Consider the following 57,671-nt stretch of genomic DNA (forward strand, 5'->3'; position numbering starts at 1 on the left):
ACGGTAGTTGCGGGACGCTATGCCAAAGCGCTGTATAGCGCTGCGGTAGAGAAAGGAATTACGCTTCAGGTTGAAGAGGAGCTCAAGACGGTAGTCGAAGTTCTTCATAACGATCATGAAGTGAAACGCTTCATCCTGGCTCCGCGCATCTCGCAATCCGACAAACTGAAAGTGCTGCGTTCTGTGCTTGAAGACAAGCTTTCCCCGACTGTGTTGAACACGGTAGAACTGCTTGTATCCCGGGGCAGAACCGACATTTTTGCCGATCTGCTGGAAACATATATCAAAATCGAAGGAGACGCTCTCGGAATCGGAGATGCCACTGTATACTCGGCTTATTCGCTTAGCGAAGATGAGAAGACAGCGGTAGCAGCCGAATTCGGTCAACTGGTGAACCGCACGATCCGTGTGAAGAACGTGGTTGATGAGAGTGTGCTCGGCGGACTGAAGGTTGTTATCGGCGACACGCTGTATGATGGCAGCTTGTCCGGCAAGCTGGAACGTCTCGAGAAATCTTTTAACGATAAGCATAGAAGATAGGGGTGAGGATATTGGGCATCAGACCTGAAGAGATCAGCACTTTGATCAAAAGTCAAATTGAGCAATATAAAACCGATATCGAAGTTGCCGAAATTGGCACCGTCATTCAAGTCGGCGACGGTATCGCCCGTGTCTACGGTCTGGAAAACGCGATGGCAGGCGAATTGCTGGAGTTCTCCAACGGTGTAGTAGGCATGGCACTCAACCTGGAAGAAAGCAACGTCGGTGTTGTTATCCTGGGTGAGTATACGGAAATTCGTGAAGGCGATCAAGTGAAGCGTACGGGCCGCATTATGCAGGTTCCTGTTGGCGAAGCCCTGCTGGGCCGTGTCGTGAACGCGCTTGGACAGCCGCTGGATGGCAAAGGACCAATTGCAACCACTGAATTCCGTCCTGTAGAAAACAATGCACCAGGCGTTATCGACCGTAAATCGGTTCATGAGCCGATGCAAACAGGTCTGAAGGCGATTGATGCGATGGTGCCGATCGGCCGCGGACAACGTGAGCTCATCATCGGTGACCGTCAAACCGGTAAAACCGCAATCGCAATCGATGCTATCATCAACCAAAAAGGCAATGGTATGAAATGTATCTATGTTGCCATTGGACAAAAGCAATCCACAGTAGCACAGGTAGTGGAAACTCTCCGCCGCCATGGTGCGCTCGAATATACCATCGTTGTAACTGCATCGGCATCTGAGCCGTCTCCATTGCTCTTTATCGCTCCGTACGCAGGCTGCGCAATGGGTGAGTACTTCATGTACAAAGGCGAGCACGTACTGGTTATCTACGATGACCTTTCCAAGCAAGCTTCCGCATACCGCGAGTTGTCCTTGCTGCTCCGTCGTCCACCGGGCCGTGAAGCTTTCCCTGGTGACGTATTCTACTTGCACTCCCGTCTTCTGGAACGTGCAGCGAAGCTTAGCGATGAGCTTGGTGGTGGTTCATTAACCGCTTTGCCGTTTATCGAAACACAGGCTTCTGACGTATCGGCTTACATTCCTACGAACGTAATCTCGATCACTGACGGCCAAATCTTCCTGGAATCCGACCTGTTCAACGCCGGCCAACGTCCTGCGATCAACGTCGGTATCTCCGTATCCCGTGTAGGGGGATCCGCACAGATTAAGGCTATGAAGAAGGTTGCGGGCTCGCTCCGTCTGGACTTGGCTCAATACCGTGAGCTTCAAGCATTCTCCCAGTTCGGCTCCGACCTCGATAAATCTACACAAGCCCGTCTGAACCGCGGTGCCCGTATGATGGAAATTCTGAAACAGGGTGTTAACCAACCGCTGTCCGTTGAGTATCAAGTAGTTAGCTTGTACACGGCTGTTAAAGGTCATTTGGATGATATTCCTGTCAAAGACGTTAGACGTTTCGAGAAAGAATTCTTGGCATTCGTAGATAGCAGCGCTCCTGAGATCTTCAAGTCTATCACCGATACGAAGGATCTGACTGCGGATAACGAGACTGCATTGAAAGAAGCCATTGAGAAATTCAAGAAAGGTTTCGCGACCAGCTAAACCTTGATTATAAGGCTCTTCCGCTTGCTTGGGCAACGCTGGCAGAGCTCTTGTTAATAGAATGATTTCAGTGATATTGAGCTTTGACGACGTCAAAGCTCAAAGTTGATGCATACGAAGATAGCTTTGACTTCGTCAAAGCTTTAAGGTGGTGAAATCATGGCAAGAAGCATGCTTGATATTAAACGTCAAATCAAAAGCGTTAAGAACACCAGACAGATTACCAAAGCGATGGAGATGGTAGCTGCCTCCAAGCTCAGAAAAGCGCAGGAGAAAGCCGAGGCTGCTCGTCCTTATTCAGAGAAGCTGAAAGAGGTCGTTACGAGTATCGCTTCCGGTTCGGATGGTATTCAGCATCCCATGCTGATCTCCCGTCCTGTTAAGAAGACAGGATACCTAATCGTTACTTCGGACAGAGGTCTGGCTGGTGGATACAACGCCAATATTTTGCGTAAGGTGACTATGCTCATCGCAGAACGCCACAAGTCGAAAGACGAGTATGTGTTGTTTGTTATTGGCCGCAAAGGCCGTGACTTCCTGCGCCGCCGTGAGTACCCGATTATCGAGACGGTGACCGAGCTTTCTGATACACCGAAGTTTGCGGACATCAAGTCCATTGCCAACTCGTCTGTTCAGAAGTTCGTAGATGGTGACTTTGACGAGCTGTATGTATGCTACAACCGTTTCGTTAATGCCATCACTCAGGTTCCGACCGTTGATCGGTTGCTGCCGATGGAAACAGTGAGCGAGAAAAAGAGTCATGAAGCCAGTGCGAACTATGAATACGAGCCTTCTCCTATGGGCGTTTTGGAAGTGCTGCTTCCGAAGTATGCCGAGACTCTGATTTATAGCGCAATACTGGATGGCAAAGCCAGTGAGCTGGGTGCGAAGATGACAGCGATGGGCAATGCAACGAAGAATGCGTCGAAGATGATCGGGGATCTTACCCTTACGTACAACCGTGCTCGTCAAGCGGCAATTACACAGGAAATTACCGAGATCGTAGCCGGGGCAAACGCGCAGTCTTAAAATATATAGAGTGTTAAGTAGTACTTAACATTAGCTTATATTTTACGAGAATCGGGTGCCGTATAAGCGATACGCGGTATCGCTGCCTTTTAGAGCGTAAGTTCTGTAAGGACGGCACTGTCGTTTCTCCTTAATGTAATAGCTTTCGAGGAGGGAAACTAAGATGAACAAAGGACGCGTTGTAAGCATTATGGGTCCGGTTGTGGATATTGAATTTGAACGCGGCCAATTGCCCGAGATATTCAACGCCATTAAAATTGTGACCAGCTTGGAGAATGACCGCAAGATCGATTTGACGCTTGAGGTTTCCAACCATCTGGGTGACAATCTGGTGCGTTGTATCGCCATGTCTACTACAGACGGGTTGGTACGCGGGCTGGAAGCTATCGACCAAGGAGGACCAATCTCGGTTCCTGTTGGCGAAGTGACACTGGGCCGTGTATTTAACGTACTCGGAAATCCGATTGATAACGGCGCAGAGATCGTAGCTGAGCAAAAGAACCCGATTCACCGTTTGGCTCCGACATTCGATGAATTGTCCACGCAAGCGGAAATTCTGGAAACTGGAATCAAGGTTATCGACTTGCTTGCTCCTTATGCTAAGGGCGGTAAGATCGGTCTGTTCGGTGGTGCCGGTGTAGGTAAGACCGTAACAATCCAGGAATTGATCAATAACATTGCTCAAGAACACGGTGGTATCTCCGTATTTGCGGGCGTGGGCGAGCGTACTCGTGAAGGGAACGACTTGTACCATGAAATGACGGACTCCGGCGTTATCAAGAAAACAGCGATGGTGTTCGGACAGATGAACGAGCCTCCGGGTGCGCGTCTGCGCGTAGCACTGACTGGTCTGACCATGGCGGAATACTTCCGTGATGTGGAAGGCCGCGACACGCTGCTCTTTATCGACAACATCTTCCGCTTTACTCAAGCGGGTTCCGAAGTATCCGCCTTGCTCGGACGCATGCCGTCTGCCGTTGGTTACCAGCCTACGCTGGCAACCGAAATGGGTCAATTGCAAGAGCGTATTACCTCGACGAAAAAAGGTTCCGTTACTTCCATTCAGGCTATCTACGTGCCTGCGGATGACTATACTGACCCGGCTCCAGCTACGGCGTTTGCCCACTTGGATGCTACAACCAACTTGGAGCGTAAAATCTCCGAGAAAGGGATTTTCCCAGCGGTTGATCCTTTGGCTTCCAGCTCCCGGATTCTTGCACCTGAAGTTGTTGGCGATGAGCACTACAACGTGGCTCAAGGCGTGAAGCAGTTGCTTCAACGTTACAACGAGCTTCAAGACATCATTGCGATCCTCGGTATGGATGAGCTTAGCGAGGAAGACAAGGTGATTGTAGGCCGTGCTCGTAGAGTGGAACGCTTCTTGTCTCAGCCTTTCCACGTGGCCGAGCAGTTCACCGGCTTCAAAGGCAAATACGTGCCGATTAAAGAAACGGTTCGCAGCTTCAAAGAGATTCTGGACGGCAAGCATGACGATCTTCCGGAAGCCGCTTTCCTCTTTGTAGGTACGATTGAAGAAGCAGTCGAAAAAGCGAAATCATTGTAACCCTGAGCTGAGTTAAGGCTCTCGATGCAAGCTTTACTATGGTAAAGCTTTTAGGAGGAATGGAAGTGAACACTTTTCTATTGGAAATTGTCACGCCGGATCGTCTAGTCTACTCAAAACAGGTAAACAGCCTGACAGTACGTGGGGTAGAAGGCGAATTGGGTATTTTGCCCGGACACATTCCGCTTGTAACTCCACTCCAGGTTGCTCCGCTGTCTATTAAAGCGGACGGTGTGACGATCTCAATCGCCGTACACGGCGGTTTCGTTGAGGTGCACAAAGACAAGGTAACCGTGCTGGCTGAAAGTGCCGAGCTGCCTAAGGATATCGATGTTGAGCGCGCCGAGGCGGCTAGAGAACGGGCTCAGCGCCGTTTGCAGTCGCTTAGCAAGCAGGACGATATTGATCATCGCCGTGCGGAGTTGGCGCTGCAACGCGCCGTTACACGGATCAAAGTGTCCACTGGAAAAGGACAACAGTAGCAGTATGGCGGTCAAGCTTATGGGCTTGGCCGCCTTTTTGTATCTATCAGCTGGACAGCGAGTAAATTACTGGATTCTACTTAAAAAGTATGATTTAAGGTCTTATGGAGGTTGTTAAAGTGAACATCTGGTGATATTCTAGGATATTGGAGCTATATTGTTTAAAAATTTGTAAAAGTACTGGATTCTTTTCACCTACGCAAGTATGATATAAGAGTCGATTTCCGAGTAAGGTTACACGGGGGGTAAACATGAACGAAATGTTGACCGCGGAGTTGTCTAGCGCAATCGGCCGCAGCGGTTTGGTTTCAATGGTTGTATCTTTGCTCTGCGTTGTATTATCTTGGTGGGCTTTGCAGAACCTTAAGCTCGATCTCATCATAAGATATCCCAAGAGCCCGCAAAGCAGGCTGCTGCATTTGTTACTGGCGATTGTTCTGGGTCACTTCGTGGCTGGGTTCCTGCTGGATTATCTGGGCTGGAGCTCGCAGATCCGCCACATGTTTTAAGATGTAAGGGTTTGGTTATAAGTTCGTAGGCCATAAGTTGCAGTAAGATATCGAATAATAACTTTTTATTATGTCAACACTGAATTTTAAGGGATGTACTCGAAAAACAGGATGAAATGACGGAATATGCGATAATATGACAGTGGCACTTAAATTTAAGATGAAAACATTTATTTCGAGAAATAATGGACGCGGAGGGAAACCGAAATGAGCAAATTTATCGTCCGCGGTGGCAACAGATTGACCGGGAGCGTGAAAGTTAGCGGCGCAAAAAATTCCGTACTACCGATCATAGCCGCCTCTTTATTGGCAGAAGAAGGAGTTAGCGTCATTGTGGACGCACCTCCGCTTGACGATGTAATGACGATTAGCAAAGTGCTGGAATCTCTGGGTGCAGGGGTTACATACCAGAACGATATTATTGAGGTCGATGCCAGAAGTATCTCCTCATGTGAAGCACCTTATGAATGGGTGCGCAAAATGCGTGCTTCTTTCCTAGTAATGGGGCCACTGTTGTCCCGATTGGGACGTACAAGGATCTCTTTGCCAGGCGGGTGCGCAATCGGTACTCGTCCCATTGATCAGCATTTAAAAGGATTTGAGGCGCTTGGTGCAGAGATCAGTCTCGGCCAAGGCTACATTGAAGCGAAAAGTAACGGAAGGCTGCGCGGAGCCAAGATTTATTTGGATGTAGCCAGCGTAGGCGCGACCGAAAACATAATGATGGCGGCAGCTCTTGCCGAAGGCGTGACCGTAATTGAGAATGCGGCCAAGGAACCTGAGATTGTTGACCTGGCCAACTATTTGAACGGAATGGGCGCTATCGTTCGCGGCGCGGGCACAGGCGTGATTCGCATTGAAGGTGTTGAGTCTCTGCATGGCGTGAAGCATCATGTTATTCCTGACCGTATCGAGGCAGGTACCTACATGGCTGCTGCAGCGATCACAGGCGGCGATGTTTATGTAGAAGGTGCCATTGCCGATCACCTGGGACCCGTGATTGCTAAGATGGAAGAAATGGGTGTAACCATTATTCCGGATGAGAACGGTGTGCGTGTCATCAGCGACAAGCCGCTGAAGGCTGTTGATCTGAAGACTCTGCCGTATCCTGGTTTCCCAACAGATATGCAGTCACAAATGATGGCGTTGCTGCTTCGCTCTGAGGGCACTAGCGTGGTTACCGAAACTGTATTTGAGAACCGCTTCATGCACGTGGATGAATTCCACAACATGAATGCAGAGATCAAGATTGAAGGCCGCTCCGCAATCGTTACGGGCAATGCTCGCCTCGTAGGCGCCAAAGTCTGCGCTACCGATTTGCGTGCAGGAGCCGCGTTGATTCTGGCAGGTCTTGTGGCTGAAGGAACTACAGAGGTATCCGGAACGCATCATATCGACCGTGGGTATGTTCATTTAGCGGAGAAGCTGTCGGGACTTGGTGCGGATATCTGGCGTATTTCCATGGAAGACGCTGCTGCTGAGAAAGAAGAAGTCGCTAAGACGGAGGCTTCCAAAAGCGAGACTTTCAAGAACGAAGAAGTGAAACCCCGTTTTCAAGTTCAACCGACCTGGGTATAATTCGAACTAATTTGCAAAGATAAGCCAAGTGGCGTTCCTGCCGCTTGGCTTTTTTGTCCGACTCTCTTTCTCTCATTTCCTGTTCTAGCAGTTGGCCGAAACTCATATCTATAAGAATCAGCCAGTGAAGCACAGGAAGGAGCCATAGAGATGAAAGATTCCCGTTACACCCGGCGCTGGAAGAATCCGCGCCTCATTTTGCGGCGCGCGGCGCCGTATGCGAAGCGCCTAGCGCCAGTCGCTTGGCTGGCAGCGCCTCTCCTGGCGGCGCTGCTGCTGCCTCTGGCCGTGGTTACACCGCGGCACGGCCAAACCCCGCCGCCTGCACCGCCGCAGCACACAGCGGCTCCGGCGGCGCAGGCCCCGGCTGCGGAGAACGTCCCGCAGCCGCAAGTCTCTGTCTATTTGTCGCGCAGCGGACAAATAGAGACACTGCCGCTGGAAGACTACGTCAGCGGCGTGGTAGCCGCCGAGATGCCGGCGGACTTTGAGCTGGAGGCGCTCAAAGCGCAGGCCGTGGCGGCCCGCACCTTCATTGCCCGTCGCCTCGTAGCCGGCGACGTCAGCGGCGTGCCCGTGCCGGGCGCGAATGTTACCGACACAGTGAGCCATCAGGCTTACGTGTCGTCCAAGAAGCTGAAGCAGGACTTTACGCCAGTTCAGCAGGAGAAAATCCACCGCGCGGTTCTGGAGACCCGTGGCGTGATTATGACGTATAACGGACAGCCGATCACAGCCTCTTTTTTTGCTTCCAGTGGAGGATATACCGAGAATTCAGAAGAGTATTGGAAGGGAACGGTGCCCTATTTGCGCAGCGTAGCCAGTCCATGGGATAAAGAGATTACCCCCAATTATGCAGTAACATCAACGTTCACGGTTCAGGAGCTGATATCCAAGCTGGGAGCGGGTAAGGGAGCTGTCCCGGCAATCAAAGATCTATCGGCGTCTGTCAAGGATGGAACCACTTCCCCGTCATCGTTGCCAATGGAAGTGTTGTCTCTTACAACAGGGCACCGGATCAAGGAGATTTCGATCGGCGGGCAGGTGTTCACTGGCCGGGAAGTACGAGAAAAGCTGGGACTAAGGTCCAGCCAGTTCACTTGGAAGCGCAAGGGAGACCAGATTCTGATCACAACCTATGGCAATGGACATGGCGTGGGTATGAGTCAGTGGGGGGCGAACGGGATGGCTAAAGAGGGTGGAACGGCGACCCGAATTCTCAAACACTACTATACGGGGATCAACTTTGCACAAGTCTCAACTCTTTTGAAAAAATAACTTGAAAGATACGTATAAAAGCAGATTGCCCGGTAACACTGGTTACTGAGGTGATAAACTATGAATGAACAAGACAAAAACAAAACAAACCATGATGAATCTCTCAAAAATAAGCAGGGAGATTCAGGTGCGAAACCTTCTTCATGGAACAGACTGTTATCCAAGCGGTGGGTATTCCCGGCAGTCTACACGGCGGCAGCGGCAATCATACTAACCTTGGTGTGGGTCTATCAGGACGCGGGTACTAAACCGCTGACTCAGGACACCGCCGCGGTTGTCAACAAGGAAGCCGGAGCGGACGAAGCGATTGCAGCAAACGGAAATCCCGATGCCATGGAAGTTGTGGCTTCAGCTGAAGACATTGCCTGGCCGGTGAGCAATCCCGGCGAGATCGAAGTGGTCAAGCCGTATTATGACGAGAACGGGACTGAAGAGAATCACGTAGAGGCAATGGTGCAATATAACGACACCTTTACGCCTAATACGGGAATTGATATTGCCCGTGAAGACAACAAGCCGTTTGATGTCAAGGCTGCACTGAGCGGTAAAGTCACTCGGGTAGAGAATCATCCGGTGAACGGTACAGTAGTGGAAATTACTTCTGCTGGCAACTTGAAGACAGTATATCAAAGCCTGGGCGAAGCCAAGGTGAAGCAAGGCGATGAGGTCAAGCAAGGAGATACTCTTGCACCTGCCGGACGCAATGAAGTCGAGAAAACGCTCGGCAATCATGTTCACTTTGAAGTGTACGAAGACGGCAAGCTTGTGAATCCTTCCGATTTGCTGCCAGAGCGCAAATAATTATTTTTTCGAAAGGCAGGGGGCCAGGTGCCCTCTGCTTTTTTGCGTACAGGACTTTACAAGTCCTACAGTGGCCCGGTAATCATTGCCCGCTGACACGGACAATCAGGAGCGATTGTGCACTGTTTTACGGTTGTCCACCAAATAAAATGAGCCTCTCAAGGCTTGTCATGTCCTGAAAGCGCGAATATATAGGCCCGCCACTCATATAATGTACCAAACTATCCACAGTTGGGAGGCGGGAGCGTGCACGACTACATCAAGGAACGTACGATCAAAATTGGACGCTGCATCGTGGAAACTAGGCACACGGTCCGAACCATAGCCAAAGAATTTGGCGTTTCCAAAAGCACGGTGCATAAAGACTTAACGGAGCGTCTGCCAGAGATCAACCCTGATCTGGCCGATCAGGTGAAGCACATTCTCGAATATCACAAATCCATCCGACATCTTCGGGGAGGAGAAGCCACAAAGATTAAATATAAAAAGACCACTGGAAAAAAGCGTGAGGTTGCTGTAGCGTCAAAGCCATAACATTTTCGGAATTTTAAGGAATATTTAAGTTTTAACGCATTGTATACATCCCCTAAAGTATGGTATTTTTAAATTTGGTACTATATATGTTGAACTAAGGAAATAAGTCCAATTGCCTACTTTTTTCGTAGGACCGAAAATGGACGTATCATTCTTTGGTTTGGTCTATATAATTTCTAATTTATTCTAAAATAACACTTTGGGGGCTCTTTCATTATGCTTAGCAAGGATATCGGAATCGATCTCGGCACGGCCAATGTGCTCATTCATGTTAAAGGAAGGGGAGTCGTTCTGGATGAACCTTCTGTGGTCACGCTTGAAAGTGATACGAAGAAAGTCCTTGCGGTGGGAGAGCAAGCCCGGCGGATGGTTGGCCGCACTCCCGGGAATATCATGACGATCCGTCCACTTAGGGACGGGGTTATCGCCGATTTTGAAATTACGGAAATGATGCTCAAGTATTTCATCGACCGTGTGGGCGGTCGCAGTTGGTACGCACGGCCCCGCATTCTGATTTGCGCGCCTACGAACATTACCTCTGTTGAGCAGAAGTCTATTCGGGAAGCGGCAGAACGCAGTGGGGCCAAGGAAGTATTCATGGAAGAAGAGCCAAAGGCCGCAGCGATCGGTGCGGGAATGGATATTTATCAACCAAGTGGAAACATGGTCGTCGATATTGGCGGCGGAACGACGGATGTAGCCGTATTGTCCATGGGCGACGTCGTTACCGCCTCTTCGATTAAAGTTGCAGGGGACAAGTTCGACGATGCCATTTTAAAATATATTAAGCAAAAGTATAAACTGTTGATCGGGGAGCGCACCGCGGAGGACATCAAGGTCTCCATTGGTACAGTACGACCAAGCGGCATGCAGGCGGAACTTGATATCCGCGGACGTGACATGGTTAGTGGACTGCCCCAAACCTTAACCATATCCTCCAGCGAGGTGCAGGAAGCCCTGTGGGACCCGGTTTCTTCTATAGTTGCTGCTGCCAAATCGGTGCTTGAACGTACACCTCCTGAGCTGTCAGCAGATATTATCGATCGTGGCGTTGTTCTGACCGGAGGCGGTGCGATGCTGAATGGATTGGACGAGCTGCTGTCAGAGCAATTGCACGTACCTGTCTGGATTGCCGAAGATCCTATGCATTGTGTTGTTAAAGGGACGGGAATCATGCTGGATCATTTGGACAAGGTCGTTAAGAAAAAGTTCTAGGCAGCCGATAATAAAGGATAGAAGAAGACCTAGGAAGGGGACATCCTTTAATGCTAAGAGGACTGTACACGGCTGCTGCCGGCATGGTTACACAACAACGTCGGCATGATACGGCAACGCAGAATATCGCAAACTTGAATACAACGGGGTACAAGCAGGTTGACAGTGTCAGCCATGCGTTTCCTGATGTGCTGATTTCCGCCATGAGTAATGGCGTGACAAAGCCGATCGGACGGGTCAACACAGGTGTATTTGCAGAACAATCGATTTCCCAATATTTGCAGGGTGATTTGATTGAAAGCGGCAAACCGGTTGATTTTGCACTGGACACGAATTTACAAGTTGCGGACCCCGTTACAGGCGAGAACATTACGTTTGACGGATCAGGCAAGTATACCAGTCCCCAAGGAGAGGTAATCTACCGTCCCCAAGCCTTTTTTACTGTACAGGATAATGACGGCAACAATCTCTATACACGCAACGGCAGCTTCACGGTTACTCCGACGGGCAATGTGCTTAGTGCAGGCGGGTTCAAGGTGCTGGACGATCAAGGCAACCCGCTGGTCTTGACAGAACCGCAGGACAACCTTAAAGTGGACGGGCAGGGCAATTTGCTGGACCCTAGAACAGGACAGCCTTCGGGGACGAAGATTGGCGTCAGTGTCATCACCAGACCCCAGGAGCTGGTGCGTGATGGTAATGGTGTATTTCATGCGGAGGATGTCAACACTGCCGGTATCCGGTTTGCGAACAATGGAGATAACCTGAAGGTTCGTCAGGGCTTTTTGGAGAACTCCAATGTGGATGCAACTCAGGTGACTGTAGATCTGAACGCTGCTTACCGGGCATATGAAGCGAATCAGAAGGTTATCCAGTTCTACGACAGCAGCCTGCAGAAGGCCGTTAATGAAGTTGGCAGGGTATAGGAGGATTGATTCATGAATAACTCAACAATCAGTGCAGCGGTCTCCATGTCCAGTCTTCAGAAACGTCTGGATGTTATTGCCGATAACGTCGCGAATGTAGATACAGTTGGTTACAAGGGCAGACAGGGCTCCTTTGAGGATGTATTGACCCGTGTACAACAGCAATCGCCCGATTATAACCAGCCGGGACGAAATACACCGCTTGGCTTCAATATTGGGTTTGGGGTGCGTATGTCTCAGGTTGCAAACAATTGGGAAGAAGGCCCCTTGAAAGAGACGGGGAATCCGACAGATTTGGCTCTTCAAGGGAACGGAGTATTCGGTATTCAGGTGAACGGAGATACTGTATATACACGCCAGGGTGATTTTCACTTTACCCCGGATATCAATAATGCGGCGAATATGCTGCTAGTGGACAATCAGGGTCATTCTGTATTAGACACACAGGGGAACCCGCTTACGGTGCCCGCTGGCGTTATTGCAGCGATTGACGAGACCGGACAGGTGCTTACTAAGCAGCGGGAAGATGGTCCTGTGACGGAGGGTCCGCGAATCATGATTGCAGAGCCATTCAGCAAGGATGCACTGCAAGCCATCGACGGCAGCTATTATAAATTAGCGGATGGCATCACAGCACAGCAGGCTTTTGTGCAGAGGGCTGCGAATGAGGCAGCGACAGTTGGGGTGCGCTCTGGCTGGCTGGAGCAATCCAACGTGGATCTCAGCAAGGAAATGACTGAGCTGATGAAGATTCAGCGCACGTACCAGCTGGCCGCCCGGGCCTTGTCCTCCAGTGACCAGATGCTTGGCCTGGCCAATAACATGCGTGGGTAGGTGAAGTAATGAGTCGTCAGAATCACGATAAGCAGGAAGAAGAACGTACACCGGTGAAGAAGCGGGGCGTGCGGAAGTGGACCATTATCCAGTGGTTTCTGATTCCATTGCTGCTGGTGGCTGCCCTTGCAGGAGGGCTGGTAGCCGGGTATGTTGTATTAGGCAAAAAAGAATTCAGTGATGTGCTGCAGTGGAGCACATGGAAGCATGTCTATGATCTGGTTTTTGCTCCGTGACCGGAGTAATGTGGGAACTCCCTTGTTGACAAGGGAGTTTTCTTTTTTATACTGGAAAATGTATAATGATGGGGGACTAAGTGAACAAAAAGGACCCTCTCCACCAGGCTGCCGCGTACGGTGGAGAAAGCCCCTTATCTGAACCTCCACTTCTGCAGGTGGTGAAGGATAATATAGTTTTTGCCGAAGCAGACTGAGTTTATGCAGTCCGGCCTAAGAAAGTATGATTTATGTACGAGGCTGCAGCTGCAAGCTAGTGTAAACACGCGGTACATCCGAAAGGAGTTTTGTCATAATGTTGAATGTTAATGAAATTCAGGAAATTATCCCCCACCGGCCTCCATTTCTGCTGGTGGACAGAATTACTGAGATAGAAATGGGCAAACGTGCAGTAGGCATCAAAAATGTAACGGTGAATGAACCTTTCTTTGCAGGGCATTTTCCCGGATATCCTGTTATGCCAGGTGTGCTGATCACCGAGGCGCTGGCTCAAGTGGGCGCAGTGGCAATTTTGGGTGTTGAAGCTAACCGTGGCAAAATCGGCTTCTTGGCCGGGCTCGACGGCTTCCGCTTCCGCGGTCAGGTAGTTCCAGGTGATACCCTGGTGCTTGAAGTGGAGATTACCCGCCTGAAGGGAAGCATCGGAAAGGGACAGGCCACGGCAAAAGTGGATGGCAAGGTTGTTGCATCCGGAGAAATTATGTTTGCATTGAATTGATACCCTATAAATGATATATGGAGAAGGAGAGATTCATATGACCCAATTAAGCCCGAAAGCTGCAGAAACGCTAGAAAACTGGTTGCAAGATCCATCTGTGGATGAATCTACAAAGGCGGAGCTGCGTGCGCTGGAGAACGACCCACAGGAGCTTGAGGAACGTTTTTACAGAGATCTGGAATTTGGTACTGGCGGTCTGCGCGGCGTTATTGGTGCGGGTAGCAACCGGATTAACCGTTACACGGTAGGCAGAGCAACTCAAGGCTTCGCTCAGTATATCCTGGAGCAGCACACTGGAGAAGGCCGTCCTTCTGTCGTCATCGCCCATGATTCCCGTCGTTTCTCTCCGGAGTTTTCTTTAGAGACAGCACTGGTGCTGGCAGGCAACGGGATTGAAGCTTACTTGTACCCTTCCCTGCGTTCTACTCCGCAGCTGTCTTTCAGTGTTCGCCACTTACAGGCAACCGGCGGTGTAGTAATTACGGCTAGTCATAACCCTCCCGAATACAATGGTTATAAGGTATATAATTCTGAAGGCGGACAGCTTGTCCCGCATGAAGCGGAGAAGGTCATTTCCTACATAATGGAGGTAGACTCCTTCGATACTGTGAAACGTATTTCTCAAGAAGAGGCTGAGAGCCAAGGATTACTGCATTGGCTGGGTGAGAAGGAGGATGAAGCCTTCACCGATACCGTTGCTGCGGTCAGTGTAGCGCGTGAGGAGATTGCAGCCAAGCTTGGCCGTGATTTCAAAATCGTATACACACCTCTACATGGTACAGGCAATCATCCTGTTCGCCGTGTACTGGAGAAAATCGGATTTACCCAAGTGCATGTAGTGCCGGAGCAAGAGCAGCCGGACTCCGAGTTCACCACGGTGAAATCACCGAATCCGGAGGAGCGTGAAGCCTTTACACTGGCGATCAAGCTGGGTGAAGAACTGAACGCTGATCTGCTGATCGGAACAGACCCTGATGCGGACCGTATGGGTGCTGTAGTGCGTGACAACGAAGGCAAGTTCGTCGTGTTGTCCGGTAACCAATCCGGCGCGCTCATGATTCATTATTATCTGAGCCGTCTGCAGGAGCAAGGCAAGCTTCCGAAGAACGGTGCAGTGGTCAAAACCGTTGTAACAAGTGAAATGGGTGCTGCTGTCGCTGAGCACTATGGTGCAACCATTTTCAATACATTAACAGGCTTCAAATATATTGGGGAAAAAATGACCCAGTTCGAAGCATCCGGCGAGTACACGTATCTGTTCGGCTATGAAGAAAGCTATGGATACTTGGCCGGCAACTATGCGCGCGACAAAGATGCGGTTCTGGCGGCTATGCTAATCGCTGAAGCTGGAGCTTACTATAAAGCACAAGGCAAAACATTGTACGATGTTCTTCAAGAGCTGTACGAGCAGTTTGGTTACTTCCTGGAAAGCCTGGAATCACGCACTTTGAAAGGGAAAGATGGTGTAGCACAAATCCAGGGCATTATGAGTGACTGGCGCAGCAATCCGCCACAAGAAATTGCTGGCTCAGCTGTCAGTGAAATTCTCGATTTCTCTCTCGGTCTGAACGGACTGCCGAAGGAAAACGTTCTTAAATATATGCTGGCTGATGGTTCCTGGTTCTGTCTGCGTCCTTCCGGCACAGAACCGAAAATCAAGGTTTATTTTGCAGTGCGGGGCGAATCGCTACAGAATGCTAAGGATAAGATAGCAGCTCTGTCCGAACAGGTTATGGCTCGTGTCGATGGGAAATAGGAAATAAAACAAGAAATTGGATTTCTCCTGGTGATCAAAGCCCGGGTATAATGTGGTAAAGCGGGGACTTGGGCCGGATAACAGGTACTGTTATGCTTAAGCCTCCATGAGCTTTGCCCGGTACGCCGGGCTTTTGATTTGTGAAGAGAGGTCTTTCAAGTGAAAGAGGAGGTACTTTTGGTGCAGCAAAAATGGCAGCGATGGAACATTTCTTCGAGAAAGTGGCTGTGGATAATAGTTGTGGTCGGCCTTATAGCTGCCCTGCCTGTCGTCTACGACCGCCTGGTGACGGAGAGATCATCGAAGACGGTGGAATTGGTATTTGATTATCGGGATCTGGTGGCAGTCTCCAGCTACCGGTCAAATCCGCAGGATTATATTTCGGAACAGCTGGATCGCCTGAAGGAAGCTGGCGTGCAAAGCATGGCTATCTATGAAAGCACGCTGGATGATTTTCGCCGGGCCCGCCGTTTGATGATGTGGGGAGCGGCGGATATCGCCAACCTGACGGATACGATTATCCCGGAAAATCAAAACTACACGTATATTCTTTTTACAAGCGCAAAGAATCATGATGCTCTGGCACCTCTGCTGCGTGATAAGTTCACGGAATTGGGCATTGCTACGAGAGACTGGAGCTTCCGTGGTCAGGAAGGACTTATTGTCGAGACGCCAATTGAAAATGCCTCGATGAAGCCTATTCAGCCAGACCCGATTACGCTTGAAATGCTGCATGCCAAGGGATTCAACATCGTACCCCGGCTTGTAGATTCCTTACCATACAATGAAGCTTCCGTGAAAAAGCTGGTGGATCAATATGCACAGCTTGGCGTGAAACGGATTCTTTTCGAAGGGGAGTCTGTAAAAGGCTTTAAAGATGATGCAGAATTGCATAGCCTCACAGCCTTCGCGGACCTCCTTAAGCAACATGGAATCGGAATTGCAGCCATTGAGAATATAAAGAAACAGCAAAAGGGCTTCAATAAGCTTGCTTATATGCTCGATTATAATGTGACACGTCTGTATTCCCTGAGTGAGGCAGACTCATCCCTGAAGCCCGATGTTATAGCTGACCGGTTCGCTCTGGCCACCAAGGACCGCAACATCCGCATGCTGTACTTGAACACGATCTCGACAAGAGATACGTCTAAGGCGCAGATCTCGGATACGTTGGATAATCTGATTACGAGCCTCAGCGAGCCTGGAGGCGCAGTCGATAAAATCAAGGATAACGGTTTTACGTTGGGACAGGCGACAGCGTTTGATGTTCAGCACTCGTCTTATCAGCGTTACCTCAAGCTGGTGGCTGTGGTTGGTGCCCTGGCGTTGGTAGCGTTGATGGTTTCGTACTTTATACCATGGCTTACGCTCCCTGTCTGGGTACTGGGGCTGGTTGCAGGTGCGGGATTGAGACTCTTACGCCCTGAGCTGTTTGAGCAGGCCTTGGCACTTGCTGCGGCCATTAGTGCGCCAACTGTGGCGACTGTGCTCGCCATTCGTAAAATCAATCAAATGGGCCCTCCAGTCCGCAGCAGCGAAGCTGGAAGCAAATTAAGCAAGAATAGCAGCACCTATGCTGTAATGAGTCCTCAGCGGCGCCTGACACACAGCCTGGTCTTGTATGTGAAGACGGCATTGATTTCCCTGAGTGCGGTGCCTTTCGTGATTGCTCTGCTTAACAACATCACCTATAGCCTGGTCTTGAATCAGTTCCGCGGGGTAAGCTTGCTGCATACTGCACCAATCGGACTGGTGGCGTTGTACGTGCTCCTATATCGTGGAGAGTTTACCTTTAACAAAACAGGTAAGCTGCTGCGTACACCGATTACACTACTTTGGGTAATTGCAGCCGGGGTTATCGGAATTGTCGGCATGTACTACTTGAGCCGTACGGGTAACAGCGGCAGTGTAACGCCAATTGAGAAGGTCTTCCGTACGTTCCTGGAGAACACTGTCGGTGTCCGTCCTCGGAATAAGGAGTTCCTGCTTGGGCACCCGTTGTTTATTCTTGGGGCATTCCTGGCCTTTAAATACCGGAATGCAGCCTTCATTATGATCGTGGCTGTTATTGCACAGCTCTCGATGGTCGATACCTTTGCACATATCCATTCACCGGCCCTGATCTCACTGGTGCGCGGTCTGCTCGGTCTTGGACTGGGATTGATCATTGGGATTATCGCTGTTATTGTTTGGCAAATTGGGGAAGGGTGTTGGAAAAGATGGTCGCCACTCCTCAAACGATAGTTATTTCAGGTTATTACGGTTTTCAAAATAGTGGGGATGAAGCTGTTCTGCAATCCATCCTGAATGCATTGCAGAAACAGTCGGCAGCTACTGGCGTATCTATTGAACCTGTGGTTTTGTCCATTGATCCTGAATGGACGACAGCCAATTATGGAGTAAAGTCCGTACACCGGATGAAGCTGAAAGAGGTACGGAAGGCGATCTCGGAAAGCTCCGGTCTCATTAGTGGAGGAGGAAGCTTGCTCCAGGATGTGACCGGCAGTAAGACGATTCCTTATTATCTGGGTATTATCAAGCTGGCCCAGTGGATGGGGAAGCCGACCTTCATTTATGCCCAGGGCATTGGCCCAGTTAACCGCAAGCTGTTCCATCCTTTGATCAAATCAGTTTTTCGCAAATGTGCCTATATTTCTGTGCGGGACGAGCAGTCCCGCCAGCTTTTGCACACGATGGGGCTTGGAGGCAAGACTGTTGAGGTTGTGCCAGATCCGGTTATGGGATTATCATTGCCTGAGGAACAAGGCGGACAGGCTACTGACGTAGCGGCAAGAAAGTTTGCCGATGCTGCTGCTAAGAGTAGTTCTGCCTACGCTGAAGATTCCGAAGCAGGAAACGAAGTTTCTTTACCGGTAGTCGGAATATCGGTGCGTTATTGGGAAGGGGACCGTGCGGAACTGAAGGCGATTGCGGGTGGCTTGCTGAAAGCTGCTGAAAAAACACCGCTGCATTTCAAATTCCTGCCCTTCCACCATCCATCTGACAATGAGGCCTCCCGTTATGTCATGGATCAGCTTAAAGATGTGGCATCAAAGGGGAGTAAAATCAGTATTTGTGAGGATACGCTCCATCCGCTGCAAATGCTGCGTGAGGTTGAAGGGTGTGATGTGCTGATCGGTATGCGGCTGCACAGCCTAATCTACGCTGCAGGCAGACGTGTGCCACTGATTGGCATCTCTTATGATCCGAAGATCGATCATTTTCTGGACAGAATCAATTGCCAGCCAGTGGGAGCAACGACCACGCTGGATAGCGAAAAGGTGGCTGCCCAGGTTCTTGAGCTTCTGGAAAGCGGAAGTGACTGGAGACTGGAACGGGAGGCACTTATTGCTTCTCTGGTCAGTGACGCCGAGTCACCGGCCCGGCACATTGCACAATATTTACACCGCAAAGGGTGATATAGAGTGAAAGCAGACAGTGTGATACCTACAGTACCCATTTTCGGTATTCGGGTATCCAAAGTAGATATGGCCGCAACGGTCTCCTATTTGACTGAGGCTGTGCAATCCCGCACGCCGCATCAGGTCATTACCGCCAATCCAATTATGGTTATGGCAGCGTTGGATGATCCGGCCTATATGAAAATCATGCAATCCGCAGAATTGGTTGTACCTGATGGTACAGGCGTTGTATGGGCAGCCAATTACTGCCATCAGCCTGTAGCTGAGCGTGTCGCGGGTTTTGACCTGTTACATGAATTGCTGCATGCTGGGGAAAAATATAACTGGAAAGTATATCTCCTGGGATCTACTCCCGAAGTGATTCAGGAGACAGCAAGCCGGTTGAAGTCCAGGTTTCCTGGAATTGTCATCGTAGGTTACCGAGATGGATTCTTTGGTCTCGCCGAAGACGATGGTGTTATTGCCGACATCCTTGAAGCGGCTCCGGACATGCTGTTTGTTGCCCGTGGTGCAGACAGTCAGGAACCTTGGATTGCCAAGTACAAATCAAGGCTGGCGGTACCGATCATGATGGGAGTCGGAGGAAGCTTCGACGTCATTTCTGGCAAAAGCCGCCGGGCGCCTGTAGCTTTTCAAAAAATGCGTATCGAGTGGTTATACCGTCTTCTCAAGGAGCCCACTCGGTACAAGAGAATGCTTGCCCTGCCGAAATTCGCAATAAAAGTGATGCGCGAGAAAGATAAAGTAACAAAAGTGGAGTAAAATGATGATTTTCGCCGATAAAGTAGGATAATTAGCCTAGAAACGGAATTGGAATTCTCTTTTGGAACAGCGTATAATTCAATGCGGTAGAGAAATGGGGGTTGACTGATCAAATGTTAATCATATACATCGCCGGATTTATCGTCTGCATGGGCCTAGCGTTGTGTCTGACACCGTTGGTGAAGAAGTTCGCCATCAAAATCGGTGCAACGGATGTGCCGAATGCCCGCAAAGTGCATACGAAGATTATGCCTCGCCTTGGCGGATTAGGTATTTTTCTGGCGTTTGTGTTAGGCTTGCTTGCCGTATTACCGTTCATACCGTATGAATTTACTACGCGGGAGGCCAACTTCATCAAAGCGTTGCTGAGTGGCGGCGGACTGATCGTTCTTCTTGGAGGACTGGATGACCGTTTCGAATTATCGGCAAAGGTGAAGCTACTGGGCCAAATTGCCGCAGCCTGTATCGTTGTATTCGGCTTCGGAATTACTGTTGACTTTGTAAACATTCCTTTTAATAATACGTATTCCTCACTGGAAAGCTGGATTGCTATTCCACTGACAATCTTCTGGATTGTAGGGGTAACCAACGCCGTGAATCTGATTGACGGATTGGACGGGCTCGCTGCGGGTGTGTCCGGAATTGCGATAGCTACCATTGCTGCAATGGCATTTATCATGGGTAATATCATGGTTGCGCTGCTGTGCTTACTGCTTCTCGGCAGTATTGTGGGCTTCCTGTTCTTTAATTTCCATCCGGCCAAGATTTTCATGGGAGATGCGGGTTCCCTGTTCCTGGGCTTCAGCCTGGCGCTTCTGGCCCTGCTTGGGTTTAAGCAGATTGCTGTCGTCTCGTTCATTACCCCGCTGTTGATCATCGGAGTCCCACTGTCGGATACCTTCTTCGCCATCGTACGGCGGAAGCTGCAGAAGAAGCCGATCTTTGCACCAGATAAAGGCCATTTGCATCACTGCCTGCGTGAACTTGGATTCAGCCATCGTCAGACGGTGCTGATTATCTACGGCATTGCCACCTTCTTCGGAATTCTGGCAGTCATCCAATCCTCCGCAGCTCTTTATGAGGCAAACTGGGTTACCTTCGTCGTTATCTGTGTAATGTTGTTCTTCCTGCAGATCGGCGCCGAGATTACCGGTTTGGTGGGTAAGACCAAACGTCCGCTGCTTAATATGCTAGCCCGTTTACGGTTAAAGGTAACGCAAGAACGAGGATCGAAAATGTAAAAAATACAGTAATAGATTGTTTGGAAAATATAGCACCATCAAAGCCCGTCCATTTTGGATGGGCTTTTTACATAAATGCAATAGATAATCATTTTATCTACTAATTGAGCCATTTTCCTTCAATTTAACCTCAATAGGACCGATAAAATAAGTAATATCATCAAAAGGGAGAGATTAATGACATGCAGCGCATGAGAAAGACATTGGTATGGATGCTTCTGTCAGTTTTGCTAGTATCCTTGTTCCCAGTTGGACTTGCGAATACTGCTTTTGCGGCAGATCCTGACCTTAAGCCTACGAGCTACTTTACGCCAGATGATAAGGTGTTACGAAATACAGTTGATTTGACGATGTTACCTGGTGCAAAGCAAATTTCCAGAACGAATGTATTACAGGTAACTGATTCCAACCTGTTAGTTACAGGTACTTTTACTAAGGTTACCGGCTCGACGCTGGGAGCTAACGTTCAACTCCTAAATTGGGATCAGCAAAATAATAAATGGGTTGACGATGCTACCCATGTGATGCCAGGTGTCGTTCAGATTGATAACGAAAGTCCTGACAATCGCTTTAAGGCTAATGTAACACTGTATCCGGGGATCAACCGGATTACATTTACCGGCTCACAAGGAAGCAATGACCGTTCGGAATCTTTTTATGTTTTGTTTGACAAGGTTCCTTATGTAGAGAAGCTTCAGGTTCTCGGAGGGGCGGACAAGCTCGACTTGAATGAGGGCGCTCAGTTGGTAGTGGCCACCAAGGAGATCACTCTGGAAGGAAAAGCACAGAACGCTTCAAAGGTAACCGTGTCTATCAATGGTGGAAGTCCACTGGCTACCTCACTGCTTCAGGACGGGACTTTTTTCTCCCAACGCATGGAGCTAAATCCTGGAGTGAACAATTTAAAATTAGTCGTACAAAATGGCTCGGATACTCTAACATTTCAGTACAGTATTTTTTATTTTGATGATAAGAGTCCGATAGTTGCCTTGTACCTGGGTGATTCAAACGATCATGTTCAGGATTTGCTGGGTAATGATCAACCTGTCTTCGTTGAAGATAAAGACACAGCCAAATTGTTTGTTCAGATGATGGTGCAGGATTCAGGCACTGCTTTTCAAACTAATGGGGTAGTTAAACTTAATGACGCTACACTTGCGCCAACTTTTGGTAGCGGAATAGAGGTTGACAGCAGTGGGAAGCTGACTTTGAAAACAGGCTCAGAGGTTTTGGTTCCTGCTCCGAAGAAGGATTCGCCCTCTTACCGCCTTGTTACTTTCAGCGTTCCGATAACCCTGAAGAAGGATGCAGCAACACCGCCAAATCGTTTGCAGGATCAAGTCCATAGCCTTTCAATTGCTTACGGAACCAAAACTGTTAACCGCTCTGTTGATTTTCAATATATGCAGGGTAAAACTGTTATTACAGATTTGAAACTCTTGGCCGGTTATGATGGAACTGGGGTAGTTCCTCCAGGTGTACCGTTAAATGGTTCAAAGGTTAGCTCTGGTGAGTTTTACATCTTGGTAAAAACGAATGGCAAACCTAACGACACATCATTGAATGCAAGCTATTTGCCTCTGTCCACCAAAGCATTGACACCAGTACTACATCAAGAGAAGTCTGACACAGAATATATATATAAAATAAGCGATTTCCAAAATGGTAATCAGACGGTTCGTTTTAATTTAAAAGGTTCAAGTGCCTATAAGGATGTCACGATTTCCTTTGCATCCAAGAACTACATCTATGTAGCCAATCTTGCGGATGGTCAGACCTATAACATTAACTCAGAAGAGAGTAAAACCTTTAAAGTTGATGGACAGTATATTGATTTTGATAATCTGAATAGTGAATACTTTGTTGCTGAAGCATTCGTTAACGGAATAAAAGTCGGGTCTACTAAAGACGCCGCTACTAAAAATTGGATCAATAAAGAAACTGGTAAATTCAGTGTTACACTGGCGGTTGATGCTGCGAAAGGCCCATTGGTATATGGAGAAAATAAAATTACCTTTACCGGAACGGGTGTTGACACTCAAGGGCAAACCCGGGAGGTTCGCAAAGAACTACGCATTTACATCGTAGACGAGAATGTTTCTACTATTAGTAAATTTCAACCTGCAGTAGGTTTGGGGAGACCTGATTTCCCGGTCAGAGATTTCTTATCAACAGACCAAGCGATTTCTAAGCTGTTCAATTTGACTCCTGACTTTATTTTCAAAGACAATAAATATGATACTAGCCTGAAAACTTATGATCTGGTGTTAAGAGGAAGCGGCGCAGTGAAGATGAATCTAAATATGGGTACTAAAAACATCCTTTCTGTAGACCTCCCTGCAACCCGAAGCGATTCGGATAAAGAAACCGTTCAGTTTGCTGACAAGACATATACCTATAACTTTGCTGGTAGCCAGAGAGACTTTATTATGCGTATTCAGGATCTCACCAATGATGCGCCAGGAACCTACGTGTATACGTTGGAACTCATTAATAGTACAGGCGCTAAAACAAGTCAACGTCTGGAGATCGTTAGGGGAGTGAGTGCTTATCGCATTCTTTCGCCACAACCTTCTGTTGGCAGTCAATATATCGTGAACAAGAACTTCGTTCATTTTGATATCGAGGCTGAAGGTGCAACAGATATCATTATTGATAAGGAATCTGCTGTGAAGCGTCCTGATCTCGGGACTAACAGATTTGTACTGGATTATGTAGGCCTCAAGCAAGACAAATCGAACAAGATCAAAATTCAGATCGTCCGTGGTAGTGCAACGAGCACAGATACCATTGACATCTACTACACAGGCACAGTAGGTGTAGATGCGCAGTATATGGCTCCTAAAGTAGCAGATAAATATAGTGTGTTTAACAAAGGACTGGAACTATCTTTCCCTAAAGGAACAGTCATGCAGAGCACAGATACGCGAAACTTAACTAAATTCTATCCTGATACCAAGCTTCGGTTTGGGATTGCTGAGCCGAATACAGGCATCGTAGAACGGAGAAATGATTACGGCAACGTAATCGGGTTCCCGCAAAACTTTGAGGACAGTGGAATTCCATCATGGAAAATACCGGATGAGTTCACCCTTCGTTTCAGTTCCACCTTCAAAACCAATAACTTTGGACGTATTTCCGATGTTTACTGGATCAGTGGAGGATTAGGTGAACTGGGGACTACTTCGACTGCAGGACATATCCCTGCAACAAACGGTTTAGCCCCTTATTCTGTGGATGGATTGTTCGGTGATCCGCAGATCCCGGCTGAGCGCCGGATTACCCCTTCTAAACGGGGAACATTGACTTTGGCTTATGACCCTAATGTGGTAGAAGAAGCAGGGAATATTGTTACGGTATTTAAATATAACGACAAGCGGGAATGGGAGAACATTGGCGGAACAGTAGACGCCAAGAAGCATACCATTAGCGTTCCGTTTGATGAGTTTGGCTATTACATGGTAATGAAGATGAATCGTGGCTATAATGATGTAACTAATCACCAATGGGCGCGTAATATTCTTAATGCTTTGTACGCCAAAGGTTTTATGAATAACCTTCGTTTCGAACAATTTGGTACGGATGATCAGACAACAAGAGGAGAGTTCGCTACCCTTCTGGTTAAAGGCATGAATCTTCCACTCAACTATGATGATAAGAAGACCTATGCTGACCTTGTGCCTGGCGCCAGCTCTATTACCTGGGACTATGCTCACATTGAGACTGCTGCAAGAGCAGGAATTGTTACTGGTCTTACAGACGGAGTATTCGGACCAGACCAGCCGATTACAAGAGAACAGGCAGCAGTTATGATTGCCAGAGCGCTGAAATTGAAGTTGCCTGCTAATGATCAAAAGCTAAAAGATGCTGTAGCTAAATCATTCATTGATTCCGGGAAGATTGATTCATATGCCTTACCAGCCATTCAGGCGGTATCAGCGGCTAAAATTATGAACGGAGCGGCAGTGAATGTACCTGGACAGAAGAAGGCTACGTTCAACTTCAATCCTAAGGCCAACATGACAAGGGCAGAAGCCGGTAAAATCCTTGTTGAATTATTGAAGAAGAGCAGCAATATCTTCCCTAAAAATTTAAGCTAGGTAAAATAGGCTCTGAATATTTAGGTGCTTTTAGCAAGAATCAACAATGTATAATTTCAAAGCGGAGGGTTGAGTACTCACCCTCCGTTTTTATTGTTTACTCATACCATTATGGGCTAACTTTATATTTAAATTGAAATTAGGTATAATGATCATGGATTTTCAATTGATCAAATCTGAATTTAGTCAGAGATAGCTATAAATTTCATTCGATAATTGTTCACTTCATTTTTATTACCAATTACAATTCTTTGTAATCTGCTCCCATTTACGTTACAATAACGTAGAAAATATTATTTTCTGAAAGGTGAAAGCCATCGATGAAACCGATTTTATCAAAAGCTCAACTGGATTACATGAAAGCCAAGAATATGTTTGAGAATAGAGCTAAGGTATTGGAGAAGGAAATTGCAGCTAAGCGTGCGCTTCAGGAGATTACCCAGGAGGTTATGGAAGAGCTTGTACAAGCTACTGGCTTCCATGATGCGTATAACGAGCTTGTTATTGCCGAAAACGCGCTAATTGAATGGTCTCACTCTACAATTAAGCACGAGAAGAGCTACCGTGAGAACCGTGCAGCAATTGATGCTATGTATGATAATGTGAATTCTAGCCCAGAGAAACGCCAGGAGCTGATTCAGCTCTCTATGAAGATTCGATAAGCTTATGTATAGAACAGGGCGCTTATGCGCTATAGGGTGTCTAGCCAGTCCATAGTGACTTTGTTAGACACCCTATTTGTTATCCACCTGAACTATGGTCCTACATAATTGGAGGAGTGTTCAGATAGTCTATCTTAGCAAATATTGCTTAATGACGTCTTGAAACTTGCTATGCTATACTATTTTCCGTAGCCACCCATCATTAGAAATAGTTAGTAATACATACATATGTAGCTTCTATTGGGGCGGAACCGGAAAGGAAATTCGAAAATATTTTTTAAAAACCGCAACTTTTCCAAACCTTCTGCGTTTAAGGTGTAGAGTCACTTACACAGAGCACTGAAGACAGTGTTCAAACATAAAGCAATTAATCCAAATGGAAAAATTAGCTTTACGTGACCTGAGGCACATTGTATAATACTTAGGTAGAATTAGGAAGCTAGTATTATCATGCCTACAACTTGTTTACCAGTTTCTGTGATACCCGTCACAGACATTATTTATACTTAATTTGCTCAACTCGGGAAAGGGGGTGCATCGGCTAATGAGTGACATGAGCTACCCAACTAAAGAAAATTCTCAGTTCATGAACGTCCAAGGAGGAGAAAAAAAGGTTATGAAGAAAATTTTATCCGTAGCATTATCTACAGCAATGGCATTCTCGATGTTTGCCTCTGTAGCGTTTGGTGACGCAGCAGCAACTCCGCAACAAAAGTTTGACGCTTTGGCAGCTAAAGGTATCCTTAACGGCTACCCAGATGGTAAAGCTCACCTTGAATACGATCTGACTCGCGCTGAGTTCGCTAAGATCGTTACTAAATTGTTCGACCTGCCAGAAGTAACCAACAAGTTGACTTACAAAGACAAAGGTTACAACGCAACTAACTGGGCAGTTCCTTACATCGAAGCTGTTACTGCAGCTAACCTGATGGAAGGTAAAGATACTGTTAAAGGTATCTTCGACTACAACGGTAAAGTAACTGTTGAAGAAGTAGCAACTGTATTGTTCCGTGCGTTGAAACTGGAAGCTCCAGCTACAACTGACAACAATGCATCTGCATGGGCTAAAGGATATGTTCAAGCAATCATCAACGAAGGATACATTGCTCAAAGCACTGCATTCAAAGCTAACGCTACCCGTTCTTTGGTAGTTGAAAGTGCATATGCAGTTGATCAAAAGCAATCTGTTCCAGTATTGACTGTTGCTTCTGCAGAAGCGATCAGCCCAACTAAAGTGGTTGTAACGTTCTCTGACAAGAAAACTACAACTGTTGAATTGACAACTGCTCTTGTAGCAGGCGTTGAAACTCCAATCACATTTAAGTACCTTGAAAAAGAGTACACTACAAAAGTAACTTTGCAAGCTCCTAAAGTTATTGACGTAGAAGCTCCAAACGCTAAGCAATTGGTTGTTAAGTTCAACCGTGCTGTTGATACTGACACTATTGCTGAAGACGGTAAAGTGATTAAAGATGTAGTTCAAGTAACTGCATTGAGCAATGCTCCTGCTGTAACTACTACTGGCGCTGAAGTATCTTTCAACGCTGATAACACAGAAGCTACAATCACTGTTCCTAACCTTGAGTACCTGAAAGGTCAATACACAGTTGTTGTTAGCGACGCTGTTAAGACAACTTCCGGCGAAAAAGTTGCTGCTTTCACTAAATTGTTGACTGTTGCTGATACAACTGCACCTACAGTAGCTTCTATCAACGCAGTTGCTAAAACAACTACAAACAAAGTATATGTGAAATTTAGCGAGCCTGTTAAACCAGCTGGTATCATTGCTTATGTAAATGGTCAAGCTGCAACAGTACAAAGAGATACTTATGACACATTCGTATTGACTACTGCTAACTTGACTAGCGGTACTACTTACGATGTAGCCCTGAACAACGTAACTGACTTCGCAGGTAACGTTGCTAACCCTAACCCAATCAAAACTTCTGTAACAGTTGTTTCCGATGTTGCTGCACCTGTAATTAAGAGTGTAACTGCAATTGGCGACCGTTATGTTGAAGTTAAGTTTGATAAGAAAGTGAACAAAGACTCCTTGGTGGGTAATGTTCGTTTGAATGATGGTAACGGTGATAGCAAAGGTGTGTTCACAGTCGTGACTACATCCGATAGCGACACTATCAAATTGAGATCGCCACTGAGCAGTCTTCCAACAAGCGGAACTTTCACTGGTTCCATCGTGTTCGGTCAATCCGTACGTGATACTCTTGGTAACACTTTGAGTGCTGTTGCTACTCAACCTATCACTTTCACTAAGGATACTTCTGCTCCAGGCGTAGTAAGTGCTACTTACTCTGCTAAAGGCTTGGTTATCAAGTTCAGCAAAGAAGTAATTCTTGATACTGCCAACACTAACACTAAAGTAATCACTATCGTTAATGATGCAACAGGTCAAGTTGCTGCTTCGCTTAATGTGAAAGCTGGTTCCTTGTCTTCTGACAAGAAAACTTTGACTTACGCAACTACCCTTAGTGGTGCTGACTACACAGTGCGCCTGCCACAAGGCTTGGTAACTGATGATTCCTTCGCAAACAATGCTTTTGTTGCTGCAACAGTTGCATTGAAAGTAGGATCCACTGCTACTAACGATACTGAAAGACCTGTAGTTGTAAGCATCGTTGCTAATAACAACTTTGCTAAAGATGCTAGCGGTACTGTAGTAACTGGCGATGTATACTACGATGTTACAGTTTCTGACAATGATGCTTTGAATGTCCAAACGCTTACCGATGTTAACAGCTACACCCTGGACGATAAAGCACTTCCTATTGGAAGTCTTGTGACTGTTTCCGGTGTACCTGCTGGTCAAGATGCAAAAGCTCCTAAAAATGCTGTTGTTAGAGTTTCAATCCCAGCAAGCACATTCGCTAAAACTCAAGAATACAAATTCACAGCATTCGGTATCTCCGATAAAGCTGGAAACGGAATTCTTGTTGCTGAGAACAAAACTACTCTGACTAACCGCGTGAAGCCAGTTCTGACTACCGCTGCTGTCTCCGGTGGAGATAACAATGTATTGGTACTTGGATTCAGTGGTAAAGTTGATGCTGCAACAATTAAAGCAGCTGACTTCGATTTCATCATCAACGGTAAGAGCACCGCTAAAAATGAAATCTTTGTTGCTAACGAAATTACTGCTGGTGCAGGAACTGACGCTGGTAAGTTCTATGTAACATTCAAGAAACTTGATGGAACTGCTGGTACTCAAAATCTTAACGCTAACGATGTGAACAGCATCGAAGTTAAGGTTCTGTCTACTGCTGGTATCAAGGACGTTGAAGGTAACAAAGTAGTTGTTGACACTGTAGTACAAGGTAAGTAATCTCCGATTACTGAAGCAAAGCATAGCCTCTTCGGAGGCTATGCTTTTTTTATAGCCATTTCAGATCTCATGAGGAGGACATTGATGAAACCGGTATGGAAAGCTTCACTCGCAGCGCTGCTATTGATCGGCGGAATTTGGGCTGGGTCAGTAATGAATATTACTGCCGAAGGAGCTGGTGTGGGCTCACAGCCTGGAACAGCAGATGATCCTGTAGTGACCAAGAGTTATGTAGACCAACAAATTCAAAAAGCTTTGCAAGGTGGTACAGTCGTAGCGCCTACTGCGACAGTGGCTCCCACAGCTACAGCCGTTGCAACTCAAGCGCCTACAGCTACACCAAACCCAGCTAATACAACAAGTAACGAGTCTGTTATTGTTGATGTAAAGCCAGGCCAAAGCTTAATTGCTTCAGCTGGTGCAGAATTTATCGTACGTGCAGGCAAAGCGGTTATCCTTTCACAGGATGCCAATGGTGTTGCTGATTTAACAGACGGTAAGGATTTGGGTAACGGAGTATCCGCGCCCACTAACCACTTATTGTCCTTCCCACGCGATGGACGAGGCATTGCTGTTCAAGAAGGACAAACACTTGGGCTCGTGGTTATGGTTCGTGGTGGATATACTTTGAAATAACAAAGAATCAACGTCATTACGTTATTTCTTCTTATATTAATCATGCCCATATATAGAAACGACTATACTTTAAAAATTATATATAAACGCTTGTTTCGAGCGGCACTCTTTTCCTGCATTAACAAACATTAAGCCGATTGAAGGTATGTCTTTATGCACACAATAGACCTGTATTCTTACAATATGCAGGAGGTGCAGCACATGGCACGTAATAATCGTAAAGTCGTACCTGAAAGTCGGACAATGCTAAAGCAATTGCAATATGAAATTGCAGCGGAATTTGGACTATACGGTTCATCCTATGGTGGTGGAGCGGATACGGAGTTTGCTTCCGAACTGGGCTTTGCAGGATCATCTTCACGAAGTCAATATCTGGGGCATTTAACTTCCAGAGATAACGGCTCTGTTGGTGGAGAAATTACGAAGAGACTCATCCAGCAAGCGCAACAATCATTGTTTTAATCCTAAATTCCCAGGGTACCAACGAAACCGGGCGGAATTGACAGCTTCTTTTAAATAAGATAATATGACTTCTGAGGAAAGCAATCGACCTTTTCCCTGTGGAAAAGGTTCATTTTTTTGAAGACACACACATTTTAGCTGCTTTCTAATATATTCTTATGGACTATTGAGCTGTTGAAAGATTCATATAATTGGTATGGGAGGTTGATATTCATGTCTATCAAGGGACGCCACTTATTCACTTCTGAATCAGTAACAGAAGGGCACCCGGATAAAATCTGCGATCAGATTTCTGATGCTGTACTTGACGCTTTTTTGGCAAATGATCCAAACGCCCGTGTTGCCTGTGAGGTGGCTGTAGCCACTGGTCTGGTTTTGGTAATTGGTGAAATCAGCACTAAATCGGAATATGTAGATATTCCAGCTATTGTGCGCAACACGATTAAAGAAATTGGCTACACTCGTGCGAAGTATGGTTTCGACTATAATACTTGTGCTGTCCTGACTTCTTTAAATGAGCAGTCCGCTGATATCGCCCAAGGGGTTAATGCTGCACTGGAGAACCGTGATCCTGCACAGGTTGCTGAAGAAACTGCTAACATTGGTGCAGGCGACCAGGGCTTAATGTTCGGCTTTGCGACCAATGAGACGCCAGAACTGATGCCACTTCCAATCGCGTTGTCGCACCGGATCGCTCGTCGTTTATCTGAAGTTCGTAAGAACGGAACTTTGAACTATCTGCGTCCAGATGGAAAAACTCAGGTTACTATTGAGTACCAGGATGATAAACCTGTACGTGTAGACGCTATAGTTGTATCTACACAGCACGCAGAGGAGATCTCTTTGGAGCAGATTCAAGCGGATATTAAGGAACATGTAATTCTGCCTGTGGTTCCTGCTGAGCTGCTGGATGGAGAAACTAAATACTTTATCAACCCTACGGGTCGTTTTGTAATTGGTGGACCACAAGGTGACGCTGGTCTGACCGGTCGTAAAATCATCGTCGATACTTACGGCGGTTACGCACGTCATGGCGGAGGCGCGTTCTCCGGTAAAGATCCAACTAAAGTAGACCGTTCTGCAGCATATGCAGCGCGTTATGTAGCGAAGAATCTTGTAGCGGCTGGTCTTGCTGACAAATGTGAAATCCAACTGGCTTATGCCATCGGTGTAGCAAATCCTGTTTCCATTAACGTAGATACATACAGTACAGGTAAAATCAGCGAAGAGAAACTTGCGAAGCTGATCAGTGACAACTTTGATCTTCGTCCAGCCGGTATTATCTCCATGCTGGATCTGCGTAAGCCGATCTATAGACAAACTGCAGCTTACGGACATTTTGGACGTACGGATGCTGATCTTCCTTGGGAACGTGTAGATAAGGCTGAATTGCTGAGATCCTTGTCGGGCATCTAAGTAAAAATTTGACTATGCAGCTAGCAATCTATTTACTGCCAGCAATCATATTCTGATCTTAAAACATCCCAAAATTGCTACTTCAATTGAAGTGGCGATTTTGGGGTGTTTTTTTGTTCGAACACGAGTAATGATGATGGAGCCTCATGAAATAGCGCTACTAAACTTTGGAAGCACTTCAACCGAAATATAAGAGTATATGCGCTTTGATAAAAATGTGAAGTACGGCTTGAGAGGAGTTATCGAAAGATGAAAAGGAAAATCTCCATGTGGACGGCATTGTTTTTAGCAGGAGAGTTATTATTGGGATCGGTCAGTACATCATTTGGAATTGGGAGTTCGGCAGTGTATGCTGCTTCTGAATTCGGAATTAATGTCTCCCCAGGACAGGGAGCAGCTTATGTAGGTGTAGACACTACACTCAGATTGAATTTCGACAGGCTGGTGAATCCCCAAGCTGGGGAAATTAGCATCACCCCCAAGGGCGCCAGTACGCCTTTTGTAACGATTCCTATAGGCAGTTACGGATTAATAGGTACTTCCAAGGATTACGAGCTCAAATGGGGAGCTGGACAACTACTGGCCCCGAATAAGACCTATACAGTTACTATACCGAAAGGCGTGTTTAAAGACGCTGATGGCAATGAATCAGCACTTACCGTGTGGGATTTCACAACCGCTCCTGAGGCCAACAATACCATTGCTGCGAGTGAATTCTCCCCTGCCAACAATGCAAGAGTAGATGCTGGCACTTTGGCGCAGATCAGTCTGAGGCTTAATAAGAAGCTGCTACCAGGCGGTGGATCTGTTAAGCTGATCTCCTCAGCCGACAATTCAACGGTTCAGAGCTTTAAAATGGTAGACGGAGAACCCGGTGTGGATATAAAGAGCAGTGCGGACGCTACTTCAGTCACTTTAACCTTGGCTAATAAGCTGAAGGTTGGGGCGAATTATTATGTATTAATTGATGCCTATGCATTCAGGGATGATGATTTCAGAACGTTTGCAGGGATCTCGGACGGCAGTGTCTGGGCATTTTCAACCAAGGCAGTAGCAGATTTCCCGGTAACTCCTTATCCGGCCAACGGTGCGGGAGAAGTATCTACCACAGGAGCGCTTGCACTTACCTTTGACCGTCCGATGAAGCCAGTGTCCGGAGTGATTACAGTGGCTGCCGGAGGGGTCCTTGATGGTAGAACCCGATGGCTTGATGTAAATTCTACCGGGGTCACCGGCGGAGGCAGCAATGTGATTACGCTAAATCCGGCTTCTACGGCATCTCCACTACTGAATGGCACTGCTTACACAGTCTCAATACCTCAGGGTTCTTTTTACGATCAGGACGGTAATGTATTCCCGGCTTCAGGTCCATACACTTGGAGCTTTACGACAGTCTCCCAGGCAGGACCTAGTGTATCTTCATTGAATCCGGCCGACCGTAGTGAGGGTGTGGCAATCAACAAAACATTTGCAATTACGTTTAGCCGGGATGTCAATTTCAATGGCTCCATAGCTAATGGTGTCACTTTATATAAAAGTAATGGAGTCAAGGTTCCAGCTTCCGTTACCAAAGGCACAACGGCCAGAGAATATCTCATCACACCAGGAGCAGCATTGGATGGAGATACAACCTACTACATAGATATTGCCAAAGGTGCATTTACCGATGCAACAGATTCCAAAATTCTATACGATGGTTTAAGCGGAAAAAGCTCCTGGAGCTTCCGTACTGCAGTTATTGATAAAACAGCGCCACAGCTATCAAGCGCACAGCTTGAAAATAATCGGACAATTCGGTTGAAATACAATAAATCATTGAATTCTTCAGCTGCGCTACTGACTTCCAGTTTTGCAGTGACCGTAAATGATGAGAAACGACCGATTGATAGTGTCTATATTCAGGGTGACAGTGTATTTGTAGTACTAAGCACAGGTGTAGCTGTGGGCCAGGTAGTTAAAGTCACGTATTCCGGCGGATTGCGGACGATACAGGACACTAGTGGGAATGCCGCCAGCACCTTTTCTTCCAGAGAGGTAACGAATACTATTGAATCTTCGATGCCAACACCGAAGGACGGAAGAATCTCCAATCGATCAGTGGTGCTTAATTTTAATGATATTCTCAAGCCGGTACATTCCTACGCTTACAGCCAGTTCTTAGTAACAGCAGATGGATATTCGCTTGGTGTCAGTTCCATCAGCTATAGCGGAAATTCTGTATATCTGACAGTGAACGGTGATGCTGGGAACGGCACGGTAGTCCGGGTATCGTATTATGCGTCATCGTATCCTTTACAGAATCAATTTGGACAAAATATAGCGGATTTCAGTGAGTTTTTTATCCGGAATACCAACGATACCATTCCTCCAGTATTCCAAAGTGCCACGGGCGCTGGTAACAAAATTACGCTGAGCTACAATGAAGGGCTATCTACCACAAACCTGCCGATGAACAGTCAGTTTTCTGTGCTTGTTGGAAATTCGCCTAACTATGTAACCAATGTAGCTGTCAACGGTTCTCAGGTCATCTTGACGCTGCAGAGTGCTCTGCCGGTGAACAAAGACGTGACGATTTCTTATGTACCGGGTACATCGGGAATCAGCGATTTGAACGGTAATTTTGCAGCCTATATTAACCTGCAGCCAGTGACGCTGTCGTCAACCACGGCCGTGAGTGAGATAGCAAGCGCGACAGTCAATGGGGACGAGCTTACTGTGACGTTCAATAAGAATATGCAAGCTTCATCTACCTTGTATAATAATCAGTTCGGAGTAAAGGTCGATGGTAGCACTGTGGGCGTGCAAAGCTATACTTTGTCAGGAAGTACCTTAAAGCTCGTACTTTCGTCTATGGTGAAGAGTGGTCAAAAGGTAGAGTTGTCTTATATCGGCTCAAGCCAGATCAAGGATCTTAGCGGTAACGCCCTGGCTTCCTTTAATGGATTAGCTGTTCAGAATCTGACTGGTTCGACATCGAGCAACGGCAATCGTCCATCTTATCTTGGAACGCTTGCCGCCAGTGAATTTGGGACGGAATATGCGATTTTGAAGAGCGATTCGGCTACTGTAGCTAATGACCTTTCATTGTATAACCAACCTGCTAAAAGATACGGCCTGTCCTCAGAGAAAGTGGCAGCAAGCTATGATTACCTCTTGAAGACGGGAGCCCCTATACTTGCTTTCGAAGTGCCTTCTACAGAGAACTCAGCGTATGTAACGATTCCTTTAAAACCATTGCAGGATACAGTAAACCGGAACAAAAATGCGAAGCTGACTATTCGTTTTGGTGAGCATTTGTACACCATCGCACTCGGTGATATTGATATAAATCGTCTTGTGACCAGTCTGGGTTCCGATGTCAGCAATATTTCACTCATGTTCCGTATGGAAGGTGTGCCGATAGGGACGTTTGGAACGCTGGAGCAAAAGATTCAAAGCCAAGGAATGCAAGCTGTTACGAGATTAATGGATATACGGATACATGCTGCCGTAGGCACGAATTTCTCGAATGCTGTAGCAGTGACCGCGGGTGGAGAGTATACCGCACGTACGACCTCCACGTTGAATAACGCCCAAACTTCGGCTGCCCGTATGGATCTTACGTATAATGATGCAGTCTATCTGCCTACAAAAATGAGCAAATCAGGTAATTATACACTTCTTACTGCCCGGACCTCAGGTAATCTTGTTCTGGGAACATTTTTGTCGATGCGCTCTTTCACAGATATGATTAAGCATTGGAGTAAGAATGTCGTCGCAGAATTGGCGGCCAAAAATATTATCGATAGCAGCTACGGTTATAACTTCATTCCAGATCAGAAGATCACTCGGGCAGAGTTCGCTGTCATGCTTAGCCGAGGATTGGGGCTGCAAGGAGACCGTGAAAGTGCACAGCGATTCCGTGATGTCCAGTCGAACACGCAAACCGGGGATTATATTGGAGCTGCGGCTAAGGCTGGTATTATAACCGGAAATACAGACGGAACTTTCCGTCCGAGTCAAAATATAACCCGCGAGCAGATGGCGATTATGATGATTCGTGCTTTGGATTATACCGGGAACACCACTACACTCAATGGAGGCTCGGCAAACGTGCTGAGTATTTTCAAGGATAAGGCTAAAATTCAGAATCAAAGCGCTGAATTTGTAGCCAAAGCGGTTCAAGCTGGTATTATTCTCGGTATGCCAGGAGGAACGTTCCTGCCACAGGGTAATGCGACCCGTGCGGAAGGAGCGGTTATGCTACAGCGGATGCTGAGCAAAGCAGGATATTTGTAATAACAAAATATTATTGAAGAAGAGGTTGAATTTGTCTCAAGCCCGGCTCATAGAGTCGGGCTTTTTTTGTAGGCACATTCATAAAATAATGCGCCACTGTACGAACATTTCCCGCTGCGAAAGCTCTTAATCTCGCAATTTTCGCAACTTTTCGGGCTAAATCAAGTCTATTATTGATGTATACTAGGAAAATAGGGCATGGATTTCCAGACGTTGAGAATAGAATTGAAGAGTAGATTAAGAGATGGGAGAGTTATTCTGAAATGAACAATGCTTTCACGGGTAAGCAGCGTAACGAGTCTGTGCAGGATAGAAGAACAACGACTGCGAAGAGATGGGTCGCCGCCTCATTGGCAGGCGTGCTTTGGATCATGCCGGTAATCGGTAGTGAATTCATGAGTCCATGGACAGCGAGCAATGCTTCTACAGCAGCTGCGGCAACGGCACTAACAGTCAACAAGCTCAGTGAGGATGTTATTACCTCTGGAGCCGTTATGATGAAGTATAAATATACAGCTGTACGCTCGGGAAAAAGCGCCTCCGGATTAGCAGATGTGATCCGTGTCGACCTGAGCAATCCTTATGTTTCCCTGGATGTCATGACCGGCAAGGGTGGTACGCTGACCACTCGCCAAAGCACTGGCGGTATGGCGAAGGAGACTGGCGCAGTCGCAGCGGTGAACGGAGATTACTTTAATACTGGAGGAGAAGGTTCTCCCATTGGAGGTCAAGTATCTGGTGGAGTGCTTGTGTCCACCCCTTCCCAGCTGGATGGCATGTATGCTTTTGCCGTGACTAAAGACCGGAAACCAATTATTGATGAGTTCAGTTTCCAAGGGACGGTATCCTCGGGGGATGGAAGTCAATTCCCGCTCTCAGGTGTCAACAAAGGGGCCTACAATCCGGAAGGCGGCACTTCTACCTACAGCCATGCGAATGCCCTGTACATATATACTGATGTATGGACGGCGCTGGATCGACCTAAGAATAGTTCTACTACTCCGACAGAGGCGCTGGTAGAGAACGGTGTAGTCACTAAACTCTCTGAAAATGCTGCGCTGCCGATAGCTGTTCCCAAGGGTGCTTTCATTCTGCGTGGACATGGACAAGCAGCCAAGTTTATGATGGATCATTTGACAGTTGGTCAACCCGTAACCAGCACTTATTCACTTATTTCCAAAACAACACAGCAGGCTTTGGACCCGAGCACGCTGCAAACGATGATCGGTGGACATACGATTCTCGTAAATAACGGGAAGGCCTCGGTGTTCTCCCGCTCTACGAGCAGTATCGACGGTACTCGTGCCCGTACAGCACTGGGTTATTCCCAGGATGGCCGCTATGTGTATGTGATAGCTGTAGAGAAGAACAGCAACAGCACCGGAATGTCGCTCAGCGAGCTTCAGTCCTTCATGACCAATATTGGAGTCTGGAAAGGACTTAATCTGGACGGTGGCGGTTCGACAACCATGGTGGACCGGCCGCTTGCCGAAACCTCGACTACACTGACTTTTAATACAGAGTATGGTACAGAGCAGCGGAGTATCGTTAATGGCCTCGGCGTGTACACCTCTGCGCCGCAAGGTGAAGTGAAAGGTATTAAGATTAGTGGAAACACTACATTGCTGATCGGTCAGAATGCGACTTACTCTTTGAAGGGTTACGATACTTATTACAACCCGATTGATGTTGCAGCTGGAAATCCTACATGGAAATCCAGTGGTGACAGTGTGACTGTTAAAGCAGGTGAAGTTACAGCTGTGAAGCCGGGAACCGTTACGTTAACAGCAGCTAGCGGTGGAGCAAGTGCAGATACTAAGGTGACAGTACTGGGCGGAAGTGATCTGAACAGCTTAACCATAGGCACCCCTACAGCGCCTCTAACAGCCGGAGCTTCAGTCTCGGTTCCAGTAACAGCTGTTACGAAGAGTGGGGCGTCCGTGGCAGTTCCAGCTTCTGCATTGAAGTGGGAATTTGTTGGTTTCAAAGGCAGTGTACAGGATGGCAAGCTGACGGTAGCCTCTGTGGATGAAGGTGTCACTACCGGTTATGCGATTGCCCGATATGATGGTTTCAGTACCGCAGTTGTACTCTCGAAGGCGGCGGCTACGCCTTGGGAGGATTTTGAGAATGTGAATTATCCAATCGCGTTCACCACTAATGCTACAGGTGTTAAGGGAACAGCAGCCGTTACGGACGGAGGACCTGATCGCGCAGGCTCGAAGGTGTTGTCCATGAGCTATGACATGACTGCCGGCAGCGGTAAAATGTATGCTTACGCCCAGTTTAATGGAACGAATGGCAAAGCAATTCCTGCAACAGCTACCTCGATGTCCGTCGATGTCATGGGTGACAAGAGCCTAAACTGGATGCGGGCAGAAATCGTGGATAATAGCGGTGCAACAGTGTATGTCGATCTGGCTAAGGTGATTGACTGGACAGGATGGAAGAGTCTGAACATCGATCTAACAGGGTCAGGCATCAAATTCCCGGCGACACTTAAACGCCTTTATGTGGTGAATGTAGAAGAGGGACAGGATGAACGCTCCAAGACAGGAACGGTAGCTTTTGACAACATCACTTTTACGATGCCATCGCTATCGAGTGAGGCAGGTCTTCCGAAAGGAACAGCGTCAATGATTATCGGCTCCAAAACGGTTACTGTGAACGGTCAGAAAAAACCGATAGATGTGGCTCCGATTGTTAAAGACAACAGTACCTATGTGCCGATTCGTTATGTACTAGATGCCTTTGGAGGGACTGCAACATGGGATCCTGTTAGCAAGAGAATTCTCGTACTACGCGGATCGAAGGTACTCGATCTGACGCTGGGCAAGAAGGAATACGTCTTGAACGGAAAACGTCAAAGTGCTGAAGTGGCTCCCTTACTCCTACAAGGCAGGACTTTAGTACCGCTTAGATTGGTTTCTGAACAATTGGGATTAACCGTAAAATGGGAACAGAACACGAAGACCGTAACTATCGAATCGTGATATGTTAATATAAAGGCAAGCCTTTAACAACGATCCGATAGAAATGGGGCAAGCATCCGTGGAATTTCAAGCCGATGCGATAGATCGCGTCATCAAGAACACCATCGACGTGATGGAGAGCAGCAAGTATCAGATATATGAAATCCTGCAGGTAGCGCGTGACGAGCTTGTTGCCCTCACTAAAGAACTGCAGCGTGTGATGGAAGAAACGGATGAAACATTGCAAAAGGTAGACAAGCTGGAACTGCAATACCACCGCTCCCGTATCCGGCTGACGGAAGTCAGCCGTGATTTTGTCCGTTATTCGGAGAAGGATATACGTATTGCCTATGAAAAAGCTACGGAACTTCAGCTTGAGCTGATGATGACACGCGAGCGGGAGGCTTATCTGCGAACCCGCCGTGATGAATTGCAATTGCGCGTCCGCAGTGTCGAAAATTCTGTGGAACGTGCGGAATCGATTGGTTCGCAAATGAGTGTAGTCCTGGAATATTTGTCTGGAGAACTGGGACAAGTGACCCGAATTGTCGAATCAGCGAAGAATCGCCAGATCATTGGACTCAAAATTATTCTGGCCCAGGAAGAGGAACGGAAGAGAATTGCCCGGGAAATTCATGACGGTCCCGCTCAAATGCTGGCGAATCTAGTCCTTAGGACGGAAATTGTTGAAAGAATGCTGGTAAAGCAGGAATTTGGGTTGGTGCAGGACGAAGTATTAGACTTGAAAGGGCAGGTTCGTTACAGCCTGGAGGAAATGCGCAAGGTTATTTTCAACCTTCGTCCGATGGCGCTCGACGATTTAGGACTAATTCCGACATTGCGGAAATATGTGCATGATTTTGAGGAGAAGACGAAGATCCGTACCTCTTTTGAGACTAGAGGCAAGGAGTATCGCCTTTCTTCAGCCATGGAAGCGGCGGTCTATCGCCTTGTCCAGGAAGCACTGTCCAATGCTGCGAAGCATGCCTACCCTAGCTATGTATTGGTGGAGATCACCTACCAGGCACAGTTAATGAAGATTGTGGTAAGAGATAATGGATTGGGGTTCAATGTGCAAAAAATGAAGACAGAACAGGGCAGCCGGGAAAGCTTCGGCTTGCTGGGAATGCGCGAACGCGTGGAGCTTCTGGAAGGAAGAATGGAAATTGAATCAGCCGAGAACCAGGGCACAACAATCGTAATTCACATTCCGACGAATGTGGAGAAGGGAAAGGAGTAATATAATGGAGAACCAGAGCTCTGAAAAAATGGCTATAAAAGTGCTTTTGGCGGATGATCATCAGCTTTTTCGTGAAGGACTCAAAAGGATTTTGAACATGGAGGAAGATATCGAGGTCATTGGAGAATGTGGCGATGGCATTCAGGTCCTGGAATTTTGCAATGTCAACAAGCCGGATATTGTCCTGATGGATATCAATATGCCAGTTGAGAACGGCGTGGAGGCTACGCAAAAACTCCGGGAGATGTTCCCTGATGTGAAGGTTATTATTTTATCCATTCATGATGATGAGAGCTACGTGTTTGAGACGCTGCGCAAAGGCGCCAACGGGTATTTGTTGAAGGACATGGAAGCAGAATCACTGATCAATGCTATCCGATCGGTATGCGGCGGCCATGCTTTTATCCACCCCAAGGTAACTGGTAAACTGATCAATCAACTTCGTCGTATGACTTATCTGAACGAAACGGGTGCAATGGCAGAGACAACGGTGAAGGAAGCTGGTGTCAAATTCGTTGCCGGGGACAATAATCCGCTGACCCGCCGTGAAGCCGAAGTACTGCGTCTGATGGCAGAAGGCAAGAGCAATAAAATGATCGGTGAATATCTCTTTATCAGTGAGAAAACCGTCAAAAACCATGTCAGCAGTATTTTGCAGAAGATGGAAGTGGATGATCGTACACAGGCTGTAATCAACTCGATCAAATACGGTTGGGTAACCTTGTAAACCATCTAATGTTTTAATAGAGCGTTTTGGAGGATTTACGTATCTGGGACGACGTTACATAGTATTTTAAATGTCCGGTAGTCTGGTATCAGTATACCAAGGTGATCGGAAGGATAAGAAACTGTTACGCCTGTCTTTGCCCCCTGGTTATTGTCTGCAAAGATGAGGATATGATGAACCAGGGGGCAGCAGCGTCCGGGAATCAGGCTTGTAACATGAAAAGATGTGGGCTGTCACCGACCCCTACGTATCGGCATATAGTGTCGTATACAGAGGAGGTGCATCTCCATGGTAGCCCAATTAATATGGATTGCGGCGGTTTATTCATCCGCTGTAGCCCTTGTTCACGTGCTGCATAACCGGGAGAAGTCCCGTCAGGCACGGGAATCCGGAAATTGGATTCAATATATTCTTATCACCCGAAATCACGAATCTGTGGTGGAATGGTATATTCGATCATTGACGTTTCATGCTTTTCTTACAGGAAAGCCCTTACGAGTACTTGTAATGGACGATAACTCCAGTGATACAACAATGGGGATCGTATCCAGGATGGCCAGGAGCGGCTGCTCCCTAGAATTGGCAACCGCTGTGCCTGCTCTCGGCCAGGAAGAAATGTCGAAATCGCGGGGAATTATTCTGGATTTGCGGTTGTCCGGGCAAACTGTCCGATGGCCTATGATGCAGGTGGATGGAAGTAGGGGATCAAAATCAAAGCATGGCGATATTTAAATAACTATGTAAGCAATGGGTGAAGCACACTCTCCGGTAAATAGGGGAGTGTGCTTTTTTGTATGTCTTGAGAGGTCCAAGAAGAGAAAATGAAGTGGAACGAAGGGGACTTGGGATTGAAAGAGACGAAAGCGTTCGCCTAAAAGATTCCGGAAGAAAGCTCCCGTTGTAGTATAAGCTAGCCGGATTTGAATTGCTAGAGCAGCTTAATAAGAAGAATATGGTGACAACAGCACTGTCAGTCCAATTATTCGACTGAAGTGATGACCAAACCTTATGTTCGAATTTAAGGTTTGTTTTATTTATAGAAGACTACTTCTGAGCTTTAATGAAGGAGGAATTGTGATGAAGGCTGCAACTTATGCTGTGGAGTGTAATGGTACATGGAGGGTGTGGATTTCTCTGGCACCAATTGTGGATTTCTGTTGGTGGGAAGGTCGGGAGGAGAAATTCGGAGGGTGGAGCCATAACCAAGGGGTGGAGCGTTTGGTTCTACTTACGCTCGAAATGCCACTGGGTTGGGCCGTGCTCTTTCGTGACCGATTCCGGTCGGATAAACATATGCATACTTGGAGCAGTAGGGAGTGGAGTAAATGCATAGAGGATATTCTTCAGCCTGAACTAAAGGCAGAGGGAGACGGTAATGGTAATGTCATAAGTTATTCAGAGTGGCTGTTAATCGGAATTTCGATATGGAAATGTGAGGGTGATAGGTGGAGATTGACGGACCGTGGTTGCAAAGAGGGGGTTAGTGATGATAACAGAATGGAGGAAGGTCAGGCTTTCTTGAGAAGTGAGCAGCGGAAAGCTACCAATGTAACTTCATTCGGAGATGAGAGGATGGAAGTTCTTAAATGGAACAGCAATTTTAGGGATCGGAGTGATAGAGAAGAAGTAAGCTTCCTTGAAGAAAGGATTGAGGATCTGGACCTGCTGACAAGACAAGCAGAACAATTGGTACATGCGGTATCCGGGCGATCCCTGCTTGAAGCGGAGCTGGAAGCGTTGCTGCTGGATCAAAGCCCGGAACTATGCGGTCATTGGCGCCGCGCTGCCCAGCTGGCGCATTTGCAAGGGCGGCTGAGCATTGAAGCCGCCGTCGGCGAGGACGCGCGTGGCGGAGCCGCGCGTCAAGGGCTGCGCCAGCTCCCGTTGGACGCTGGCGCTCTTCGTGCGGCTGCAGCCTGGCCGCCGCATCTGGGCTTCCGGCGCGGCTTCGCCCCGCGCCGCGCCCTCCCGCGCTGCCGTCGCTGCGGCAGCGCTGCCACTGCCCGCACGCCCTGTGCTGCGTGCGGGCTCTCGGGCTGCGCCTACTGCGAGGCCTGCCTCGCACTTGGGCGCAGCCGGGCTTGTACGCTGCTGCTGCGCAGCGCAGCGACCCCGGCCGTGCATTGCACGGCCAGCTCTGACCCCACCGTGGCGGCACGCCGGTGGGGGCTTAGCGCGGCCCAGGCGGGAGCCGCCGGGGCTGCGCTGGCTTTTCTGGCGGAGCGGCGGCAGCGCTCCGCGGTCCCGAGCCCAGAGCACTCTACAGTCCCGGGCTCCAAGCGCCCTACCGTCCTGGGCTTCAAGCACCCTGCCGTCCCGGGCTCCAAGCGCTCTACCGTCCTGGGCTTCAAGCGCCCCGCAGTCCCGGGCTCCAAGCGCCCCGCCATCCCGGGCTTCAAGCGCTCCGCCGTCCTGGGCTTCAAGCGCCCCGTGGTCCCGAGCCCAGAGCGCTTCCTGCTCTGGGCAGTGACAGGAGCGGGAAAAACGGAAATGATTTTCCCGCTCCTGGAGGCCGTACTCGGCGCCGGAGGCCAGGCGCTCGTAGCAACACCGCGGCGCGACGTTGTACTGGAGCTGGCGCCGCGGCTAGGACGGGCCTTCCCGTCGGAGAACCTAGCCGTGCTATACGGCGGCAGCGCAGAGCGCTGGGTAGGTGCCCGGATGACGTTGGCGACCACCCATCAGCTGCTGCGCTTCTATCACAGCTTCGATCTCGTTATCATAGATGAGCTGGATGCCTATCCCTATCATAACGATCCGATGCTGGCCTATGCGGCAGGGCAGGCATGTAAGCCGGACGGATGCTTCATCTACCTGTCTGCCACGCCACCAACGGACATGCAACGTCAAGTCAAATCAGGGAAGCTGGCCCATGCCAGGGTTCCGGTTCGTTTTCACGGGCATCCTTTACCTGTACCACGGCATTTGGCTGCGGACCCGGTGAGAATATGCCTGAAACGGGGCGCTTTGCCGAAGAAGCTGATTCAAGAGCTGCAAATATCGCTGAATCGCAGCGCACAGATTTTTCTATTTGTATCCCGAATTGCCCACATCGAAGGTTTGCTGGTGCTTCTGCGCCGCCGTTTCCCGAGTGTAGTTATAGAAGGGACTTCCTCTCAGGACGCAGCAAGAGGGGAGAAAGTGATGGCGTTTCGTGACCGTAGTATCTCGCTGCTCGTCACCACAACGATTCTTGAGCGCGGGGTAACCGTGCCGCGGAGCGATGTGTTTATCTTAGATGCGGACAGTTCTCTTTTTGATGAGGCTTCACTTGTTCAAATGGCTGGCCGTGCCGGGCGTTCCAAGGATGATCCAGAGGGGAGAGTCTTCTACATCTCTCCGCAGTGGAGCCGTTCGCAGCGAGGGGCCATCGCCCAGATCCGTACCATGAACCGAATTGCTCGTCAAAAAGGTTACATTCGTAAGGAGAGTCTCTAATGAGTATGCTGCCACAATGGTTGAGAAAAGCAGAATTACTGCTGGCGCCCCCTTTAACCAGGTGTCTGATCTGCGGGAAGAACAGTAAGGGATCATCGCCTTTGCCCGAAGTCTGTTCAAACTGTGCTGTCACGATACCGTGGATACAGGTTCCCCGCTGTACCACATGCGGCAGGCATGTAGGCTGCCCGGATTGTACGCGATCTAATGAACCGACCCCACTGATCTGCAACCGTAGTGCCGTGGCTTATAACGAGGTGATGCGTGAATTGATAGGACAATATAAATACAGAGGAAATGAGAGATACACTCTTCTCCTCGGCTTAATGTTAGACAGAGCCTATGGTTTGCTGAAGGCGGAGCAGGAAAGGGAAAGACAGATCCAGTTAAAAGAACAGAAAAGGAACACCCTCTTTTCCTATCTTGGCTATAAAGAAGAAGACACGTGGCGAGCAGATCTCCTGGTTCCCGTTCCGGTCAGCGGGGTCAGACTGGTGGAGCGGGGTTTTAATCAGGCAGAACGTTTAGGACATGTGTTATCCTCACGTAGGGGCATTCCGCAACTTGGCCTGCTGCTTCGCACCTATCATACGGGAAAGCAAAGTTTTAAGAGCCGGGCCGAGAGGCTATCAGATATGAAGCATGCCTTTGCCATTGACCCCGGGATGAAGGATAGATTCGCTGGCTGGCTACAAACACGAAGTAACTCTGGAGCTCCTCTGCGCATCATTATAGTAGATGATATTTACACTACAGGAAGTACATTGCGTGCCTGTGCTGAGCCCCTGCAGCGTCTTGCAGAGGAATGTGGTATAGCTGTGGAGATTCGCAGTTTGACTCTGGCCCGCTCCTAGGGAACTAATTCTTCGTATATCCATTGCAAGAGATGGACGAATGCTCTTCAATCATGTAATCTAGGAGCATAAGAATTGTTATGTTTGCACAAAATGTATGGGAGGAGCGGCTGCTTGTTATGAATCTCGACAATTGTCCAAGGTGCGGCCGGTTATACGTCAAGAATCTCATGGAATTATGCCAGCCCTGCATCAAGGAACTGGAGCATGAATATGAGATCTGCGTAAATTACTTGCGAGAAAATAGAGGAACCAACATTCAGGAATTGTCCGATGCTACGGGGATTTCCATTAAAGAGATTACCCGCTTTATTCGGGAAGGCCGGATCTCCATAGCTAACGCACCCAATATGATGTATCCATGTGAAGTATGCGGAACTCTGATTCGGGAAGGTCACATGTGTGACAGCTGCCGTAATCGTCTGCGGAAGGATCTATCTAATGCTGCCAAGGAGAGCGCTGCTGCCGATGCCTCCAGTCATACGCACGAGGGTGCATACCGCGCCATAGATAAACTTCGTAACCCTTAAATCTGCAAAAAAACGTTTGCAGCTATAAAGAATGTTTCAACAAGCGCCGATAAACTTAGTAAAGATTATCGGCTTTTTTATATTACAAGGAAGGTGGCAGTTATGAAAATTAACGAGACCGGACGAATTAACGCGATTAACCCCTATCAGCGGAGTGCCGAATCGCAAAGGCAGGAACAAATGAAGAAGAATTCGCGCAAGGATGAGGCTACCTTTTCCGATGAAGCCTTGAAGCTCTTGCAGGCCCAGAACAGCGGAAAGGTAGATGCTGAACGCGCCGTTAAGATTGAAAGCTTGAAGCAGCAGGTCTCCGCTGGTACTTATCAAGTAGACGCAGCCAAACTCGCAGAGAAACTCGCCCCCTATTTTAAGCAATCCTCCGAGAATTAGGTGAATTCATCCATGGCATTGACAACATTGATCGAACTGCTGGAGCGGCTGGACGAGGTACATATCCAAATGCTGGATCTGGCCGCTACCAAAAAGCAGGCAATTATGGAGAATAAAGTTGAAGTGCTGATCGACATCCTCAATCGTGAATCCAAAACGATGAAGTTAGTTGGACAGCTTGAAGAACAACGTACACAGGCAGCATATGCCTTTTTACAGGGAGTGGGAATCCGCTCCAATCTGAACCTGAACCTGACAGAACTGTCCAGGCTGGTATTCGACCCCGAAGACAAGTCGCGCCTGCTACAGATCCAGAAGAAGCTTTCAGGTACGTTACACCATTTAAAAGAAGCTAATGAACTCAACCAAAAGTTGATTGAGCAATCACTTACTTTTATAGATTATTCCTTGGACCTTCTGGTCGGAAGACCAAATCAGGAGATGACCTATCACCATCCGTCCGATAAGGGCAGCAATGTGTATCGGTCGGGTCTATTTGACGCCCGGGGATAGAATATATCAACGAAACGTTTTGCCGCAGCAAAACCAGAGGAGGAGCCAGAGGAATGACGTCTACATTTCATTCGATAGAAACGGCAAGACGAAGCTTGTTCACCCAAACTACAGCCCTTAACACCACCGGACATAATATAGCGAATGCAAATACTCCGGGCTATACCCGCCAGCGTGTAAATATGAATGCGTCTAAGCCCATTGAAGCCTATGGTCTCAGCAACTCAACAGTTCCTGGTCAGCTTGGAACAGGCGTGGAATTCTCTTCTATTGATAGGATTCGGGAGCAATTTCTCGATGACCAATTCAGGGAGGAGAACTCTGCTAATGGTAGTTGGAGTATTCAATCGGATACACTAGATAAGTTGGAAGCTATTGTGAACGAACCATCGAATACGGGTATCCGCACCGTACTGGATAACTTCTGGAAATCCTGGTCGGATTTGAGTAAGAATCCGGAGGATCCTACAGCGCGCAAAATTGTAGTACAAACTGCACAAGCCCTTACAGATGCTATGAATTATATGAGCACTCAATTGAATAATCTTGACAGAGATCTAAACACCAATATTGAGGTCAAAGGCAAGGAAATTCAGAGCTATCTTTCTACCATCGCAGATTTAAATCAATCCATAGCTAAGATTGAAAGCATGGGCGACAAGGCGAATGATCTTCGTGACCAGCGCGATTTACTGACGGACAAGCTTTCTAAAATTGTGAACATCAGCGTGGTAGAAACAGAGACCGGATATAATATTTCCTTGGGCGGACAGCCGCTTGTTCAAGGTGAGGCCGTTCAGGCTACTGTAGACAGTGCTTTTCTGAACAATGCTTATAGTTCAGGGGATATGAAGACCGGAGAGGTTTACGGCATGATCATGTCAAGTAGAACCTATGTCGCTGATTACAAGAGACAACTTGACGTTATGGCCAACACACTTGCTACAGGAAATGTGGATGTCACACTTCCGGCAGGTTCTAATCTTCCAGAAGGCACAGTGCTGACAAATGATGCTAGAATTACTCTGGCTGATGGCACAGTAACGAATTTGGGTAAAGGACAAGCAATGCCCAAAGGAGCTACACTGAATGAAGATGTGAAGACTACAGTTAAAGGCCTAAATGGTCTGCATCAGTTAGGTTATGGGATGGATGGAAATGCTGGCCGACCGTTCTTTACCACATCAGACGACGGTGGAGAGATTACTGCAGGCAACATCAAGCTGAATTCTACCATTGCAGCGAACGTAAGCCTGTTTGCAACCTCGCTGAGAACCACTATGGGAGCAGATGGTAATACTCAAGTCATCAAAGGGAACAACACCCTGGCACTGCTCATGAGTAATCTAAAAGACAATGTTATGACAACGCCTGACGGCACCAAAACCGGTACCATAGGTTCTTATCTTAGTTCTATGGTTGGTCAACTTGGTATTCAATCGCAGGAAGCAAAGCGGCAGACAGAGAATTCTGATCACCTTGTTCAACAGGTGGATGCTCGTCGCCAATCGGTCAGTGGTGTATCTCTGGATGAGGAAATGTCCAATATGCTGGTCTTCCAACATGCCTATAGTGCTGCTGCACGGTTTATGACTACCTATGACGAATTGCTCGATAAATTGATAAATGCTACCGGTACTGTCGGAAGATAAGGAGGAGAAGTCTCATGCTAAGAGTTACTTCAAATATGATGAGCTCGCAGTTAATGCTTAACATAAACCGCAATGCTCGCACGATGAACGACACCCAATTGCAGCTTTCCAGCGGACGTAAGATCAATAAGCCTTCCGATGATCCAGTAGGCATTACTTATTCACTTCGCTACCGTGCGGAGCTCTCATCCAATGAGCAATACACAAAGAATGTCGATACCTCTCTTTCATGGTTGGACTTCAATGATACGGTTCTTGGACAAGCCGGAGATGTTATACAAAGACTCCGCGAGTTGACTGTACAGGCCTCCACAGGGAGTAACCCTCAGTCAGCACTGGATAGTATTAATGAAGAGGTAAAACAGTTGAAAGAGCAACTTGTCGATATCTCAAATAGTAGACTTAACGGAAAATACATTTTTAATGGAGAAAAATACGATACCAAACCTTATGATTTTGTTAAAGGCGCGGATGGTACTTACGATGTTTCTCAAGCTATAACTACGGACACAGGTTATATTCAATATATTGTAGGCGAGGGCGTACAAATGCCCATAAATATCAGTGGGAATGATGTTTTTGGTCATACTGGAGATACAGACAATCTATTCAGCATAATCAATAATATTGCAGATGGTTTGAAAGCCGGTAATATTACAGCTGTGTCTAATCAACTGGAAGAAATCGATACACGAGTTGAGAAAATTTTGTCCGCTCGATCTGAAATCGGAGCTAAAACGAATCGTGTTGAACTGATGCAAGAGCGCCTTTCTGATCTAAACACGAATTTGACGGATCTACAGGCTAAAACTGAGGATGCGGATTATGAAGGACTTATTATGCAATCCAAGATTCAAGAGAATATTTATAACGCGTCGCTTTCTGTAGGAGCCAAGATAATCTCTACTACATTAGTTGACTTTATCAGGTAATTGAGGTGAGCCTAATGCTTCAACCCATACTCCAGATTCGTCAGACTTCTGCTTTGATAGGTATTGATGCTGACCCTGGCTCAATTTCTATTACCCAACCTAAAGCCGATTTGAGTGTAAATACTACTCCAGGAGAGCTTACTGTGCAATCCTACCGACCAAAGCTTAATGTGGATCAGTCACGGGCTTGGGCTGCTTATCATGGTGGCAATATGCTTGAAATGAATAAGCGGATTTACTCTGGAATTCAGCAGCTATACCTTCAGGGAATTGCCAGAAAGGTGGAGCAGGGGAATCGGATGGCTCAATTTTTTAGGCCGGGCAATACGATTGCTGAGGTGTATGGGACGGATACTGAACCAAATTCATTTCCTGAAAACCGTGGACCCGCATCGTACGACAATGTCGATATTAATATTGAGACAACCGCACCGTTGATAAATTTCCGAGCTGCACAGGTCAATCTCGAGGTTGAAAGACACTTCCCGGAGATTGAGTTTAATCGAGGTAAGTTAGATATCTATATGCAGCAATATGCCTCTATACAGTTTATTCCTCCAGAAGTGAATGTTCAATTATAGTGAATGAGCTATAGATGTTGCCGGAAAGCGCCTCTATAGCTTTTCTTTTATTTGAAATTATAATGAGGTAAGTCAAGAATAAGTTTTACGATGCTAAACTTTCGAGGAGTGAGACCAACTTGATTATAGAAACACTATCTTGGGGTAAACTTGAAGTGATTAAGGAACAGCTATATCATTTTCCGAAAGGCATTCCGGGATTTGATGAAGAGACAGACTTTGCTTTGATAGAAATGACTGAAGGGCCTTTTTGGTATTTGCAGTCAGTGAAAAACGAAGGATTATCTTTTCTGCTCGGTGATCCGTTTGTATTTTATCCTTCGTATGAATTTGAACTGCCTGATGATGAGGCAGAAGAACTTAGGATTGGTTCGAATGTGTGTGTCCGTTGCATCATTACACTAAAGGAACAAGTAGAACAATCCACAATTAATTTATTGGCCCCTATTGTCTTAAACCCCGACGGGAATGTAGGGAAACAGATAGTTCTGCATAAATCGCCTTATCGTACGAAGCATAGACTGCTGCAATTGCCACCAATAGACGGAAAGGATGGTGGGTAATATGCTAGTGCTTTCCCGCAAAAAAGGAGAGTCCATCGTCATTCAAGATCAGATAGAACTGACAGTTTTAGGAGTAGAGGGAGATATAGTGAAAATAGGTATTTCTGCTCCCAAGCATGTTGATATTTTCCGAAAAGAGGTATATCTTTCAATTCAAGAAACCAACCGTGAGTCTGCTGCTCCACTGCAATCTGATCTCAGTGCGCTGATTCATCGACTTCAAGAGCCGCATAGTAATAACTCATAAATGATAGCTAAACTAACTCCTGGGTCTGTGGACCCGGTTTTTTTGTGATAAAGGCAGATTTACTGAAAAAATCAAAAAAAACTTCGAATTACTCTAAATAGTTGGGGACATGCAGTCGATATAAGTATTAGACGCTGATCCGGCAGGGCGGCCGACCTTAATGGTTCGGCGTTTACCACATGGATGTGGAACTAACTTAATTTCAGGGAGGAAATATCAAATGATTATTAACCACAATATCGCTGCTATGAATACACACCGTCAACTGGGTGTTAATACTGCCAACACTAACAAATCAGTAGAGAAACTTTCTTCTGGTCTTCGCATCAACCGTGCAGGTGATGATGCTGCAGGTCTGGCAATTTCCGAAAAAATGCGTGGTCAAATCCGCGGTTTGGATATGGCTTCCAAAAATGCTCAAGACGGTATCTCCTTGATTCAAACAGCTGAAGGTGCATTGAATGAAACACACAGCATCCTGCAACGTATGCGTGAGTTGGCTGTTCAATCTGCAAGTGATACCAACACTACTTCTGACCGTGGAGAACTTCAAAAAGAAGTTGATGAATTGGCGAAAGAAATCACTCGTATTTCCAATACGACTGAGTTCAATACTAAGAAATTGTTGGACGGTTCAGCAAGTGCATCCAGTGGAGTAACTAGTGCAGCAAACTTGTCTTTCCACATCGGAGCTAATGCTGATCAAAACATTTCATTGACAATTACTGCAATGGACGCTACTAAGCTGGGTGTAGCAGGCTCAGGAGCTTCAAACGCTGGAGCTACTGGTGCAAATGCTGCGGTTACTACTGATGGTATTAGTATCTCATCCGCTGCATCTGCGAATGCTGCAATCACTGCTATTAATACAGCCATTGAGACAGTTTCTGCTGAACGTTCTAAGCTGGGAGCTTACCAAAACCGTCTGGACCACACCATCAACAACTTGGGAACAACTTCCGAGAACTTGTCTGCTGCTGAATCCCGTATTCGTGATGTAGACATGGCCAAGGAAATGATGAACCAAACTAAGAACAATATCCTTGCTCAAGCAGCTCAAGCGATGTTGGCACAAGCAAATCAACAGCCACAAGGCGTACTGCAATTGCTTCGTTAATTTTAATTATTTTTCCAAAAGGAACCCATTGGGTTCCTTTTTTTATTGGGTAAATCGACTAATCTTTGGTTTTAATAAAACCGATATATAGATTAGAGTACTTACTTTATAGATGAGAGGGTCAACCTATGAATAAAACAATTTCTCTGTGTATGATTGTTAAAAATGAAGAGAAATACATTCAAAGATGTTTGGAAAGTATTAAAGATAAGGTTGATCAAATAATTATTGTAGATACAGGTTCAACTGATTCAACAATTGAAATAGTAAGAAGATATACATCGGATGTATATGATTATGAATGGAAAAATGATTTTTCTGATGCGAGAAATTATTCTATTCAATTTGCCAACAGCGATTATATTCTTGTTTTGGATGCGGACGAGTACGTGGATTCAGATGCAGATTTGCAGGCAGATATCGAATCTGAACAAGATTATTATTTACTTAATATACACAATGTTTTGTCTTACGGTGGAGCATTTAAACACATTGCGGTTAGATTGTTCGCTAATCATAAAGGACTATATTATCAAAATCGGTTGCACGAACATTTGAATATACTGGATGAAAAACATGATTTTACTGGAGGGTCAGCAAGTACTGTCATTCATCACACTGGATACACAACGGAGATTATGGAGGAGAAGGGAAAAGTAAAAAGAAATCTTCCATTGATGTTGAAAGAAGTCGAAGAGAATCCGGATGCTTATAACTTATATAATATGGGCAAAACGTACATGTCTGCAGATGAGTACGAAAAAGCAATTAAGTACTTTCAGAGAGCGTATCCTTTGAGCTCAAATCGAGTTTTTTTACCAGAACTTATTACAAAATTATCCTATTGTCTAAGTGAACTTGACAGAAATGAAGATGCTTTAACAATTCTTAAAGATGCTATTAATTTATTTCCAATGGATACAGAAATGAGATACATGCAGGGTAAAATATTTGCTCAAGCTGGATACAATAAGGATGCTGAGATAACTTTTCAAAAGTGTTTGGAAATGGGCGATCATGGTGCGATGTTGACTGAAGGTTCGGGTGGTTACATGGCCCGGTTTTCATTAGCAGAATTATATGAGAGTCAGAACCGAATATCAGAAAGCTACGATCAGATAGTGAATGTCTTGCAAATAAAAAAGTCATATGCTCCAGCGTTAATGAAATATTTTGAATTAGTCTCAAAGGCTAATATTTCTGCTGAAGAAGTATATCAGAATATAAATATGATTTATAACGTATCTAATATTAATGAGTTACAAATGTTATTGGATGTTTTATATAGTACACGTCATCCATTGTTAAATAGGTACTTAGCGATGTATAAAAGTATAACAGTTCAATCTCATATAAAAGCTACTGCAGCTCAATATGCCAAAGAGTATGAATTGGCTAAAAGTAATTGGTTGAAAGTACCTGAAAAGGATATTAATCATTCAGATGTCATCCTGCTCGCAGCAATATTAAGAGACGAAGAGCTATATGATTTTGCTGCTCCAATATTAAATTTGAATAATAAAGAAGCTAAAACACTAAAATCTATTGTTTTGAATGAATCGATAAACAAAATTGTTTTAACTACCTCAATAGAGAAATTATTGTTAACGATAATTACTCAATTAATTGCTTTGCAAGAATTTGATTTGTTTGAAAAAATAACGAATGTATTATTATCTGAGAGTAGTTTGGAAACTAAATGCGAAGTAGGTTATATACTTCTTTCCTACGGATTTACTGAAGTTGCGATTGATCTGTTAGCTAAATCTTTTGAAGAGCAACCGAACAATATAAAACTACTTCGTTTGATCGGAGATACTTGTTTAAAGGCTGGTTATCTTGAAGATGCACAATTGTTTTATTCAAAGTTGCTTGATGTGAATTCGGAGTATTCATCCTATGAGAGATGTTATGACCTATATGAAAAGTCTCAGGATGTGCAAGGCATGAGAGTAATCAAAGAAGAAATCAGAAAGTATTTCCCTCTGGCAAACTGGACTAAGGGATTTAATGCCCTATAGTATTTTTAAATAATATTGTTTATACACTAAATTGATTTTATAAAAAAATAACCCCGTGGAGATGAAACGATAAATGACTGAAATCTCAAATAATTTTGAACAAGAGAAAAAGTTATTTAAAGACAACATAGAATTCCTTATTAGTAGCGGAGATATTAAAAATTCTAAGAAACTTATAGAAGAATATGAAACTTTTGGAAAACATGATGTTGATATTTTGAGTATGAAAGCAATTATTTCCATTATAGAAAATAAACTGGATGATGCAGAGCATCTGCTTTGGGAAGGGATTAAACTAGATCCTAAAAATAAAGATGTGTTGTTCAATCTTGCATATCTATACGAAAATAAGGGGGACATTCAAAAAGCAATTAACTTCTATTGGTTGGTCTATAAAAAAACAGATGACTTTAATCAAAGGAGCACAATTCGGAGTACTTTACAAAAACTGAAATTGCTAAAGGACACCTCTGAGAAAAAGTTTATTATTCTCTCATCCTGTCCGTGGGGAGCAATGTTACAAAGACCCCATCAAATTGCGAAATCTCTTTCAAAGCTGGGTTATGAGATTGAATACGTTCAGCCGACGGTTCGAGCTTCCTCATCGCATAGTTCTGTGGATATAGAAGAATTAATGAAATATAGTCATAGTAATACTCGAGCGATCGAATTAATAAATATCCATACACCAATTTTAGCTAGTTATGAGGACAAAGATATTTTAAACAATTATAGGGAAGTTATTCAGGAATTGATTGACGCCTCTGATGAAGAAGTAGTTGTCTTATGTTATTTCCCATCTCAAGTGTCTACAATTAATCAGCTTACTGGTAATTTCAAGGTGGTTTACGAATGTGTTGATGATCACAGTGATCTAGAGTACTCGTACTGGAGTAGTAAACATGATCGAGAATATGAAGACCTGTTGCTAAATAGAGCCGATATAATAACCACAACTAGTTCCGCACTTTATTTATCTAAAACTATGAATAAAGATAATGTTTTCCTTTCTAAAAATGCTGTCAACATTGAAGATTTCAATAGAAGTGGAAATGATAGTATTCCGGATGATCTTATCAACATTCCTGAGCCTAGAGTATGTTACGTAGGAGCTGTTGACCGTTGGTTTGACGAAGAATTGTTTTATAAACTAGTTCGTGATAATAAGGATAAGTCATTCGTTGTAATAGGACCTGTCAAAGAGGGGATTTTATCAATAAAAGAGAATAATTTATTTATTCTTGGTATGAAGGAGCATAGTGAATTAACAAACTATTTGAGATATATGAATACAGGAATTATACCTTTTAAAGACGATATAGATATAATCGTTAATTGTGACCCAATAAAAATGTATGAATATGTAATGAGTGGTCTGCCAGTAGTGGCTACAAATATGCCTGAGCTAGTTGGTAACCTGGATTTCATTAAAGTAAGTAATGGACCAGAGGAGTTTAATCGGTTTATAAATGAAGCTATTGAAATGAAAGTCGATCTCCATACGCAAAATGAATTTATTGCAGAGAATACATGGGAATTAAGATGTAAATGCTTATTGGATATTTTAGATGGTAGGACAGAACAATACACCAAAGAAAAGGTAGTGTCAGTTTTAAGAGGGAATTGGAAGGGCGTTATAAATCAAAATCCATTGTTAAAATCTTTGTATTCCCTTACTTTTGCTGAAACTGATATTAAAAAATATTTTGAACTGGCTAGAGATGCTTATCATTCCCTAAAGATATCATTTACTCTTAATAATTTTATTTACTCTTCAGTACTTAATAATCAAATAATTGAGTGTGCAGAGATTATTGTAAATGATGTTAATCTAAGCTATGTCGAAAGAGCAGAATTGTTATTTCTGCTTGATAATAAAGAAGTAAGCTTACTTAAAGTCAGCTTACTTCAAATGGCTAAACATTATATTCATGTCAAACAGAGCGTTTTAGATTTTAAAGAAAATAATGAAAATGCGCACTATCTTTACGCCCTTGGAAACTATTGTTACGATACTGGATTCTACGATCAAGCCATTGACTCGTATGACCAGTTAAGAAGCAAAGGAGCAGGCTTCTTACTTAAGAGTCCTTTTTTAAATAAGAATATGTGCGATATGTTAATAGTTAAAGGTAAGTTAATAGAAAGCAGAGAGTATAAAGAACAAGAAAATGCAATCACGAAGAAATATATTTCAACAATCAGTGATCAAATTGAAAAGCGATGTAGATTTAGCGTAGTTATACCAACGAGAAATAGTCATAACGTACTTAAATATACGCTAATGACTTGCCTTAACCAGAGCTTTGAAGACTACGAAATTGTTATTAGCGATAATAGTAGTGATAATCTAACTAAAGAATTAATAGAGGAATTCAGTGAATCAAAAATAAAATATTTTAGGCCCGAGCGAGAGCTTGCAATGACAGAAAATTATAATTTTGCAATTTCTAAAGCAGAAGGAGAATATATTCTGGTATTGGGCTCAGATGATGGTCTATTACTTCATGCACTTAATACGTTAGATAATATTTTATATTCTTTAGATACAAAAATAATTCATTGGAATCATATTTTTTATGGGTGGCCGGACGTTAAACTTAAAGGTTTAGAAAACTTTTTTCATATTCCTAAAACAACGGCAGGGAACATAACTCAAAGGGTTGTTAATAGCAGTGAAGTAGTAGAAAATGTATTAAATTTCGTATCACCCTATAGTACACTGCCTATGTTATATTGTAATGCGGTTGTACATAGAGATTTGGTATTTCACTTGGAAAAAATAGCTGGCAATGTTTTTAATGGACTTATTCCCGATGTGTATTCTGGATTTGCTTTAGCTTGTACGCAAGAGAAATTTGTTTCTATAGATTTACCTATGTCTATCGGAGGATCTTCCGGTAAAAGCAATGGTGTATCTTTTTTGAAGCCATCTTTAGATACTGAATCTAAAGAAATACAAGAAGATTTTTTGAAATTGAACAATGGAATGAAAGTGGATAGATTTAAAGTTATACCGAATGTCCCGAATGTTGTAACTGCGGTTGCGGAGGCCTTTTTAACTGTGAAAGAACTACTAGTACCGTATTCTCAAAGGTTCAATTTAAATAGGAAAAGCATGATACAAATATGTTTAGAAGAGCTTGATAATTCAGATAATGAATTTCCAGTCTATATAAAGAGAATATATGAAAGTTTAGAAGATGATGAAGTTCTTATGGAATGGTTCGTTAAGAATTATATTAATAATCCTGATTTCGGTAAAATACCGCAAATTCCAAAAGGTCTTCAAAAAGGTTTCACTCCAACTGGAGATCTTATGTTAGATTTGAGCGACTTTAACATTACTGATGTTTATGGTGCTGCAGAAATGTACAGACGCGTTACCGGATGGTAATGGATTAGAAGGTTTATATACCTATATATGGGAAGTGGGCAATCATGAAAGCAGTCATCTTAGCTGGAGGTTATGGTACTAGAATTAGCGAGGAAACTCATTTGAAACCTAAACCAATGATTGAAATTGGTGGTAAGCCGATACTATGGCATATTATGAAAATCTACTCCCATTATGGAATAAATGATTTTATTATTTGTTTAGGTTATAAGGGTTATATGATCAAGGAGTATTTTGCGAATTATTATTTACACATGTCAGATGTAACTTATGATATGCGTGATAATAATATGAAGATACACAATAATAGTAGCGAACCATGGAAGGTGACTCTTGTCGATACTGGATTGGAAACAATGACGGGTGGTCGGTTAAAGAGAGTACAAAAATATATTGGTAATGAAACATTCTGTTTTACGTACGGAGATGGCGTTTGTGATGTCAATATTTCAGATGTTATCAATTTCCATCGTGCCAATGGAACAAAAGCTACATTAACTGCAATACAGCCTCCTGGACGCTTCGGGGCTATAGATATTTTACAAAATAGTAGAATAACTAGCTTTGAGGAAAAACCTCAAGGAGATGGAAGTTGGGTAAATGGCGGTTATTTTGTTCTTGAACCGGAAGTTTTTGAGTTGATTGAAAATGATGC

At 45.8% G+C, this 57,671-nt stretch carries 45 protein-coding genes (2 of these 45 only partly in view); all 45 read left to right on the forward strand.

What is annotated here, in order from left to right; all coding sequences use genetic code 11:
• A protein-coding gene (locus tag ACFVU8_RS18880; protein ID WP_175370373.1) for a F0F1 ATP synthase subunit delta crosses the window boundary here: on the forward strand, positions 1-540 show its 3' portion. The gene continues 12 nt to the left of window position 1, outside the view; 540 of the gene's 552 nt are visible here — the last part of the coding sequence; the start codon falls outside the window, past its left edge; the stop codon is at positions 538-540.
• Positions 541-551: 11 nt separating this feature from the next.
• Positions 552-2,063, forward strand: coding sequence for a F0F1 ATP synthase subunit alpha (atpA, locus tag ACFVU8_RS18885; protein ID WP_175370372.1), 1,512 nt, complete (start codon positions 552-554; stop codon positions 2,061-2,063).
• A 159-nt stretch (positions 2,064-2,222) separates the two neighbouring features.
• A complete protein-coding gene (gene atpG, locus ACFVU8_RS18890) occupies positions 2,223-3,092 on the forward strand; it encodes an ATP synthase F1 subunit gamma (RefSeq protein WP_175371450.1) in 870 nt (289 codons plus the stop codon).
• Between the two features lie 163 nt (positions 3,093-3,255).
• On the forward strand, positions 3,256-4,656 hold the full coding sequence (atpD, locus tag ACFVU8_RS18895) for a F0F1 ATP synthase subunit beta (protein WP_175371451.1): 1,401 nt from the start codon (positions 3,256-3,258) through the stop codon (positions 4,654-4,656).
• A 65-nt stretch (positions 4,657-4,721) separates the two neighbouring features.
• The gene (locus tag ACFVU8_RS18900; protein ID WP_175371452.1) at positions 4,722-5,138 is read left to right on the forward strand and encodes a F0F1 ATP synthase subunit epsilon; all 417 of its coding nucleotides are present in this window, start codon (positions 4,722-4,724) and stop codon (positions 5,136-5,138) included.
• Between the two features lie 251 nt (positions 5,139-5,389).
• Complete coding sequence (locus tag ACFVU8_RS18905; protein ID WP_066379048.1) at positions 5,390-5,647, forward strand: DUF1146 family protein; 258 nt, start codon at positions 5,390-5,392, stop codon at positions 5,645-5,647.
• Between the two features lie 207 nt (positions 5,648-5,854).
• On the forward strand, positions 5,855-7,225 hold the full coding sequence (gene murA / locus ACFVU8_RS18910) for a UDP-N-acetylglucosamine 1-carboxyvinyltransferase (protein ID WP_379466468.1): 1,371 nt from the start codon (positions 5,855-5,857) through the stop codon (positions 7,223-7,225).
• Positions 7,226-7,375: 150 nt separating this feature from the next.
• The gene (gene spoIID, locus ACFVU8_RS18915) at positions 7,376-8,503 is read left to right on the forward strand and encodes a stage II sporulation protein D (protein ID WP_387429264.1); all 1,128 of its coding nucleotides are present in this window, start codon (positions 7,376-7,378) and stop codon (positions 8,501-8,503) included.
• Positions 8,504-8,563: 60 nt separating this feature from the next.
• On the forward strand, positions 8,564-9,304 hold the full coding sequence (locus tag ACFVU8_RS18920) for a M23 family metallopeptidase (protein WP_175371455.1): 741 nt from the start codon (positions 8,564-8,566) through the stop codon (positions 9,302-9,304).
• Positions 9,305-9,550: 246 nt separating this feature from the next.
• The gene (spoIIID, locus tag ACFVU8_RS18925) at positions 9,551-9,838 is read left to right on the forward strand and encodes a sporulation transcriptional regulator SpoIIID (RefSeq protein ID WP_019915029.1); all 288 of its coding nucleotides are present in this window, start codon (positions 9,551-9,553) and stop codon (positions 9,836-9,838) included.
• A 216-nt stretch (positions 9,839-10,054) separates the two neighbouring features.
• Positions 10,055-11,053 carry a rod shape-determining protein gene (gene mreB / locus ACFVU8_RS18930; RefSeq protein WP_379466466.1) on the forward strand — a complete coding sequence of 333 codons (999 nt, stop codon included), beginning with the start codon at positions 10,055-10,057 and terminating at the stop codon, positions 11,051-11,053.
• 50 nt (positions 11,054-11,103) lie between these two features.
• A complete protein-coding gene (locus ACFVU8_RS18935; RefSeq protein ID WP_379466465.1) occupies positions 11,104-11,979 on the forward strand; it encodes a flagellar hook-basal body protein in 876 nt (291 codons plus the stop codon).
• Between the two features lie 12 nt (positions 11,980-11,991).
• Positions 11,992-12,813 (forward strand): flagellar hook-basal body protein, encoded by an 822-nt coding sequence (locus tag ACFVU8_RS18940; protein WP_175371458.1) that lies wholly within the window; start codon positions 11,992-11,994, stop codon positions 12,811-12,813.
• An 8-nt stretch (positions 12,814-12,821) separates the two neighbouring features.
• Positions 12,822-13,049 carry a DNA-directed RNA polymerase subunit beta gene (locus ACFVU8_RS18945; RefSeq protein WP_066379025.1) on the forward strand — a complete coding sequence of 76 codons (228 nt, stop codon included), beginning with the start codon at positions 12,822-12,824 and terminating at the stop codon, positions 13,047-13,049.
• Between the two features lie 295 nt (positions 13,050-13,344).
• A complete protein-coding gene (fabZ, locus tag ACFVU8_RS18950) occupies positions 13,345-13,767 on the forward strand; it encodes a 3-hydroxyacyl-ACP dehydratase FabZ (RefSeq protein ID WP_379466464.1) in 423 nt (140 codons plus the stop codon).
• 37 nt (positions 13,768-13,804) lie between these two features.
• A complete protein-coding gene (locus tag ACFVU8_RS18955; protein WP_387429267.1) occupies positions 13,805-15,523 on the forward strand; it encodes a phospho-sugar mutase in 1,719 nt (572 codons plus the stop codon).
• Between the two features lie 180 nt (positions 15,524-15,703).
• Entirely contained in the window at positions 15,704-17,767 is a 2,064-nt protein-coding gene (locus ACFVU8_RS18960) for a DUF5693 family protein (RefSeq protein WP_175371461.1), read from the forward strand.
• Positions 17,743-18,942 (forward strand): polysaccharide pyruvyl transferase CsaB, encoded by a 1,200-nt coding sequence (gene csaB, locus ACFVU8_RS18965; protein WP_387429489.1) that lies wholly within the window; start codon positions 17,743-17,745, stop codon positions 18,940-18,942. The genes ACFVU8_RS18960 and csaB overlap by 25 nt, the downstream gene beginning before the upstream one ends.
• Positions 18,943-18,948: 6 nt before the next feature.
• The gene (locus ACFVU8_RS18970) at positions 18,949-19,707 is read left to right on the forward strand and encodes a WecB/TagA/CpsF family glycosyltransferase (protein WP_379466462.1); all 759 of its coding nucleotides are present in this window, start codon (positions 18,949-18,951) and stop codon (positions 19,705-19,707) included.
• Positions 19,708-19,820: 113 nt separating this feature from the next.
• Positions 19,821-20,948 carry a glycosyltransferase family 4 protein gene (locus ACFVU8_RS18975; RefSeq protein ID WP_387429269.1) on the forward strand — a complete coding sequence of 376 codons (1,128 nt, stop codon included), beginning with the start codon at positions 19,821-19,823 and terminating at the stop codon, positions 20,946-20,948.
• Between the two features lie 182 nt (positions 20,949-21,130).
• On the forward strand, positions 21,131-25,048 hold the full coding sequence (locus tag ACFVU8_RS18980) for an S-layer homology domain-containing protein (RefSeq protein ID WP_387429272.1): 3,918 nt from the start codon (positions 21,131-21,133) through the stop codon (positions 25,046-25,048).
• A gap of 320 nt (positions 25,049-25,368) precedes the next feature.
• Positions 25,369-25,710 (forward strand): hypothetical protein, encoded by a 342-nt coding sequence (locus tag ACFVU8_RS18985; protein ID WP_175371464.1) that lies wholly within the window; start codon positions 25,369-25,371, stop codon positions 25,708-25,710.
• A gap of 544 nt (positions 25,711-26,254) precedes the next feature.
• Positions 26,255-29,050 carry an Ig-like domain-containing protein gene (locus ACFVU8_RS18990; RefSeq protein WP_387429275.1) on the forward strand — a complete coding sequence of 932 codons (2,796 nt, stop codon included), beginning with the start codon at positions 26,255-26,257 and terminating at the stop codon, positions 29,048-29,050.
• Positions 29,051-29,134: 84 nt separating this feature from the next.
• Positions 29,135-29,686, forward strand: a complete 552-nt coding sequence (locus ACFVU8_RS18995) for a hypothetical protein (protein WP_387429278.1) — start codon at positions 29,135-29,137, stop codon at positions 29,684-29,686.
• Positions 29,687-29,887: 201 nt separating this feature from the next.
• Positions 29,888-30,148 (forward strand): alpha/beta-type small acid-soluble spore protein, encoded by a 261-nt coding sequence (locus ACFVU8_RS19000; protein WP_387429280.1) that lies wholly within the window; start codon positions 29,888-29,890, stop codon positions 30,146-30,148.
• Between the two features lie 213 nt (positions 30,149-30,361).
• Complete coding sequence (gene metK, locus ACFVU8_RS19005) at positions 30,362-31,564, forward strand: methionine adenosyltransferase (RefSeq protein WP_387429283.1); 1,203 nt, start codon at positions 30,362-30,364, stop codon at positions 31,562-31,564.
• A gap of 249 nt (positions 31,565-31,813) precedes the next feature.
• Positions 31,814-35,842, forward strand: coding sequence for an Ig-like domain-containing protein (locus ACFVU8_RS19010; RefSeq protein WP_387429285.1), 4,029 nt, complete (start codon positions 31,814-31,816; stop codon positions 35,840-35,842).
• Positions 35,843-36,105: 263 nt separating this feature from the next.
• Entirely contained in the window at positions 36,106-38,835 is a 2,730-nt protein-coding gene (locus ACFVU8_RS19015) for a stalk domain-containing protein (protein WP_387429288.1), read from the forward strand.
• A 58-nt stretch (positions 38,836-38,893) separates the two neighbouring features.
• Positions 38,894-40,054 (forward strand): sensor histidine kinase, encoded by a 1,161-nt coding sequence (locus ACFVU8_RS19020; protein WP_175371471.1) that lies wholly within the window; start codon positions 38,894-38,896, stop codon positions 40,052-40,054.
• A gap of 4 nt (positions 40,055-40,058) precedes the next feature.
• Complete coding sequence (locus ACFVU8_RS19025; protein WP_281364487.1) at positions 40,059-40,781, forward strand: response regulator transcription factor; 723 nt, start codon at positions 40,059-40,061, stop codon at positions 40,779-40,781.
• Between the two features lie 288 nt (positions 40,782-41,069).
• Positions 41,070-41,513, forward strand: a complete 444-nt coding sequence (locus ACFVU8_RS19030; RefSeq protein WP_387429290.1) for a glycosyltransferase family A protein — start codon at positions 41,070-41,072, stop codon at positions 41,511-41,513.
• 345 nt (positions 41,514-41,858) lie between these two features.
• Positions 41,859-44,219, forward strand: a complete 2,361-nt coding sequence (locus tag ACFVU8_RS19035; RefSeq protein ID WP_387429292.1) for a helicase-related protein — start codon at positions 41,859-41,861, stop codon at positions 44,217-44,219.
• Positions 44,219-45,073, forward strand: coding sequence for a ComFC family protein (locus ACFVU8_RS19040; protein WP_387429295.1), 855 nt, complete (start codon positions 44,219-44,221; stop codon positions 45,071-45,073). Before ACFVU8_RS19035 ends, ACFVU8_RS19040 begins: the two co-directional genes overlap by 1 nt.
• A 119-nt stretch (positions 45,074-45,192) precedes the next feature.
• Positions 45,193-45,603 (forward strand): TIGR03826 family flagellar region protein, encoded by a 411-nt coding sequence (locus ACFVU8_RS19045; RefSeq protein ID WP_379466697.1) that lies wholly within the window; start codon positions 45,193-45,195, stop codon positions 45,601-45,603.
• A gap of 102 nt (positions 45,604-45,705) precedes the next feature.
• Complete coding sequence (gene flgM / locus ACFVU8_RS19050; RefSeq protein WP_387429297.1) at positions 45,706-45,993, forward strand: flagellar biosynthesis anti-sigma factor FlgM; 288 nt, start codon at positions 45,706-45,708, stop codon at positions 45,991-45,993.
• A 12-nt stretch (positions 45,994-46,005) separates the two neighbouring features.
• A complete protein-coding gene (locus ACFVU8_RS19055) occupies positions 46,006-46,506 on the forward strand; it encodes a flagellar protein FlgN (protein ID WP_387429299.1) in 501 nt (166 codons plus the stop codon).
• 53 nt (positions 46,507-46,559) lie between these two features.
• Positions 46,560-48,158: a flagellar hook-associated protein FlgK gene (flgK, locus tag ACFVU8_RS19060; RefSeq protein WP_387429302.1), complete on the forward strand. Its 1,599-nt coding sequence runs from the start codon at positions 46,560-46,562 to the stop codon at positions 48,156-48,158.
• 14 nt (positions 48,159-48,172) lie between these two features.
• Positions 48,173-49,090: a flagellar hook-associated protein FlgL gene (flgL, locus tag ACFVU8_RS19065; protein WP_387429305.1), complete on the forward strand. Its 918-nt coding sequence runs from the start codon at positions 48,173-48,175 to the stop codon at positions 49,088-49,090.
• Between the two features lie 14 nt (positions 49,091-49,104).
• Positions 49,105-49,671 (forward strand): DUF6470 family protein, encoded by a 567-nt coding sequence (locus tag ACFVU8_RS19070; protein ID WP_387429308.1) that lies wholly within the window; start codon positions 49,105-49,107, stop codon positions 49,669-49,671.
• Between the two features lie 119 nt (positions 49,672-49,790).
• Positions 49,791-50,234: a flagellar assembly protein FliW gene (fliW, locus tag ACFVU8_RS19075; RefSeq protein WP_387429312.1), complete on the forward strand. Its 444-nt coding sequence runs from the start codon at positions 49,791-49,793 to the stop codon at positions 50,232-50,234.
• A gap of 1 nt (position 50,235) precedes the next feature.
• Complete coding sequence (csrA, locus tag ACFVU8_RS19080; RefSeq protein ID WP_387429315.1) at positions 50,236-50,481, forward strand: carbon storage regulator CsrA; 246 nt, start codon at positions 50,236-50,238, stop codon at positions 50,479-50,481.
• Between the two features lie 220 nt (positions 50,482-50,701).
• On the forward strand, positions 50,702-51,598 hold the full coding sequence (hag, locus tag ACFVU8_RS19085) for a flagellin Hag (protein ID WP_387429318.1): 897 nt from the start codon (positions 50,702-50,704) through the stop codon (positions 51,596-51,598).
• Between the two features lie 128 nt (positions 51,599-51,726).
• Entirely contained in the window at positions 51,727-53,619 is a 1,893-nt protein-coding gene (locus ACFVU8_RS19090; protein ID WP_387429321.1) for a glycosyltransferase, read from the forward strand.
• Between the two features lie 73 nt (positions 53,620-53,692).
• Positions 53,693-57,016: a glycosyltransferase gene (locus ACFVU8_RS19095; RefSeq protein WP_387429324.1), complete on the forward strand. Its 3,324-nt coding sequence runs from the start codon at positions 53,693-53,695 to the stop codon at positions 57,014-57,016.
• A gap of 44 nt (positions 57,017-57,060) precedes the next feature.
• On the forward strand, positions 57,061-57,671 hold the 5' portion of the coding sequence (gene rfbF, locus ACFVU8_RS19100; protein WP_387429327.1) for a glucose-1-phosphate cytidylyltransferase. The gene runs 166 nt beyond the window's last position; only the first 611 of its 777 coding nucleotides appear in the window; its start codon is at positions 57,061-57,063; the stop codon falls past the right edge of the window.

The sequence above is a fragment of the Paenibacillus sp. NPDC058177 genome (assembly GCF_042883835.1).
Classification (GTDB): domain Bacteria; phylum Bacillota; class Bacilli; order Paenibacillales; family Paenibacillaceae; genus Paenibacillus_AQ; species Paenibacillus_AQ agri.

Excerpts from the sequence above, each read along its gene's own strand:
- ACFVU8_RS19045 (WP_379466697.1), top strand. The coding sequence starts at position 45,193 with ATGAATCTCGACAATTGTCCAAGGTGCGGCCGGTTATACGTCAAGAAT.
- ACFVU8_RS19070 (WP_387429308.1), top strand. The coding sequence starts at position 49,105 with ATGCTTCAACCCATACTCCAGATTCGTCAGACTTCTGCTTTGATAGGT.
- metK (WP_387429283.1), top strand. The coding sequence starts at position 30,362 with ATGTCTATCAAGGGACGCCACTTATTCACTTCTGAATCAGTAACAGAA.
- flgM (WP_387429297.1), top strand. The coding sequence starts at position 45,706 with ATGAAAATTAACGAGACCGGACGAATTAACGCGATTAACCCCTATCAG.
- ACFVU8_RS18975 (WP_387429269.1), top strand. The coding sequence starts at position 19,821 with ATGTTAATCATATACATCGCCGGATTTATCGTCTGCATGGGCCTAGCG.
- ACFVU8_RS19000 (WP_387429280.1), top strand. The coding sequence starts at position 29,888 with ATGGCACGTAATAATCGTAAAGTCGTACCTGAAAGTCGGACAATGCTA.
- ACFVU8_RS19090 (WP_387429321.1), top strand. The coding sequence starts at position 51,727 with ATGAATAAAACAATTTCTCTGTGTATGATTGTTAAAAATGAAGAGAAA.
- murA (WP_379466468.1), top strand. The coding sequence starts at position 5,855 with ATGAGCAAATTTATCGTCCGCGGTGGCAACAGATTGACCGGGAGCGTG.
- atpD (WP_175371451.1), top strand. The coding sequence starts at position 3,256 with ATGAACAAAGGACGCGTTGTAAGCATTATGGGTCCGGTTGTGGATATT.
- ACFVU8_RS18985 (WP_175371464.1), top strand. The coding sequence starts at position 25,369 with ATGAAACCGATTTTATCAAAAGCTCAACTGGATTACATGAAAGCCAAG.
- atpG (WP_175371450.1), top strand. The coding sequence starts at position 2,223 with ATGGCAAGAAGCATGCTTGATATTAAACGTCAAATCAAAAGCGTTAAG.
- ACFVU8_RS18995 (WP_387429278.1), top strand. The coding sequence starts at position 29,135 with ATGAAACCGGTATGGAAAGCTTCACTCGCAGCGCTGCTATTGATCGGC.
- ACFVU8_RS18945 (WP_066379025.1), top strand. The coding sequence starts at position 12,822 with ATGAGTCGTCAGAATCACGATAAGCAGGAAGAAGAACGTACACCGGTG.
- ACFVU8_RS19035 (WP_387429292.1), top strand. The coding sequence starts at position 41,859 with ATGAAGGCTGCAACTTATGCTGTGGAGTGTAATGGTACATGGAGGGTG.
- ACFVU8_RS19015 (WP_387429288.1), top strand. The coding sequence starts at position 36,106 with ATGAACAATGCTTTCACGGGTAAGCAGCGTAACGAGTCTGTGCAGGAT.
- ACFVU8_RS18905 (WP_066379048.1), top strand. The coding sequence starts at position 5,390 with ATGAACGAAATGTTGACCGCGGAGTTGTCTAGCGCAATCGGCCGCAGC.
- csaB (WP_387429489.1), top strand. The coding sequence starts at position 17,743 with ATGGTCGCCACTCCTCAAACGATAGTTATTTCAGGTTATTACGGTTTT.
- ACFVU8_RS19010 (WP_387429285.1), top strand. The coding sequence starts at position 31,814 with ATGAAAAGGAAAATCTCCATGTGGACGGCATTGTTTTTAGCAGGAGAG.
- ACFVU8_RS18990 (WP_387429275.1), top strand. The coding sequence starts at position 26,255 with ATGAGTGACATGAGCTACCCAACTAAAGAAAATTCTCAGTTCATGAAC.
- ACFVU8_RS19095 (WP_387429324.1), top strand. The coding sequence starts at position 53,693 with ATGACTGAAATCTCAAATAATTTTGAACAAGAGAAAAAGTTATTTAAA.
- mreB (WP_379466466.1), top strand. The coding sequence starts at position 10,055 with ATGCTTAGCAAGGATATCGGAATCGATCTCGGCACGGCCAATGTGCTC.
- ACFVU8_RS18920 (WP_175371455.1), top strand. The coding sequence starts at position 8,564 with ATGAATGAACAAGACAAAAACAAAACAAACCATGATGAATCTCTCAAA.
- ACFVU8_RS19055 (WP_387429299.1), top strand. The coding sequence starts at position 46,006 with ATGGCATTGACAACATTGATCGAACTGCTGGAGCGGCTGGACGAGGTA.
- ACFVU8_RS18940 (WP_175371458.1), top strand. The coding sequence starts at position 11,992 with ATGAATAACTCAACAATCAGTGCAGCGGTCTCCATGTCCAGTCTTCAG.
- csrA (WP_387429315.1), top strand. The coding sequence starts at position 50,236 with ATGCTAGTGCTTTCCCGCAAAAAAGGAGAGTCCATCGTCATTCAAGAT.
- flgL (WP_387429305.1), top strand. The coding sequence starts at position 48,173 with ATGCTAAGAGTTACTTCAAATATGATGAGCTCGCAGTTAATGCTTAAC.
- spoIID (WP_387429264.1), top strand. The coding sequence starts at position 7,376 with ATGAAAGATTCCCGTTACACCCGGCGCTGGAAGAATCCGCGCCTCATT.
- flgK (WP_387429302.1), top strand. The coding sequence starts at position 46,560 with ATGACGTCTACATTTCATTCGATAGAAACGGCAAGACGAAGCTTGTTC.
- ACFVU8_RS18935 (WP_379466465.1), top strand. The coding sequence starts at position 11,104 with ATGCTAAGAGGACTGTACACGGCTGCTGCCGGCATGGTTACACAACAA.
- hag (WP_387429318.1), top strand. The coding sequence starts at position 50,702 with ATGATTATTAACCACAATATCGCTGCTATGAATACACACCGTCAACTG.
- ACFVU8_RS18980 (WP_387429272.1), top strand. The coding sequence starts at position 21,131 with ATGCAGCGCATGAGAAAGACATTGGTATGGATGCTTCTGTCAGTTTTG.
- fabZ (WP_379466464.1), top strand. The coding sequence starts at position 13,345 with ATGTTGAATGTTAATGAAATTCAGGAAATTATCCCCCACCGGCCTCCA.
- ACFVU8_RS19025 (WP_281364487.1), top strand. The coding sequence starts at position 40,059 with ATGGAGAACCAGAGCTCTGAAAAAATGGCTATAAAAGTGCTTTTGGCG.
- ACFVU8_RS19040 (WP_387429295.1), top strand. The coding sequence starts at position 44,219 with ATGAGTATGCTGCCACAATGGTTGAGAAAAGCAGAATTACTGCTGGCG.
- ACFVU8_RS18955 (WP_387429267.1), top strand. The coding sequence starts at position 13,805 with ATGACCCAATTAAGCCCGAAAGCTGCAGAAACGCTAGAAAACTGGTTG.
- ACFVU8_RS19030 (WP_387429290.1), top strand. The coding sequence starts at position 41,070 with ATGGTAGCCCAATTAATATGGATTGCGGCGGTTTATTCATCCGCTGTA.